The sequence below is a fragment of the Bifidobacterium aesculapii genome (genome assembly GCF_001417815.1).
Classification (GTDB): Bacteria; Actinomycetota; Actinomycetes; order Actinomycetales; family Bifidobacteriaceae; genus Bifidobacterium; species Bifidobacterium aesculapii.
The window spans coordinates 1-57,671 of record NZ_BCFK01000004.1 but is presented as its reverse complement, the minus strand read 5'-3'; the positions used below and the strand labels follow the sequence as shown (position 1 = coordinate 57,671).

The following is a 57,671-nucleotide window of genomic DNA, read 5'->3' as shown; positions in this document are numbered from 1 at the left end:
CACGACCGGGGAGAGCATGAGCTCGGGGGTCAGCGAGGCGAATCGCACGCCGGTCGCGAACAGGGCGAAGATGGGTAGGGCGAGCAGCGCGGAGAACGGCTGCAGTTTGCTTGCGTAGCGTTCGGCGCGCGGCGACTCCTCGCCGTGCATCTCGCGCGCCGGCGTGAGCAGGCCGACCAGGACGCCCGCGAGCGTGGGGTGTACGCCGGCCTCGAACATCATCACCCAGGCGAGGATGCCGACGATGCCCACCAGCGGCCATGGGATGCGTTCGCGGCGTACGAGCCACGCCCATGCCGCGGCGCATACGGCGATGCCGATGAACCAGTACCATGCGTTGAGCGATGAGAAGAACACGGCGATGAGGATGATGGCGAGCAGGTCGTCGACGGTGGCGAGCGTCATGAGGAAGGCTCGTATCGATCCCGGCAGCGCCTTGGCGAACAGGGCGAGCACCGCCAGCGAGAATGCGATGTCCGTGGCGGTGGGGATGGCCCAGCCGTGCAACGTTTCGGCGTAGGGTATGGCGCTGCCCGTCGTGGGCAACAACACGTTGCCTACGCCGCCCGGCCCGTATTCGGAGAACAGGAACGTGACGATGACGAACAGGAGAGGAGGCACCAGCATGCCGCCGACGGCGCACAGCATCGGCACCGCCGCAGCTTTCGGATTGGCGAGCGAGCCGGTGGTGAGCTCCTGCCTCAGATCCAGTCCGACGGTGAGGAAGAAGATGGTGAGCAGGCCGTCCTGGGCCCAATGCCCGATCGGCAGGTCGAGGTTCGTGTACGGCACGGCGATGTGCGTCTCGGCGATGGTCTCGAACAGGTGGGCGGTCGCGGGCAGGTTGGCGAGCACAAGGCCGAGGAACGCGAAGGACAGCATGATGAGTCCGGAGATGCGGTCGGAAGCGGCGATGCGACGAATCGCAACCCACGCTCCCCCGCCTGCCGTGCCGTTGTGTGTCGTCATCCGTCCTCCCCGCTCTCCGTGCCGTGACCGACGATACCATTCAATCATATTGAAAAAGCCCCTGTCACGTTCGTGATAGGGGCTTCGCCGTGCGCGAGACAGGATTCGAACCTGCGACCTGCTGATCCGTAGTCAGCTGCTCTAATCCGCTGGGCTACTCGCGCGATCCGCTTGTTGTTTACCTCGCGCGGAACGAGGAGTGCGCCGGACAGGATTCGAACCTGCGACCTGCTGATCCGTAGTCAGCTGCTCTAATCCGCTGGGCTACCGGCGCAAACCGATATTCGGTTGTTGCGGTACGAATGGTTTCATACCGGGTGCGCGAGACAGGATTCGAACCTGCGACCTGCTGATCCGTAGTCAGCTGCTCTAATCCGCTGGGCTACTCGCGCGATCCGCTTGTTGTTTACCTCGCGCGGAACGAGGAGTGCGCCGGACAGGATTCGAACCTGCGACCTGCTGATCCGTAGTCAGCTGCTCTAATCCGCTGGGCTACCGGCGCATGTTGCCTTGTTCAGACAACTCGACATATATTACCCGTGGCAAGGAATTGCGCAAGGCCGGCGTGTCGCATCATGCCGCCCTGCGCCGCCGCGACTGCGAGTGCCCACGCGCCGGCACCGGATGCAGTTCCTGCGTGTCCACGCTTTCGCTGGACCGGACCATCTTCGGCACGCCGGCGCCGGTGACCGAGGCCTTGTCCACGATCACCTGCGTCACGTCCGGCATGCTGGGCAGCTGGAACATCGTGTCCTGCAGCACCCGTTCGATGATGGACCGCAGCCCGCGCGCCCCCGTGCCCTGCCTGATGGCCGTGGCGGCGATGGCGCGCACCGCCTCCCGCGTGAACGCGAGGTCGACGCCGTCGACGGCGAACAGCTTCATGTACTGCTTGACGAGCGCATTGCCCGGTTTGGTGAGCACCGCCGCCAGATCGTCCTCGTCGAGGTCGTCGAGGACGCTGACGACCGGCAGTCTGCCGATGAACTCCGGCAGCAGGCCGAACTCGGCGAGGTCGTCCGCGTTCGCGTGGCGCAGCAGCTCCTCGTCCGGGATCTCATGGTCGTGCCAGGACGCGCCGAAGCCGCTCTCCCTCGCGCCGAGACGGTCGCGGACGATGTCGGTCAGTCCGACGAACGCGCCGCCGCAGATGAACAGGATGCCCCGCGTGTCGATCCGCACGGTCTCCACCTCACGGTGCTTGCGCGAACCTTCGGTGGGCACGTTGGCGATGGTGCCCTCGAGGATCTTGAGCAGCGCCTGCTGCACGCCTTCGCCGGACACGTCCCGCGTGATGGAGGTGTTCTCTCCGCTTTTGCGGGCGATCTTGTCGATCTCGTCGATGTAGACGATGCCGTGCTCCGCCTTCGACACATCGCCGTCCGCCGCTTCGATGAGCCGTTGCAGGATGGTCTCGACGTCGTCGCCCACATAGCCCGCCTCGGTGAGCGTGGTCGCGTCGACGATGACGAACGGCACGTTCATGACCTTCGCCAGCGTCTGCGCGAGATACGTCTTGCCCACACCCGTCGGCCCCAGCAGCAGGATGTTGGATTTGGCGACCTCGACGTCGGCGAGCGGGTCTCGCACGTCTTCCCCGCGCATGCGCGCGTGCGTCTCGTCGAGGCGCCCGGCGCGCTGCGCCATCTCCATGTTGACGCGTTTGTAATGGTTGTACACGGCGACGGACAGGGCGCGTTTCGCATCCTGCTGGCCGATCACGTACCGGTCGAGGTATGCGTTGATCTGGATGGGCTTCGGCAGCTGGAGCGCGTTGATCTCGGCGTCCTTGTGGCGTTCCTCGGAGATGATGCCGACGCACAGTTCGATGCATTCGTCGCAGATCGCGGCCCCCTGCCCGGTGACGAGCTTGCGTACCTGATGCTCCGTCTTGCCGCAGAACGTGCACTTCGGCACGCCGTCGTCGTAACTCACCACATGCCCCATCGCATCTCCTCCTTCCCGGATCGGGACCACCCGATGCCCCGGCGCGCCCGCCCTCGAATGCGCGCCCACGTATACGAGCGCCGGGCCCTCCCCTCACGGGAAGGCCCGGCGGAACACCTACTGGCGGTGCGCCAGCACCTCGTCGACGATGCCGTACTCCTTGGCCTCATCGGCCGTCAGGAACGTATCCACCTCGATGTCCTTGGCGATCTTCTCCTGCGACTGGCCGGTGTGCTTGGCGAGCGTCTTCTCCAGCCATTCGCGCATGCGCAGCATCTCGCGCGCCTGGATCTCGATCTCCGTGGCCTTGCCGAAGCCCTGGTCGATGGCCGGCTGGTGGATGAGCACGCGTGCGTTCGGCAGCATGAGGCGCTTGCCCTTCGTGCCGGCGGCGAGCAGGATCGCGGCGGCGGAGGCGGCCTGGCCGAGGCACACGGTCTGCACGTCCGGTTTGATGTACTGCATCGTGTCGTAGATGGCGGTCATGGCCGTCATCGAGCCGCCGGGCGAGTTGATGTACATCATCACGTCGCGGTTCGGATCCTGCGATTCGAGCACGAGCAGCTGCGCCATGATGTCGTCGGCGGAGGTGTCGTCGACCTGCACGCCCATGAAGATGATGCGGTCCTCGAACAGGCGCGTGTACGGGTCCTGCCTCTTGAAGCCGTACGGGGTCTTCTCCTCGAACTGCGGCAGGATGTAGCGGTTCTGCGGCGCGAACGCGGCCTCGCGGCGCACGGCCGGCATGAACCCGACGACGCCGGCGGGGCCGGCCAGACGGTCGGCGCGGGCGGCGAACTTCGCTTCCTCGGATGCCATGCTGCTCATTCTCCCTTCGTCATCGAATCGTGCGTGGTGATGATTTTGTCCACGAAACCGTACTCCAGCGCCTCGGTGGCGGTGAACCAGTGGTCGTACTCGTTGTCGCGGTAGATCTCCTCGACGGTGTGGCCCGTCTGTTCGGCGGTCAGCTCGCTCATGGTCTTCTTCATGTCCATGATGAGCTCGGCGTTGATGCGCACGTCGGTGGTGGTGCCGCCGATGCCGCCCGACGGCTGGTGCATGAGCACGCGGGCGTGCGAGGTCAGGAACCGCTTGCCCTTGGTGCCGGAGCTCAGCAGGAACTGGCCCATCGAGGCGCACATGCCGAGTCCCACCGTCGCCACGTCGGGCTCGATGAGCTGCATGGTGTCGTAGATGGCCATGCCCGCGGTGATGGAACCGCCCGGAGAGTTGATGTACAGCCAGATGTCCTTCTTCGGATCCTCGGCGGCGAGCATGAGCATCTGGGCGCAGATGCGGTTGGCCATGTCGTCCTTGACCTCCTCACCCATCCAGATGATGCGGTCCTTGAGGAGCCTGTTGAAGATCGGGTCGGCGAATCCGGCGGCCGGCGCGTCGTCGCCAGCCATGGCCGGAAGGGTTGCAAGAGTGTTGCTCACCTTGTTCTCCATTTCGAATACTGTCTTGAACAGTATTCAAGACTACCGCCTTCAAGCGACGGCGGGCGCATTTCCGCCGGCTTTCGGCTCGACGCGTACAGTGCCGGCGCGCTTCGCCGCGCCCCGTCGCCCCATCGCGGCCAGCAGCCATTGGGAGACGAACGCCGAGGCGGCGACGGCGAGACCGACCGGCACGAAGAAGGCGATGGGGGCCGAAGTGAGTTCCATGACCAGGCTCATGGCCATGAGCGGCGCCTGCTGCGAGGCGGCCAGCAGCGCAGCCGCGCCGAGCAGGGCGCACGTCACGGGCGTTTCGGCGGGGAACGCGAACACCCATGGCAGTCCCAGCATCGCGCCGAGGGTCGCGCCGAGCGCGATGCCCGGCTGCAGCACACCGCCCGAGGCACCGGAGCGCATGGTCATCACCGTGACGAGCGCCTTGGCCGCGAACGTCAGGGCGAGAACGCCCGCCACCGCCCACAGGTTCGCCTGCGACAGGGGGAATCCCGCGGCCGCAGGCGGCACGGCCGCTCCCGCGGGGCCGGCGGGACCCGAGGAGAGTAGGTTCCACGGCGACGCCGCCGCCGAAGATGCGGATTGCGACGCCCCGGCGGCCGTCGCGTCGGGAATGAACGTGCCGAACCCGAGCTGGGCGGCGGCGCGCCCGTTGCCCATCACCTGCGGCACGACGAACGCGACCAGACCGGTCACGAGACCGGCCAGCGGCATCTGCCACAGGATATGCCGGTCATGGGTCTGGTGCGAGCCGGCCCATTGCGACCCTTTGCGGAACAGGGCTCCGGCCACGCCGCACACGGCCCCGCACAGCAGCGCGAACGCCATGAGGCTGACCGAGTAGTCCGGCTGCATGGCCGTGACGTCATAGAACGTGTGACGACCCTTGACCAGCGAGGCGACGAACGCGGCCGTCGCGGACATACCGAGCGCGAACGCGACCTTCTCGATGGTCACGTCGACGAGCAGGATCTCCACGGCGAAGAACATGCCCGCCAAAGGCGCGTCATAGACGCCGCCGAGACCGGCGCCTGCCGCCACCGCGACCACCATGCGCCGGTCGAGTCCGCTCTCCCCCTCGATGCGCAGCAGGTCGCAGAAGCGTTGCGCGAGCATGGCGCCGAGCTCGCGCGGGGCGACCTCGCGCCCGATGGACGCGCCGGAGCCGACGATGAAGATCTGCAGCGCCACATGCACCAGCGTCTGCCACCATGGCATCCGTTCGCCTGCCACCGCCCGCTTGACCGAAGGCACCCTGGTCGTCTTGTTGCGCAGCAGGTACCAGATCACGCCGGCGACGGCCAGCCCCACGGTCACCGAAACGGCCCGCCGCACCGCGGGCACTCCGAACGGGCCCGGCATGGAAGCGTCTTCGACGTAGCCGAGCATCACATGCTCGACGCTGTACAGCAGCAGCGTGAGCAGACCGGCTCCCACACCAATCAGGGAGCCGAGGACGATCGTCGCCACGATGAGCCAGCCCATGCGGCGGGGATCCGGTGGTTGGCGCATGACGTACTCCTTGCCTCTGCCTACCGTCTCTTGCCTTTCATCGCCCTTCATCGCCTTTCATCGTCTCCGGGCAACGAAAGAGCCCGGAGTCATTACACTCCGGGCTCTTGACCACGCGCGTGGCGCCTAGGCGTCAGCGCCGCGAGGCATCAGCTCACTCGCCGTCCTTGGCGGACAGCTCGTCGGCGACCGCGGCGGCGGCGGAAGCGGCCTCGACGGACTCGGCCTCCTCCTCTTCGGCGGCGTCACCGAGGAACGCGGAGAGGTCGACCTCCTCGCCGTTCGCGGTGAACTTGACGGCGCGCATGCCGGCCAGCAGACCCTTGGAACGGCCGACCTCCTGCACGGCGGAGCCGAGCTGGCCGTTCTTGATGATCGCCTGGATGAAGGCGTTCGGATCCATGCCGTACTGCTGGGCGATGGAGGCGAGGAAGTTGAACACGTCGGCCTGGGAGACCTCGACGTTCATCTTCTCGGCGAGGGTGTCGAGCAGGATCTGGTCCTTGAGCTCCTTCTCGGCGCCCTCCTCGGCCTGCTGCTTCTGCTCGTCGGTGGCCTTCTCCGGATCCGGGGTGAGGCCCTTGAGGTGCTCCTCGACCGCGGCGGCCTTGACGCCCTTCGGCACCGGAATCTCGAGGCCCTCGGCCAGCTTCGCGAGGAACGCGTCGCGGGCCTCGGTGGCCTGACGGCCCTTGGCGTCCTCGGCGGCGGCCTTGCGGATGTCTTCCTTGAGCTCGTCGAGCGTGTCGAACTCGGAGGCCTCCTGGGCGAAGTCGTCGTTGAGCTCCGGGAGCTCCTCGGCCTTCACGGAGTTGACCTTGACCTTGACGGTGGCCTTCTCGCCCTCGTGCTCGCCGGCTTCCAGCGTGCCCTCGAAGGTGGTCTCCTCGCCGGCGGACAGGCCGTCGAGCGCCTCATCGAGGCCGTCGAGCATCGTGTTGGAGCCGAGCTCGTAGCTCACGCCCTCCTGGGAGTCGACGGTCTCGCCGTCGATCTCGGCGGACAGGTCGATGTTCGCGAAGTCGCCCTTGGCGGCCGGACGGTCGACGCCGACCAGGGTGCCGAAGCGCTGGCGCAGGGTCTCGAGACGCTTGTCGACGTCCTCGTCCTTGACCTCCGGGGCGGCGATGGCGATCTCCAGACCGTCGATCTCCGGCAGCTCGATCTCCGGGCGACGCTCGACGGTCGCGGTGAACTTGAGCTTGGTCTCGTCCTTGGCGGACTGCGGGACCTCGACGACGTCGAACTCCGGCTGGGCCATCGGGTGGATCTTCTTCTCCTCGAGGGCCTTGGAGTACAGCTCAGGCACGCCATCGTTGACCGCTTCGCCGGCGACGGCGCCGAAACCGAAACGCTGGTCGATGATCTTGCCCGGAACGTGGCCCTTGCGGAAGCCCGGTACGTTCACCTGCTTGGCGATGTCCTTGCGAGCGGCATCGAGATACGGGTCGAACTCCTCCGGTTCGACGGTGATGGTGAGCTTCACTTTGGTGGGTTCGAGGTTACGAACGCTGATCTTCACGCTAAACGCTCCTGAAAAGTTTGTTTGTCCTACTTCTGCCCGAAGGCAACCGTCACAGTATAGCGCGTGACACGGACGCGGCAATCAGCGCCACCTGCCAGTCGCGCGCGCCCTGCGCCCTGAGGAACGCAGCGACGTCGCGCGAAGCGGGGTCGTCGGTCCAGCACAGGTTGCGGATGATCTGCGGGCGTACGATCACGTCGGCCGGGGTGCGCGTGTCCTCGGCGATCTGGTTGACGACGCGGCGCGCGCGCTTGAGCCGCTCGAGCCGCTCCGGGCGCCGCTCCCACATGCGCATGCCGCGCGGCGCGTTCGTCTCCTCGGAGTCGTCGGCGCCGCCCCTCGCGTCGCCGCGGCCGCTCGGCACGACCGGCAGGTCGGCGGCGGGAAGGGCGAGCGCCTCTTGGATGACGGCCTTCCACACGGAGGGCTTCACGGCGCGCTGGATTGGCGCGTAGCGTTCGAACATCTTGTCCTGCTCGCTCCCGGTGTGCATGCGCACGCGTTCGTTGAGGCACCTCACGGCACGGAACTCCCTCGCATTGCGAGGCTTGCGCTTCGCCGCCTCGATGATCGACGAGTCCTCGAGCAACAGCGTGGGAGAGATGTCGTGCAGTCGCGCGAGCTCGTCGCGTTTCGTCCACAGGGCGCGGGCGATGGCGAGGCCCCGCGGGTCGCGGGCGATCTCGGTGATGTGGGAGATGCGCAGCCAGGGCACCGGATGCGCGTGGCGCGGGCGCCCGGACGTGCCTTCGGCGAGGACGTGCGCGAACTCCTGTTCGGCCCACTCGGCCTTGCCGGCGCGCCTGAGTTCGTCGCGCATGATCGTTTCGAGCTCGATGAGCAGCTCGACGTCGAGGGCCGCGTAGTTGCGCCAGTCGTACGGCAGCGGGCGGTACGACCAGTCGGCGGCGGAGTGCTCCTTGGCGAGCGTGATGCCGAGATAGTGCTCGGTGACGGAGGCGAGGCCGAAGCGGCGCAGGCCGAGCAGGCGCGCGGCGATCTCCGTGTCGAACAGGCGACGCGGCCTGAGCCGGATGTCGGCGAAGCCGGGCAGGTCCATCATCGCGTCGTGGATGATCCATACGGCGTCGCCGACGGCCTCGTTGAACTCGTTCCAGTCGACGCCGGCGCGTGTGAGCGCCACCGGGTCGAGCAGGATGATGCCCGCGCCCTCGCGTTTGAACTGGATGAGCCAGTCCTCGTGGCCGTAGCGGAATCCGGACGCGCGTTCCGCGTCGGCGGCGAGCGGTCCCGCCGATGCGGCCAGCGCCTCGCATGCGCGATGATAGCCTGCCGGCGTGTCGATAAGGGAGGGCACTCCCCCGCGCGGCGTGGATTGCAGTCTTGGTTCCGCTTTCGGTTCAGTCAACGTCCGTTTCCCCATCAAAGTGCATGGCGGATTTCAGGAAGCGCGCCCATGCGGACACGCCCGAGGCGGCATCATACGCCATGCCGTCGAACGTCGTGGGGGTGAAGGAGACGCGAATCTCGCATCCGCTGGATCCGTCACGCCCGAGCGCGCCGAACGCCGTGTTGCGCGTGACGGTGACGGTGCCGCCCACGCTGTCCGGCACGACGCCGTCGAGATGGTCGCACATGAGATCCCAGTAGAGTTCCGCAGTGAGCGCGTCGCCTTCGCCGTCGTTCAGCGGAAGACTCGCGAACGCGACGCACCGCCAGTGCGACCCCCAGTCCTCGCGCGGTTCGTTCGCATAAAGAATCATGATCCACCCGTTGGCCGATCCCCTCGTCGGGACCATGCCGGAAGGCGGATCCGCCGTGGCGCGGGAGCCCGCTTCGATCTCGACGCCGATGCCGTAGTCGGCGAGCGTCGACGGTACGGGGATCTCGCGATAGCGTACGTCCCTCGGACGCGGCATGCGTCGTATTGATTCGACCGCATGCCATACGTCGTCCGGTACGCCGACCGGCCGGCCCGGCATCGCCGGGTCGGCGTCACATCCGGTGCGCGATTTCACGCCCGTGGGAAATGCGTAGATGTCGGCCATGCTTCCAGCGTAAGGGCGTGTACGCGCTTTCGCGGTAACGGCACGCGGGGAATTCAGTAGACGGTGAACCCGTGCGCCTCGAACTGCTTGGTGACGCGCTCGCGCAGCGCCGCGTTCGGACCTTTCTGGTTCTCCAGCGGGTAGGGGATGCGCATCTCGTGCCACTTGGGCCTGCCGAGCTGGTGGAAGCCGAGCACGTCGATGTGCTCCACGGCGCCGTCGAAGCTTTCGCAGATCCTCGCGACGTTCTCGACGTTCTCCTCGGAGTCGGTCAGACCGGGCACGAGCACGAAGCGCACCCAGATCTTCTTGCCGGCCTTGGCGAGCCGGCGGCCGAAGTCGATGGTGGGCTGGAGCACGCCGCCGGTGACCTTGCGGTAGGTCTCCTCGTCGCCGGACTTGACGTCGAGCAGGCACAGGTCGATGTCCTCGAGCATCTCGTCGGTGTAGTTCGTGTTGAGGAAGCCCGAGGTGTCGAGGCAGGTGTGCACGCCCATCTCCTTGGCGGCGCGGAACACGCGGGAGACGAACGCCGGCTGCATCATGGACTCGCCGCCGGAGAAGGTGATGCCGCCGTGCGTGGCCTTGAACAGGTCCTTGTAGCGGTCGACCTTCTTGATCATCGCCTCGAGCGTGACGGGCTTGCCGTCGCGCATCTTCCACGTGTCCGGGTTCTGGCAGTACTGGCAGCGCAGCGGGCATCCGGACATGAACACGGTCATGCGCGTGCCCGGCCCGTCGACGGAGGTGTTGATGTCCCATGAGTGGACGAAGCCGATGTCGCCGGAACGCAATGCGGCGATGCGGTCGCGGCGGTCGAGCCCGATGGGTGATTCGAAGCCGGAGAGACCTCCCATGAGGGTCTGCTTGGCGTACGTCTTGGATTCGCGCAGCATGTGCCGCGTGGTGGTGCGGAACTGGGTTTCGGGCATCGTTGTCCTCCTGTTCCAAGTGGTGATGCGTTGTCGAAGGTGTGTGGTTGCGCCGGGCACGTGGTGCCATGCGCGCTGCGGCTCGAAGCCGTCATCGAAGAAGGGGTGGGACGAATCCCACCCCTTCGGTTCGTTCTACCGCGTTACGCGGTCATGTTCGGCTGATGGGCGATCAGTCGGTGACGGCACCCTGGTGGAAGGTGCGGGAGATGACATCGAGCTGCTGCTCCTTGGTGAGCTTGACGAAGTTCACCGCGTAGCCGGAGACGCGCACGGTCAGGTGCGGGTACTTCTCCGGGTGCTCGACGGCGTCCTCCATGGTCTCCTTGCGCAGGACGTTGATGTTCGCGTGGTAGAGGCCGTGGCCGTTGCCGGCGTCGAGGATGCCGACCAGGTTGCCGATGCGCTCGTCCTCGTCGCGGCCGAGACCATCGGGGGTGATGGTGTTGGTCAGCGAGATGCCGTCAAGCGCGTCGTTGTAGTCGATCTTGCCGACGGAGAACATGGACGGCAGCATGCCGTGGGAGTCCATGCCGTTCTCCGGGTTGGCGCCCGGGGCGTACGGGGTGCCCTTCTTGTGGCCGGACGGGAAGGAACCGGTGTTCTTGCCGTACTCCACGTTGGAGGTGATCGTCAGGATGGACTGGGTCGGGACGGCGCCGCGGTAGACCGGCAGACGCTTGACCTGGCCCATGACCGTGGAGACGACCCACTTGGCGATGTCGTCGGCGCGGTCGTCGTCGTTGCCGTAGATCGGGAACTCGCCCTCGGTGCGGTAGCCGACGACCAGGTCGTCGTCCGCGCCCTCGACGTACTCGTACTCGTGGCCTTCGAGGGTCTTGGCCTCGGCGTTGGTGATCGGGTACACCTTGGCGTACTTGATCGCGGCGAGGGAGTCGGCGGCGATGGACAGACCGGACATGCCGCAACCCAGGGTGCGGTACACCTCCTTGTCGTGCAGGGCCATCTCGATGGACTCGTACGCGTACTTATCGTGCATGTAGTGGATGATGTTCAGCGCCATGACGTAGGTCTCGGACAGCCACTCGAGGGCCTTCTCGTAGTTGTTCTTGACCTTCTCGTAGTCGAGGGTGCCGTCGGCCTCCGGGGCGATCGGCTCGATGACGCCCTTGTCGATGACCTGCATGCCGGTCATCTCGTCACGGCCGCCGTTGATGGCGTACAGCAGGGCCTTGGCGGAGTTCACGCGGGCGGCGAAGAACTGCATCTGCTTGCCGACTCGCATCGGGGAGACGCAGCACGCGATGGCGGCGTCGTCGCCCCAGTGGCCGCGGATCTCACGATCGGACTCGTACTGGATGGCGGAGGTGTCGATGGAGATCTTGGCGCAGAAGCGCTTGTAGCCTTCGGGCAGCTTCGGATCCCAGAAGATGGTGATGTTCGGCTCCGGGCCGGGGCCGAGGTGCTCGAGGGTCAGCGTGTTGAGCAGACGGAACGAGGTCTTGGTGACCAGCGGACGGCCGTCGTCGCCGAAGCCGGCGTCGGACCAGGTCGCCCAGTACGGGTCGCCGGAGAAGATGTTGTCGTAGTCCTTGGTGCGCAGGAAGCGGACGATGCGCAGCTTCATGACGATGTTGTCGATGAGCTCCTGGGCGTCGGTCTCGTTGATCTTGCCGGCCTCGAGGTCACGCTGGATGTAGCAGTCGAGGAAGGCGGAGTTGCGGCCGAAGGACATGGCGGCGCCGTCCTGGGACTTGATGGAGGCGAGGTAGCCCATGTAGGTCCACTGCACGGCTTCCTGAGCGGTCTGGGCCGGACGGGTCAGGTCGAGGCCGTACTCGTTGCCCAGGTTGATGAGCTGCTTGAGGGCCTTGATCTGCTCGTCGTGCTCCTCGCGGAAGCGAATCCAGTGCTCGATCTCCGGCTCGGTGAAGTCGTTGCGGTACGGCACGGAGTCCTTGTCGCGCTTCTTGAAGGCGATGAGCTTGTTCACGCCGTACAGCGCGACGCGACGGTAGTCGCCGATGATGCGGCCGCGGCCGTAGGCGTCCGGCAGACCGGTGAGGATCTTGTTGTGGCGGGCGATCTTGATCTGCTTGGTGTACACGCCGAAGACGCCGTCGTTGTGGGTCTTGCGGTACTTGGTGAAGATCTTCTTGATCTCCGGATCCGGCTCCTTGCCGGCCTCGCGGATGGCCTGCTCGACCATGCGCCAGCCGCCGTTCGGCATCATCGCGCGCTTGCAGGGGACGTCGGTCTGGAGACCCACGATGACGTTGTCGACCTCCGGGGAGTCGATGTAGCCCGCGGGGAAGGCGTCGATGCCGGCCGGGGTGTGGGTGTCCACGTCGTAGACGCGCTGCTTGCGCTCGACGGACAGGTAGTTGTCGTCGAGGTACTGCCACAGGTGCTTGGTCTTCTCGGTGGCCGGAGCGAGGAACGACTCATCGCCCTCGTACGGGGTGTAGTTCTTCTGGATGAAGTCGCGAACGTCGATGTCCTTCTGCCAGTTGCCGCCCTCGAAGCCGTCCCACGCCTTGGCGTCGAGCTCCTCCTGGGTCAGCGCAGCGGATTCAACAGCTGTCATTTCCACTCCTTGGTGTTGTACTTGCGACGCACCTTCGTCGTCGTTGGTTCCCAGTGTAACGGTTCGAGACTGGGAACCAACGTAAAATCGACGTGAACTATCTCACATTTCGTTATCGTTCACGCGGACGATCCCAATTGAGGTTCCACTGCCGATCCTGCTCCTTCCACAGCGTCTCCCTGTCCTGGAAGATCTTCCAGGCGTCCAGGGCGTCCTCACGGGACTTGTACGGCCCCATGCGCTGCTCGATCGGGGACTGCGGCCCCTGCTCGGGCTTGCCCGTGACCATGTTGAAATACCACCGTGTGTCCTTCGCCATGTCTTCCCCTTTCCGCGAAATCCACGAACGCAGTGCAACGCCTCCGGGCTACTCCCGGAACGCGTTGGTGATCGGCAGACGACGGTCCCTGCCGAACGCGAGGGCGGTGACCTTCGGCCCCAGCGGGTACTGGCGGCGCTTCCATTCGGCGCGGTCCACGAGCCGCATCACCGTATCGACGGTCTTCTCGTCGAAACCGTCCGCGAGCAGGTCGGCGCGCCCGTGCGCATGCTCGATGTACGCGGCGAGCACCTTGTCGAGCAGCGCGTATTCGGGCAGCGAATCGGAATCCTTCTGGCCGGGGCGCAGCTCGGCCGAGGGCGCCTTCTCGATGGAGGCGACGGGAATCATCACGCCGTCCTTCAGCGGCGTGCCGGCATCGCCCCTCTCGTTGCCCACGATCCTCAGGCCGCCGATGCCGACGCCTGCGGCGGCGGCTTTGTTGCGCCAGCGGGCGAGCTCCCACACGCGCGTCTTGAGCAGGTCCTTGATGGGCGCATATCCGCCGACCGCGTCGCCGTAGATCGTCGAATAGCCGCACGCGAGCTCGCTCTTGTTGCCGGTGGCGACGGCGAGCAGCCCCTTGGAGTTCGAATACGCCATGACGATGACGCCGCGGATGCGCGCCTGGAGGTTCTCCGCGGCCACGCCGTCCAGATGCAGCTGGTTCTGGTAGGCGTCGAACAGCGGCTCGATGGGCTGCACGTCGTAGTGCGCGCCGATGTTGGCGGCGAGATCGGCCGCGTCGTCCTTCGAACCGTCGGAGGAGTACATGGAGGGCATGGAGATGCCGTGCACGTTGGCGCCGCCGACCGCGTCGGCCGCCATCGCGGCGACGAGCGCGGAGTCGATGCCGCCCGACAGGCCGAGCGTGACGCCCGTGAACCGGTTCTTGGCCATGTAGTCCTTCAGTCCGAGCACGCAGGCGGTGTACACCTCCTCGTCCGGGTCCGGCAACGGCGCGATGGTCGACTTGGCCTGATGCACCTTGCCGGTGTCGAGCGTCCAGAAGGAGAGATCCTCCATGAACATCGGGCTGCGTTCGACGAGCGTGCCGTCGGATTCGACGACGAAGCTGCCGCCGTCGAAGACGAGGTCGTCCTGCCCGCCCACCTGGTTGAGGTAGATGAGCGGCGCCCCCACCTCCGCCGCGCGGCGCTTCGCCAGGTCGAGACGCACGTCGCCCTTGCCCTCCTCGTACGGGGAGCCGTTGATGGTGACGAGCGCGTCGATGTCGCGGCCCGCGAGTTCGGCGACGGGGCCGCCGTCCTGCCAGATGTCCTCGCAGATGGCGACGCCGAGACGGGCGCCGTCCACGTCGAGCACGACGGAGCGGTCGCCCGCCTTGAAGATGCGGAATTCGTCGAACACGCCGTAGTTGGGCAGGAAGTGCTTGTCGTAGCCGGCCCAGACGACGCCGTCATGCAGGACGACGAGACGGTTGTACGGCTTGTCGGTGGCGCGGTCGGTGCCGACGGTGCCGACCACCACGTACAGGTCGCGCAGCCCCGCCTTCCTCAGGTCGGCGGCGAGGTCGTTCGCCGTGTCCCACGCGGCCTGGCGGAACGTGCGGCGCAGGGCGAGGTCCTCGATCGGGTAGCCGGTGAGCGTCATCTCCGGGAAGACGACGACCTTGGCGGAGCCTTCCTCGGCGGCCCTGCGGCTGAAGTCGAGCACCTTGGCGGCATTGCCGGCGAGGTCGCCGACGCAGGTGTCGATCTGTGCGAGTGCGAAGCGAATCTGTGTCATGGTCCCCTATCCTAATCCCTTCGCCGTGGCGCACGCGGTTTTCCGACATGTGCGCCACGGACGCGTCACCGGCCGGCGGCGAGCTCCCCGAGCACGCGCAATGCGGCCTTCTCGTAGAAGTCGACGAACGTCGGGATGGAGGCGTCGAGCCCGACGAAACGCGGGCTGTGCCAATCGGCGCAACCTTGCGCGCCGTTCGAGCCGATGAACGCGAACACGGTGCGTGTCACGTCGGCGAACTCGCAGAAGTCCTCCCCCGCCATCGACGGGCGTATCGGCTCGAGCTCGCCGTAGCCGGGCACGTCGGCGGCGACGGCGCGGGCGAGCGACGCGTCGGAGACGACCGGATCCTGGAAGTCGTCCCACTCGACGTCCGCGGTAATGCCGAACGCCTCGGCGGTGTGCGCGACGATCGCCCGGAAGCGGCGCTCGGCGAGCAGGCTGTCCTCCTTGTGGAAGTAGCGCACGGTGCCCTGGAACCCGGCCTCGGCGGGCACGACGTTCCACACGCGGCCGCCGTGCACTTCGGTGACGGACAGGACGAGCGGGTGCAGGGCGGAGATGTTGCGGCTGACGATGGTCTGCAGTTCGAGCACCATGGACGCCATCGCCTCGATGGGGCCGGTGCCCTTGTGCGGGTACCCGGCATGCGTGCCCTCGGCGTGCAGCGTGACCTGGAAACGCACGCAGCCGGCCATCATCGGATCGGCGCCGACGGCGACCTGACCGGGCGCGTAGTTCGGATTGTTGTGCGTGCCGATGATCGCGTCCACGTCGTCGAGAAGCCCGGCCCCGATCATCGCGAACGCACCCTGACCGGTCTCCTCGCTCGGCTGGAAGAGGATCTTGACGGAACCGGCGAACCGGTCGCGGCGGGCGGCGAGCCGGAACGCGGCGCCCAGCAGGCCGGTCATGTGCAGGTCGTGCCCGCAGCCGTGCATGACGCCCGTGTTGACGGAGGCGAACGGCAGCCCGGTGTCCTCGACGATGGGCAGGCCGTCGATGTCGGCGCGCAACGCCACGCGAGGCCCCGGCCCTCCCCCGCCGCGGATGAGGCCGACCACGCCGGTCTCCAGCGGATTGTCGAGGATCTCGATGCCGTGCGCCTTCAGCTGGTCGGCGAGGTAGATGCTGGTGTCGTATTCCTTGAAGCTGCGCTCGGGGTGTGCATGCAGGTAGTGGCGGATGCCCACGAGTTCCGGGTCCGGTTCGATGTTCTCGGTCATGCCTTCACAGTACGCCTTCGCTTTGTACACTGGAATGCATGGCCCAATTATGGGAACGCGCATGAAGTATGAAGTGGAGGTCTCCATGGCAGCTACGGGTCCGGACATCAAGGCCGTGTTCTTCGACATCGACGGCACGTTGACGAGCTTCGTGACGCACAGCGTGCCGCAGTCGACCATCGACGCGCTCCACATGCTGCAGGCGAAGGGCGTGAAGGTGTTCATCTGCACCGGTCGCGCGCCCAGCCACATGACGGTCGTGCTCGACATGATCCCGGTCACGTTCGACGGCATCGTGGGCCTCAACGGCCAGTATTGCGTCGACGATCACGGGTTCCTCGAGAAGGAGCCGCTCGACGCGGACGACATCCGCACGGTCGTCGCATGGCTCGACGCACATCCGGACGTGGTGGCGAACTTCTGCGAATCCGATTACGTGTACTTCAACCAGGTGACCGAACCGATGCGCGCCACGTGGCGCCAGCTCGGCAAGACCGCGCCGCAGGTGTTCACCGACGACCCGCACACGCGCCCGGCGAGCCACGAGACGTTCCAGATCAGTCCGTACATCGACGAGGCGCAGCAGGCGGAGCTCACGGCGCTGTGCCGCAACATCCAGGGCGTGCGGTGGCATCCGGACTTCGTCGACCTCATTCCGGCGGACGGCGGCAAGCCGCAGGGCATGCGGCGCTTCATGCGGCATTACGGATGGACGCGCGACGAGGTGATGGCGTTCGGCGACGGCGGCAACGACGAGACGATGCTTCGGTTCGCCGGCATCGGCGTGGCGATGGGCAACGCGACCGAGGGTCCGAAGGCGGCCGCCGACTATGTCACCGACGACGTCGACCATGACGGCGTGATGAACGCGTTGAGGCATTTCGGCGTGCTGTGACGGCCGGCGGATGCCACGGACGGATATACGGCAGGGGGCTCCCCTCAGGGAGCCCCCTGTCCACATGGTCACAGCACGACGGGTGCCGTCGATGCCCGGACGGTCACTCGACCACGTCGATGGAGGTGATCACGGCCGGTTCGGTCGGACGGTCCATCGGGTCGGTCGGCAGCGCCTCGAGCTTGTCGACGACGGCCTTGGACTCGTCGTCGGCGACCTCGCCGAAGATCGTGTGGTGGCCGTCGAGCCACGGGGTCGGCACGGTGGTGATGAAGAACTGGGAGCCGTTGGTGCCGTGCACCTGTCCGTCACGGCCGCGGCGCAGGCCGGCGTTCGCCATGGCGAGCAGGTACGGACGGTCGAACTTCAGGGACGGGTCGATCTCGTCGTCGAAGTCGTAGCCGGGGCCGCCGGTGCCGGTGCCGAGCGGGCAGCCGCCCTGGATCATGAAGTCCTTGATGATGCGGTGGAAGGTCAGGCCGTTGTAGAACTTGCCGTGGGAGGGCTGGCCGGTGTACGGATCCGCCCACTCCTTCTCGCCGGTGGCGAGGCCGAGGAAGTTCTTCACCGTTTCCGGGGCCTTGTCGTCGAACAGGTTGATGGTGATGTCACCTTCGGAGGTGTGCATGACAATGGTGCTCATTCGACTCACGATAACAACCCGCGCCGACCTCGCCCATGACGCGGACGGGTCCGACCGGCGCAATGCGCGCGGCCCGGCTCCTCGTGAGGGGATGGACGGGCCGCGCGCGGATGACGATGCCGGGAGACGCGGTCAGCGCGCGTGATGGTCGATGCGGCGCGCGAACCAGTCACCGAAGGACTGGATGATCTGCACGAGGATGACGCTCAGAATCACGGCGACGAGCATCACGTCGTATTCGTAGCGCTGGTAGCCGTAGCGGATGGCGATGTCGCCCAGACCGCCCGCGCCGACCGTGCCGGCCATCGCGGAGTAGCCGAACAGGTTGATGAACGTGATGGCCGCGCCGCGCACCAGCGAGGGCAGGCTCTCCACGAGCAGCACCTTGACGACGATCTGCCAGCCGTTCGCGCCGAAGCTCTGCGCCGCCTCGATCAGGCCGCCGTCCACTTCCGCGAGCGACTGCTCGACCATGCGCGCCACGAACGGCGCGGCGGAGATGACGAGCGGCACCATCGCGCCCTCGACGCCGAGCGACGTGCCGACGATGAGGCGCGTGAACGGGATGATCGCGACGAGCAGGATGATGAACGGGATGGAACGGCCGATGTTCACGATCCAGCCGAGCACGGTGTTGAGCGCGCGGTGCGGCCAGATCGATTTGGCGCCGGTGATGGTCAGCAGCACGCCGAGCGGCACGCCGAGCACGTAGGCGAGCAGCGTGGATACGCCGGTCATGATGAGCGTGTCGCGCGTGCCCTCGATGAGCAGCTCGCCGTAGTTGGCGATGAATTCGTTGATGGTCTGCCCCATGGTCAGCGCTCCTTCCCATCGTCTTCGGCGTCGGCGCTCCCGCCGACCGGCTTGCCGTCTTTGTCCTCGTCACGCCCGTTCTGCTCGTCGGCGCTGGCGATGAGCGCCTTGAGGATGTCGCTCTTCGGGTGGGCGAACAGTTCGGCGGTCTCCCCCATCTCGACGATGTCGCCGCCGTCGATCATCGCGACGCGGTCGCAGATGTTGCGGGCGACGGACAGCGAGTGGGTGATGACGACGAGCGTGACGCCGAGCTCGCGGTTGATGCGGCGCAGCAGGTCGAGGATCTGCACGGTGGTGGTGGAGTCGAGCGCGCTGGTCGCCTCGTCGCACAGCATGATCTTCGGCTCGTTGGCGAGGGCGCGCGCGATGGCGACGCGCTGCTGCTGGCCGCCGGACAGCTGGCTCGGGTACCGGTCGGCGAAGTCCTCGAGCCCGACGAGCCTGAGCAGCCGTTCGGCGCGCGCCACGCGCTGCGCCTTCGGCTTGCCGGCGAGTTCGAGCGGGAACGTGACGTTGCGCAGCACGGTGCGCTGCTGGAACAGGTTGAAGTTCTGGAAGATCATGCCGATCTTCGAACGCAGCTCCTTGAGCTCGCGCCCGGTGGCGCCCGTGATGTCCTGGCCGTCGATGAGGATCGTGCCGCCGGTGGGCCGTTCCAGCAGGTTGATGGTGCGCACCAGCGTGGACTTGCCGGCGCCGGACGAGCCGAGGATGCCGAACACCTCGCCGTCGCGGATGGTCAGGTTGATGTCGTGCAGCACCTCGTGCGCCTGCGCGCCGGTGCCGTAGCTTTTCTTCATATGCTCGAATTCGATCATCGAGTGTCCTTCATCAGGTGTCCTTGTCGTGTTTCCGTCACGGATGGGCGTCGGCCGGCGCGTGCGGCACCGGCGCGAAAACGCGGCAATGCCGCACGTGTGGGACTCGCCCGCGCCGTGCGGCATTGTATCGTACCGGCCGGAACCGGCCGATGGGTCGGGCGTCCGACTCGACGTGCCGATCAGAAGACCGGGACGACGGCGCCCTTGTAGTTGTCGTTGATGTAGTCGCGCACCTCGCTGGAGTTGAGGGCCTTCTTGAGTTCCTTGGTCTTGTCGGTGTTCTCGTTGCCCTCCTTGACGACCAGGATGTTCGCGTAGGTCTTGGCGGCCAGACCGTCGGCCTTCTCGAGCTGGAGAGCGTCCTTGGTGACGTCGAAGCCGGCCTGGATGGCGTAGTTGCCGTTGAGGGCGGCGATGTCGACGTCCTTGATGACGGTCGGCACGACGGCGGCCTCGAGCTCCTTGAACTGGAGGTTCTTCGGGTTGGAGGTGATGTCCTTCGGCGTGGAGTTGATGTCCTCGGGGTTCTTGAGCTTGATCAGGCCGGCGTCCTGCAGGAGCAGGAGGGCGCGGGCCTCGTTGGTGGCGTCGTTCGGCACGGCGACGACGGCGCCGTCCTGAAGGGCGTCGAGCGACTTGGTCTTGCCCGGGTACAGGCCGAACGGCTCGAAGTGGACGGTCTCGACGGAGACCAGGTGGGTGCCCTTCTCCTTGTTGAAGTTGTCGAGGTAGGGCTTGTGCTGGAAGTAGTTCGCGTCGACCTCGCCGTCCTCCGTGGCGGTGTTCGGCTGCACGTAGTCGGTGAACTCCTTGACCTCGAGCTTGTAGCCGTCCTTCTCCAGCAGCGGCTTGACGGCCTTGTTGAGGATCTCCGCGTGCGGGGTGGGGCTGGCGGCCACGGTGATGGTCTTGTCATCCTCCTTGCTGGCGGCGGTGGACGAGTTGCCGCAGGCGGACAGGCCGAGCGCGGCGATGGCGACGACCGCGAGGGCGGCCGCGGCGGACTTGGTGAAGCGCATGATGGTTTCCTCTCTCATTTCGAATCATCTGCGGTGGACGGCGCGTGCCGTCCCCGACGCTTTGCCACTATACAAACGATTGCCGCGCGCAACGCGGCCGCGTCATCGACGTTGCTTATAGCAGGCTCCCACGGGCGCCCACCGGATCACTGCATGCGGCGCAGTCGCGGTTCGGCGGAATCCTTCGCGCCGGTGATGCGGTACACGTCGAACACGCCGTCGATCTTGCGCACGGCGGCCAGCAGCGTGTTGAGATGCTGAGGATCAGCCATCTCGAAACTGAACTGGCTGGTGGCCACGCGGTCGGACCCGGTGGAGATCGAACCGGAGATGATGTTCACGCCATGGTCGGAGAGCACGCGCGTGACGTCGGAGAGCAGGTTGCGGCGGTCGAGCGCCTCCACCTGGATCTTCACCATGAACACGCCCTTGGTGCTGGTCCATTCCACTTCGACGACGCGTTCGGGCTGGCGGCGCTGCAGGTCGATCATGTTCTGGCAGTCGGTGCGGTGCACGGACACGCCCTGGTTGCGCGTGATGAATCCGACGATCTTGTCGCCGGGCACGGGCATGCAGCAGCGGGCGAGCTTGACCCACACGTCGCCCACGCCCTTGACCGACACGCCGGAGGAGCTGTTGGTCTTCTGGCGTCCTTCGACCGGCTTGAGCGGCAGCGCCTCCTGTTCGATCTCCTCGTCGACCTCGTCGGCTCCCGCGTCCTTGACGAGATGCGAGATGACGTTCTGCGTGGAGATCTGACCGTCGCCGATCGCGGCGAACAGACCGTCGGCGTTCGGGAAGTTGAGCTCGTCGGCCACGCCGATGAGCGCCTCGGGCGTCAGCAGCGTGTTGATGGGCAGGCTGCGCTTGCGCATGGCGCGCGTCAGCTCGTCGCGGCCCTCCTCGATGGCCTCGGAGCGGCGCTCCTTGGAGAACCATTGGCGGATCTTGTTGCGCGCCTTCGGGCTTTTCGCGAAGCTCAGCCAGTCGCGCGAGGGGCCTGCCGTGTCGGATTTGGAGGTGAGGATCTCGACGGTGTCGCCGTTCTCGAGCTTGGTGTCGAGCGGGACGAGACGCCCGTTGACGCGGGCGCCCATCGTGCGGTGGCCGACCTCGGTGTGGACCGCGTACGCGAAGTCGATGGGCGTGGCGGCCGCCGGCAGGGAGATGATCTTGCCCTTCGGCGTGAACACGTACACTTCGGCCGAGCCGAGATCCTCCTTGAGGGAGCCGAGGAACTCGTCGGAGTCCGGGGTCTCGGAGGTCCAGTCGGCGAGCTGCTGGATCCATTTGAGGTTGTCGGCCTCGCTGAGCTCCTGCGCTTCGGAGCCCTCGCGCTTGCGGTCGGATTTGTCCGGCGAGCTCAGAGCGCGGCCCGCCTGGCCGTTCTCCTTGTACTTCCAGTGCGCGGCGATGCCGAATTCGGCGCGGCGGTGCATGTCCCACGTGCGGATCTGGATCTCGACCGGCTTGCCGCCCGGGCCGACCACCGTGGTGTGCAGCGACTGGTACATGTTGAGCTTCGGCATCGCGATGTAGTCCTTGAACCGGCCGGGCACCGGGTTCCACCGCGCGTGCACGGCGCCGAGCGCCGCATAGCAGTCCTGGATCGAATCGACGATGATGCGCACGCCCACCAGATCGTAGATGTTGGCGAAATCATGCCCGCGCACGATCATCTTCTGGTAGATGGAGAAGTAGTCCTTCGGGCGGCCGGTGACGTACGCCTTGATGTGCTGCGCGTCGAGGTCCTCGTTGATCTCGGCGAGGATCTGCTTGAGGTACACGCTGCGCTGGCCGGCGCGACGGGCGACGAGCACGACGATCTCGTTGTAGATCTTCGGGTAGATGACCTTGAAGCTCAGCTCCTCGAGCTCGGTCTTGATGGCGTTCATGCCGAGGCGGTTGGCGAGCGGCGCGTACACGTCGAGCGTCTCGTGCGCCTTCTTGACGGCGCTGGAGGTCTTCACGTAGCGCCAGGTGCGCGCGTTGTGCACGCGGTCGGCGAGCTTGACGACGAGCACGCGCACGTCGCGGCTCATCGCGACCACCATCTTGCGGATGGTCTCGGCCTGCGCCGAATCCCCGTACTCCATCTTGCTGAGCTTGGTGACGCCGTCGACGAGGCCGGTGACGGTGTCGCCGAATTCGGCACGGCATTCGTCGAGCGTGTAGTCGGTGTCCTCGACGGTGTCGTGCAGCAGGCCGGCGGCCACGACGAGCGGCCCCATGCCCAGATCGGCGAGGATCTGCGCCACGGCGAGCGGATGGATGATGTACGGTTCGCCGGATTTGCGCCTTTGGGCCGAATGCTGGATGACCGCACGGCGGTAGGCGCGTTCGAGGATGGTCATGTCCTCGCCCGGGTGATGCATCCGGCATGCCTGCATGATCGGCAGCAACGGATTGATGGGGTCGGTGCTCACCTCGCAGCCCAGTTTGCGTGCGGAATCGAATTCCATGTCATCGCCCGCCATGGCGCACCTCCCTCTTCCTTGTGCGGATTTCCATCCTAACGCACGCCGATTCGTGCGTTCATCCTATCGCGCCGTACCGTGGCCGTACGGTGTCAGGCCACTCCCGTGGACCCGAAGCCGCGTTCCGCCCGGTCGGAGCCCGGAAGCACGTCCGCGGGGACGAACCGCGCCTCCACGTACCGTTGGATGACCAGCTGGGCGATGCGGTCGCCCACCTCGAAATGCGCCGTATGCTCCGGATCGAGGTTGATGAGCGGCACCTTGATCTCGCCGCGGTAGCCGGCGTCGATGGTGCCGGGGGCGTTGAGCACGGTCACGCCCTGCTTGGCGGCGAGACCGGAACGCGGGTGCACGAGACCCACGTACCCCGCCGGCAGCGCGATGGCCACGCCCGTGGAAACGAGGGCCCGCTGGAACGGTTTCAGGTCGAACGCCTCGGCGGCCCGCAGGTCCGCGCCCGCATCGCCGGCGTGCGCGTAGCACAGCTGCGCGAGTTCGGCGGGCTGTTCGGAGCTGACGGCCTTGACGAGAACCTCGGTGTTCTCGGGTTCGTTGTACGCGGGATCGAAGGCCATCAGGCGGCGCACTCCTGGCACACCGGCTGGCCGTCATCGGTCACATACGCGAGCTGGCTGCGGTGCTTGACGAGGAAGCACTCGGAGCAGATGAACTCGTCACCCTGCATCGGGATGACCGTCACGGAGGAGTCCTCGTTGCTCAGGTCAGCGCCCGGCAGCTCGTAGTCCTCGGCAATGGCGTTCTCGTCGTCGTCGATGTCGCTCGATGAGTTCTGCGAGCCCTTCCCCAAAGCCTGCAGCGATTCCTCGTCCTCATCCTTGTTGCGGGGGGAATCATAGTCCTGAGCCATCGCGATCCTTTCGTTGCGTCGGGCCCCTAGCGAATCGGACAGGCCCGAAGACTGGTTTACTCGCCCATAGAATACACGATTTCAAATACTCGTAAAGTTCGACACGTGGGGCATACTGTAATGAGTAGCAAGTTTTTGAGGAAAGTGGTGCGCGCATGCCTGACAATTCGCCTCGCGGAGCCCGTCTCGACCATGTCTCCGAAGCCGGCGACCTGGTGTTCGAAGCGGGCGGCGAACGCTTCGTCGTCACCGTGGACGACGCGCTGGAACGGGCCCTGCTCGAAGCCAAGCAGATCCGGTCCGAGACCATGAAGCGACGCCAGCCGCATACGGCGGACACGCTGCCCATCTCCCAGATCCAGCAGCTCATCCGCGCGGGCGCCGACCCACAGAAGGTGGCTGAACGCTACGGGCTCGCCGAGGCGCTGGTGCGCCGCTTCTCCGCTTCGGTGCAGACCGAGAAGCAGTATGCGATCGAACAGTTCAAGCGTGTGCCCGCGCCGAAGGAGAGCCGTCTGCGCACCCTTGAGGAGATCATCGACATGACGCTGCTCGCGGCGCGCGTCGACCGTTCCACGCTCTCGTGGTCGGCCACGCGGCGCCACCATGAGCCGTGGCACATCGTCGCGCGGTTCATGTCCGCGGGGCGCAAGGTGCATGCCGAATGGACGTGGGACATGCACGACAATTCGGTGGTCTGCCTCAACGCCGCGGCACGCAAGCTGATCGGCGAGCAGAGTCTGGGCGTGGGGCCCGGTTCCGGCGCCTCCGCCGCAGCCTCGGGCATCACTGGCGTTCCCGTGCCGGCGTCCGCGCAGCAGGCCGCGGCGGCTTCCGCCGACGCACGCGAATCGTTCCCCGTGAACCTCAGCGCCGCGTCGGGTTCGCCCAGCCCCGCTGCTCCGCCGCAGGTGGCGCTGCCGGCCCCGTCGCTGCCGGCCATGCGCCCCGAGGAGGATGCCGTCGCGCCCTCGTCCGCTCCCGCGGATCCCGCCGGCGCGACGACGACGGACGACATCCCCGTGTTCCGGCCGGCCGCCGGCGCTCCCGCCGCCTCCGCCGTTCCGGGCGGCGCCGCGGCCTCCGCCACGGCGGACGATCCGACGCGGTCCGACGCCGACACCCAAGGCGCGTCATCGGATGGGAACGCTCCGGCCGCCGCCCCCACGGGCGTTGACGAGGGACGGCCGCGCACCGAGCGCGCCGAGGCGGCGCGGCGCCGTTCCGGCCGCTCCGCCGTGCCCAGCTGGGACGAGATCCTCTTCGGCGAGTGATCGCGCCTCACCGCATGGCACCTGACGGCGCGGCGGATGCCGCGGTCCGCGGCGTCAGGCGATGTCGATGAGGCAGGGAATGTCCATCTCCAGCATGGTCTGCGAGCCGTGCACGCTCGGCAGGCGCGTGGCCTTGTCCGATTGGGTACGGCTGTCTACGAGCGTGACCTGGGCCCCGGCCTGCACGATCACGTCGCCCAGCATCGTCTCTACGCATTCGTCGACGGGCCCGAACAAACCGTCCCCGATCGCCTCGCGCTTCGTGCGCACCAGCGCACGCTCCCCCAGACGTGCGCGCCAACGCACGGCGACATCCGCCGGATCGACGTCCGTTCCGGTGTAGAGCATCAGGGCGCGGGGCTCTCCCCCGACCATGCGCACGTCTTGGGTGAGTTCAGGTTCGGCGGCGAGGTCGATGCGCTGCGCCGGGTCGGCGGTGACCATGCCGTGGTCGGCGACGACGACGATCAGCGTGCCCTTCGGCGCCTCCCGTCGCAGCAGCGCGAGCTGGGCGTCGATGCGCTCGAACGTGCCGACCCACTGTTCGGAATCCCAGCCGTGATTGTGCCCGACCTTGTCCGCGTCTCGGATGTACAGGTAGACCAGACCCGGTTCGCGCGCGGCCCGTGCGGCGGCGCGCACGCGGTCGTTCGGCGTGACGGCGGAGACGTACCGCCCGCCGCGCAGCGCCGCCTCGGTCAGCGGCGACCCCTTGAACTTCGCCAATCCCACGCTGGTGACGGGCACGCCTTGCGCGGCGAGGCGTTCGAACACGGTGGGCTCGCGCTGCAGCAGATGCGGATCGACGATGGGCTCGGCCGGCGCGCCCTGCCTGCGCGTCGTTCCGGGCGCGGGGGCGGGCGCGAGCGCGTCCTTGAACTGGATGAGCTGCATGAGCCGGCCCGAAGCGGGTTCCAGCTGCGTGTACCCGGCCATGCCGGTGACGCCCGGGCAGGTGCCGGTGCCGAACGTGGCCATCGCGGCCACGGTGGTGCTCGGCGCGCACGTGCAGATCGGACGCCGGTTGGCGCCGTCGCGCATCAGAGAGCGCAGGTACGGCGCGTGGCCGAGCCGCATGGCGAGATTCCAGTATCCGAGCCCGTCCACGAGCACGACGATCGCCGCACGCGCCTCGGGCAGTCCCAACGCCCCGCGCAGCGCCTGCGGGTCGTGGTGCACGCGCGTGGCCGTCGCATGGCCGATCGCGTCGGACACGGCCGGCAGCACGGACGACAGGTGCAGCGCGCCGCCGCGCCCCTCCCCCGCGTCGTCGCCGTACCGGGCCGTGGGAACGATGCGCAACAGGTCGTCCATCTCAGGCGTTTGCTCACTCATGCCTTCCCATAGTAGTTGCCTGCGACCGTAAGGGGCCCGTCCCGTGCGACCTGATAATATATTGCGGGTTTCAATCGTCTTCAGGGAGTCCGTCACATGGCATCACACCGCAAACCGGCAGCCGCCGCGTACGATCCGCGCACGGTGAAGGAGCACATCGTCGAAACGCCGTTGAACGAGGAGATGAGCAAATCGTTCCTCGAATACGCGTATTCGGTGATCTACGCGCGAGCGCTGCCGGACGCGCGCGACGGTCTGAAGCCGGTGCAGCGGCGCATCGTCTACCAGATGGGCCAGATGAGCCTCACGCCGGACCGTCCGTACATGAAGTCGGCGCGCGTCGTCGGCGAGGTGATGGGCAAGCTGCACCCGCACGGCGACTCCGCGATCTACGAGGCGATGGTTCGTCTCGCGCAGCCGTTCGCCATGCGCCTGCCGCTGGTGGACGGCCACGGCAACTTCGGTTCGTTGGACGACGGCCCCGCGGCCTCGCGATACACGGAGGCGAGGCTCGGCCCGGCGGCGCTCGCGATGAACGCGGGACTCGACGAGGACACGGTCGATTTCGTTCCCAACTACGACAACAAGCTCAAGGAACCGACGGTGCTGCCCTCGGCCATCCCGAACCTGCTGGTCAACGGCGGTTCGGGCATCGCGGTGGGCATGGCGACGAACATGGCCACGCACAATCTGGGCGAGGTCGTCGCCGCGGCGAAGCATCTCATGGCGCATCCGGAAGCCCCGCTCGAGGAGCTCATGCGCTACGTGCCGGGGCCGGACTGGCCGGGAGGCGGCATCGTGGTCGGTTTGGACGGCGTGCGCGAGGCGTACGCGACGGGCCGCGGCACGCTCACCACGCGCTCGAAGACGCACATCGAGAACGTGACGGCGCGCAAGAAGGCGATCGTCGTGACCGAACTGCCGTTCATGGTGGGACCGGAGCGCGTGCTGGAACGTATTTCGGAAGGCGTGAAGAACCGCAAGCTGGAGGGCATCAGCAGCGCCATCGACCTGACGGACCGTCATAACGGCACGCGCATCGTCATCGAGATCAAAACCGGCTACGACCCGAACGCGGTGCTCGCGCAGCTGTTCAAGCACACGCCGCTGCAGGATAACTTCACCATCAACAACGTGGCGCTGGTCGACGGCCGTCCGCGCACGATGGGATTGAAGGAACTGCTGCAGGTGTGGGTGGAGCATCGTCGCGTGGTGGTGCGCCGCCGCAGCGAATTCCGCCGCCGTAAGGCGCTGGAGCGTCTGCACCTGGTCGAGGGCCTGCTGCTCGCCATGGTCGACATCGACGAGGTGATCCAGGTGATCCGCACGTCCGACGACGCGGACACGGCGAAGAACCGGCTCATGGCCGTGTTCGACCTGGACGAGGTGCAGGCGCAGTACATCCTCGACCTGCGTCTGCGCAGACTGACGCGCATGAGCCGCATCGAACTGGAGGCGGAACGCGACGACCTCAAGAAGCGCATCGAGGAGCTCGAGCGCATCCTCTCCGCCGCCGCCGAACTGGACCGTGTGGTCGTGCGCGAGATGGACGAGACCGTCGAGCAGTACGGCACGCCGCGGCGCACGGTGCTGCTGGACGCAGGCCCGGACGGCTCGCTCACGCCGGTGAGCGCGAAGGGCGACGATTCGGCCGCCTCGCGTGAGGCGTTGGAGGCCGCGCGCGCCGCCGCGACCGTCTCCAACGCGGCCGCCGACGTGGCCGCCGCGACCGCCGCCGCGAAGAAGGCGGGCGAGGAGGCGCCGGTCGCCGCCGCACTGCAGATCGGCGATGAGCCCTGCGCGGTGATGATGAGCGCGACCGGGCTGATCGCGCGTACGTCGCCGAGCGCACTGGACGTGTACGCTTCGCGCACCGTCTCCGACCCGCGCACGGTCGACGATCAGATCACCGCGATCTTCCCGACGAGCACGCGCGCCACGTTCGCGCTCGTCACCTCGGCGGGCCGTCTCGTGCTCGCGCACGCGGTGGACCTGCCGTCGCTGCCCGCTTCGGAGACGTTGAGCCTCGCGGGCGGCGTGAAGGCCGACGAGCTGATCGGCATGACCGAAAGCACCGATCCGGTACCGGGCGAGCATGTGGTGGCGGCCTTCCCGATGGACCCGGCCGAGGAGGGCGGCACTCTGCCGCCGCTCGCGATCGGCACGCGCGGCGGCGTCGTGAAGCGCTGGAACCGCGAGGCGCCCACGACGATGGATTCGTGGCCGGTGATCGACCTCAAGGAGGGCGACGAGGTGCTGTTCGCCGCGCCGGCCGCCGACGACGACCGCATCGTGTTCGTCGCCTCCGACGCCTCGCTGCTCACGTTCGAGGCGAAGAACGTGCGTCCGCAGGGGCGCACAGCGGGCGGCATGGCCGGCATCCGTCTGGCCGAGGGCGCGCGCGTGCTCACGTTCAACGTGGTGCCCGCTGGCAAGGTCGCGTGGACGTACGAGGAGGGCGAGAACGGTCTGGCGTCCGCGTCCGGCGCGGTGGTGCTCACCGTCGCCGGCGACGAGGAGGCGCTGCCCGGCACGGAGAACGGCTCCGCGAAGGTGACGCCGCTGGAGATGTACCCGACGAAGGGCCGTGCGACCGGCGGCGTGCGCTCGCAACGCTTCCTCAAGGGGCAGAACACGCTGATCGCCGCGTATGTGGGTGCGTACCCGCTGCACGCCTCCACCGATTCGGGCGTGCCGGTCGACCTGCCGAAGCCGGACATGCGCCGCGACGGCTCCGGCACGGATCTCGCCGCCGCGATCGCGTACGTCGGGTGACCGGCGCGTTACGGCGCGAACGCACAGCGGATCGATCGCTGGGAATCGAACGTAAGACGGTACAAGCTCCCTCTGACGAGGGAGCTGTCGGCGAAACCGACTTGAGGGAGAGCGGAATGCGGCCTCACGGGCCGCGAAGGCGTCGCTTCGACTGCGGAAAAACAGTGCATAGACACCACTCGCTTCATTTAGCTACTTCATAATGCAACACACTGTGAACATGGTTCACAGTGACTTTTTGCGTTTGTGTATATGCGAGCCGCCGCCAGGTTGTGTGGAGCAGTGATGCTCCACACTCGTGCCAGAATCCGCATATACGTCACGTGTGGAGAGACCGCTCTCCATACTTCCGTCTCCCCTTCCTCGTCACGCATTGTGTGGAACGTTAGTGCTCCACACTACCTTCAGCAGATGCCCTGCAAGCCTCGTGTGGAGCATCGCTGCTCCACACGTCAAAACCTAATCCTTCGTGTGGAGCACCGGTGCTCCACACGTTGCGTTCAGACGGGTATCCGTGGCCTGTGTGGAGCGATAATGCTCCACACTTGCGCCAGAATCCGCATATGCGCCATGTGTGGGGAGACCGCTCTCCACACTTTCGTTTCTCCCTGCCCGTTACACATTGTGTGGAGCGATAAAGGACCCGCCACACACCCTGAAGAAGTCGGCAAAGCGCCGACGTGAGGCCGATTCTACCGGGGGCGGGTCCGACCGCCCTTTTCGCATTCCCATGTGATTCCCAGCCGCCATGCGCACGACATTGGGCCTCGCGCGGTTATATGAGGTAAGGCCGCAAGGCCGCATAACCGAATTCCTTCTTCCGCCCTCTCCTCTCTTCCCAAAGCCCGGCTCCCCGCCGGGCTTCATTTGCGACGCCCGGCGATGTCGAACGTTCGCCTGACACGCCGCGAGCCAAACTTGTTTCCATTATGGAAAGTGATATTGTTTTCCACAACGGAAACAAGTTTGGGAGGGGCCATTGTGATGCAGACGAAAGACAAGGAACACACGGCGCACGCCGTCTACAACGGACAAGACGATGCCGCGCGGAAGGCCACCGGAGCGATCGGCGCCACGACCACGGACGTCGAGGACGCCAAGGCCTTCCTCGACGTGCTGGACAAGGACCGAGGCGCGGTGGCGGACCGGATGGACGCCGGGTCGCGGGCACCGTACACCGCGCTCGGCGGCATCCTCGCGGCGGCGAACGCCGCGTTGTACTGGCTGATCGGATGGACGCTGTTCGGCGGGCACGGCGAGTTCACCATCGTCGACGTGTGGATCTGCCTCATCGTCGGCGCGCTGCTGACGGCCGTCCTCATCGGAGTGCTGACCCGCATCGAGCACGTCACCGGCATCGGCGTGTGGAACCGCAGACAGGTCTCCCCCGCCCCGCACGGAATGCGGAACAAACGGTACCGCGCGGCCTTCATCGTCTACACCGCATACAACTGGGTGGCCGTGCCGGGCGGCATGCTGCTGCTCGGCATGTTCTGCGCGCCTTGGTGGCCTGCGGCCATCGCGGTCCCCGCGTGCGCGTTGGTGGGCGCCGCGGTCTGCCACCGGTTTCTCAGCGAATACATGCGACTGATACGCGCGGGCTCCGGAGACATCGCGGAATCCGGGAACGGAGGCGCGGCATGACCGCATCCGACCCCCAGAGCGGACGCAACGCCCAGGACACGCCGGAACCCGTGTTCAACGAGATCATCCACGCGCCGGTCAGGCTGCGCATCTGCGGGCTGCTCGACACCTGCGAAACCATGCGGTTCGACGCGCTACGCGACACGATCGGCATAAGCGACGCCACCTGCTCCAAACATCTCAAGACGCTCGCGGACCACGGCTACGTGACGCTCGACAAGCGTTCCGGCGAAGGCGGCAAGGCGTACAAGGTCACGTGGGTGAAACTCACCGACGAGGGTGCCGCTGCATTCCGCGCACATGTGGCCGCACTGCGCGCCATCGTCGCGGGACAGTAGCCGCAGCCACAGCTCCGATGCCTCACCGAGCATCGCCTGTCCGGTAGTATGACGGAGCCGGTCGGAGCCCACAAGACCTGACCGAAACGAATCGTCCACGCATATCCGCACATATCCCAGAACCCTCGCGTGAGCCATGCCGAAACGGCACCGTCGAACGGCATGGCGCGCGCAAGCCTACCCACAATCACCCTCACGACTATTCACGAGGCACATCATGAACGCGATTCTCTACAAGGACCTCACCCAATTGGGGCACGACTGGACGAAGCAGTTCGCCATCGGACTCGCCGTCATCGGCGCGACGGCAATCGTCCTGCTCATCGACGAAACCCATATGCCGGCGCAAGTCGCATCGCCGCTGTTCCAAACCGTGTTCGCCGTCATCGGCGTCACGTTCGCACCGCTGACATGGGAGGCGTTCCACGACGACGCAGCGGAAGGAATCATCGCGATGATGCGTGCGAGCGGCCGGGCGGCATGGCGCTACCCTGCGATGCGACTCGTCTGCGCACTGCCGCCCGCCATCGTCATATCCCTGTTATTCGTGGTCGTCTCGCTGTCGCTCGTCCCGTCGCTACGCTCGTTCGCAGACGGCGGACAAGACATGGCAATGGTCCTTGCACCGGCGCTGATCGTCGCGGCAACCGCCCTGTTGCAAACCATCCTCCACGGAAAGGCGATATTCATGACCACTCAGACACTCGACCACGGCATTGCGAATGCCGTATCCAGCAAGAACCCGACCGCAGATGACACGCCGGCCGAATCCCCCACCGCTCCCCTCGCCATCCGCGTGCACGATCTGACGTTCGGATACCGGTGGCACAGGCCGGTGCTCGAACACATCGATCTGGACGTGCCGGCAGGCCAGTCGCTCGGCATCCTCGGATACAACGGCGCTGGCAAGACCACGCTGTTCTCCCTCATCACCGGACTGCTGCGCCCGCAGCGCGGTTCGGCCACGATCAACGCGGACGTGTTCCATTCGATGCGCGACGTGTTCCAACTGACCGAATCCGGCAATCTCGCGATGACCATGACCGTGCGCGAGAACCTCAGGTTCCGCTCGATGCTGTACGCCACGCGTGACAACCCTCATCCCATCGACCTGGAGCATCTCGACGAACTGCCGATGGTACGCGCGTTCGAGCTTCAGGAACACCTCGACAAGAAGGTGAAGGAACTATCGACCGGACTGCGCAAGCGTGCGGGCATCATGGCGGGCATGCTGCTCGACCCGAAGCTCATCCTGCTCGACGAACCGACGAACGCGGTGGACCCGATCACCCGCCAGCTGCTCATCGACCTGATGCGGCAGCTCAAGGCGGACGGCCGCACAATCCTCACCATCACGCACGACCTCGACTACTGCCGTCAGGTGGCCGACCGCGTGGTCGTGATCGACGACAAGCGGGTGGCTCGCGACCTCACCGTCGCGGACTACGCCGACGAGGCGGCGTTCCGGCAGGCGGCGACGCTCGGCCGCGAACGCGGACACGTCGATTTCGGACTGCACAAGTGACGTGGACGGAATATCGGGAAAACGCAGGAGCCACAGGAAAGGAATCACGATGAAGGCGATACTCTGGCGCGATTGGCGCATCTTCCGCACCTCCCCGTTCTGCTGGGGCGTATCCGCCCTGTGCCTCATGACGATGATGCTGGGAGCGGCGGCGTTCTCCTCGTTGGTGCTGGACGGCGGCAACGATTTCGGCGTCTCAGACGGGCTGTTAATCGCGATGGCGTACGCGCCGATCACCGGATGGTTCGCCACGTACGTCACCCTGCGCACATTGGACGCCAACCAATCGCTGGGCGGAGACGGGGCCGGGGACGGCAATATGGAGTCGTTCCGCTGCTCGGGCAGACCGATGTTCACGTATTGTCTGGCGAAAAGCCTGCTGCCGATGGCTGTCGCGGAGACCATGATCCTGCTGTTCATGGCGTATCTGGCATGGGACGGACAGATGGCCGCGCACGGGGCGATGCCGATTCCGGCGGTGGCGTTCGCGCTCGTCGCGCCGCCCGTGGCCGCGTTCGCCATCGAGGAGATGCTGCTCGCATCCGGCGGCGGCACGCTGGGAGGGACGGTACTGGCGAAGACGGTCGATCTGCTGGTCTCGCCCGTCCTGTTGTACGGCTTCACCTTTCTGTGTTTGCGGCTCCCGTTCGTCTGGGCGCTGGCGGCGGCGATTGCGTTCGGCCTCGCCATGGCTGCGCTCACCGCGATGCTGGCCCACCGCCGTTACCCGAACACGCTGCGGTCATGCCGTCAGCGTCGTTCCAGCAGGGAGACGGCATACACAGGCAGATAATCGACCCGCTCGCCCGTCTTCACATTGGATTCGGCGAATACGATGCCGCGTCGCATACCGTAGTTCGGCGTGGCGAGCGCCCGGTTCAGTGCACTATGTCGGTTGTAGGTTTTGCCGGACTTCACTTCGATCGGCGTCACGAGGCCTTGGGGATGCTCGATGACGAAATCAAGCTCCCCCACCGCATTGTTCTTGAAGTAGTACAGATCGTATCCGTGGGCCTTCAGCTCTTGGGCGACCACGTTCTCGTACAACGACCCGTAATTGATGTCGGTCCTATCGTTGATGAGGTCACGCACCACGTCCATGCCGCACATGCAGGTCAGCAGACCGACATCGTTGAGGAACAGTTTGAACAGGTTGGAGCGTTCCGCCAACATCAGCGGATACCGCGGCTCATCCACATTGTATGCGGGCAACGCCACACCGGCATCGACAAGCCAGAGGAATTCATCCTGGTACCTTACGTATCTCGCCCCCGAGCCGACACTCGTCACTTTGAATCGTTTGTTCTGCTGATTGAGTTCGCTGGGAATCAGATCATAGATCCTGCGGATGATGCGGGATTGGCCGATGCTCTCGGCGTATTGGGATATGTCCTCCCGATAGCGGGCGATGATGTTCTGCTGGTATGTGCGCAGGGATTGCACGTTGTGTTCGTCGACGAAGTCGGCGACGGCCGCGGGCATGCCGCCGACGATCAGGTACTCGTGGAACAGTCCGGTCAGCCTTCGGTGCACGGCGTCGTTGATTTCACGCCGTCCGGAGACCGCATCGCGCATTTCATCGAACACGTTGGACGGCACACCGTTCGCCCAGCAGTATTCCTCGAAGTCGAGGGGGTACATGGTGATCGAGTCGAGGTAACCGACCGGAACGGATCTGATGCTGTTCAGTTCCACTCCGAGGAGCGAACCGGACAGAATGAAGTCGTAGTCGTCGTACCTGTCCACGAGGAACTTGATTTTGGTGGCGACTTCCCGACATTGCTGGATTTCGTCCAGGAAAATCAGGGTCTCGCCTTTAACGAGCTCATCATCCGCGTATGCCGAGATGGCAAGGAAAAGGTCATTGGCGTTGCGCGCCGCGTTGACCGCGTCCCGCGCATCCTCATTGTCGATGAAATTGATTTCGACGACATGCTTGTAGGCGGCTTTGCCGAACCGTCTGACCAGATGGGTCTTGCCGACCTGACGGGCGCCATCCACGAGCATGGCCTGGGTGGTTTTGTGCTCCTTCCAGAACAGAAGCTTTTCCATGGCTTTGCGCTTCAGCACGACAATCCCCTCCCCTCGCCCATATTGCACATTATAGAGCGTGTTTCGCATACCGTTTTGACATTATAGAGCATGTATCACCCTTAATAATGCACATTATAGAGTAGATTACAGGCCGGTCAGGTCACATTATGCACGCGAGACAACACCGTGCACGTGCAGACAAGGTTATATGGAACCAAGCCGCAAGTCCGCATAACTGAATCCCTTCTTCCTCTCTTCTCTCCCCTCAAAGCCCGGCTCCCCCGCCAGGCTTTTCTCTTGCGTCCGGAATCGTCCCTCTCCACCTCAACCTCATGACCGCCGTCCCTGTAGTCACGACCTGCGGATACGGTGCCGGCCTTCGGTATTCAATGACCGATAATGCGCCATTCACGGGTCGCACCCACACGAGACATGTCGCCTTCCTAGCATCATGCGGTGAGCGTGCAATGGATTGCATCGCGCACCATTGCCCACGTTCTCATCTTTCGTTGCCGTACACGGCGTTAGAGAGACATCAATCAAGGAGGGGACAATGTCCGTATTCACGCATGGCAAGCGCATGCTCGCCGGTCTGGTGGCCGTCGCCACCATCGCCGCAAGCTTTGCGGCCGCAGTGCCGGCGATGGCCGACGATCAGCCGGCCACCTACCCGCCGACAGCACCAAGGCCGATCCGCAGGTGCTGCTCAAGGAGTTCAACAACTACTGGACCCCGGTCGACAATCCGAACAACGACGCGACCACCGCCTCCCGCGGCAGCGTCACCGACGCAGGCGTTGCGATCCTCGGCAAGAATGACGAATTGACCGTCGCCATCAACAACAAGGCCGACGTCGATAGCCTCGCCGGCGTGAAGGCCGACGACCACTACACGCAGCAGCAGCGCGCCGTGATTGACGCAGCCCAGGACAACCGCGAAACCTATTGGGATGCGTTCGGCCCGATCATCGGCGAATGGTTCTACGAGGGATACCAGCAGGACGCGAGCGGCAACGTGCCGTTGTCCAAGACCGGCAAGCTGCTCAACGACATGGTCGACTACATTCCGGTCACCGGCGCGAAGCACGGCTTCAACTACCCGCGTCCGTCGCTCAACACCGCCGAAGGTGATGCGATCGACCGCAGCGCCAACGGCGAAAACGACCTGAAAGGTCTGGCTCCAGCGCTGGCATTGAAGCGCGCACCCGGCTTCCACGACGACTTCCGCAACGTCGACCGAGGTAATGGTTACGGCGGTCTGGTTGCATCCGAGTCCTTCCCCTCCGGTCATACGATGGCGTTCTACACGTCCGGTCTGACGCTCGCCGCGATGATGCCGGAATTCGCGCCGCAGATCACCGCCCGCGCCGCCGAAGGCGGCAACAACCGCATCGTGCTCGGCGTGCACTACCCTCTGGACGTCATCGGCGGCCGCATCGTGGGTGAGGCTTCCGCGGCAGGTCGCCTCAACGACGACGTGTTCTACAAGCAGGTCTTCAAGCCCGCACAGCAGGAGCTGCGCGATTACCTGACCAAGCGCGGCCAGGAGGCCGGTTACGGCAACACGCTGGACGAGATCATCGCCAATACGAAGGCGAACACCACGAACGGCTATAAGGATCTGGACACGGACTCTGTGGCCACCGAACAGGTCACCGACGTCAAGTCCGCGGTGAACGTGTACACGCAGCGTCTCACGTACGGTTTCGCCCCGGTCTCCGATACCACCCAGCCGGCTCGCGTCCCCGCAGGCGCCGAAGCGCTGCTGCGCACCGTGTTCCCGACGCTCAACGCCGACCAACGCCGTGAAGTCCTGGCGCGCACGGAAATCAAGTCCGGCTACCCGCTCGACTCCACTTCCGACGGATGGCAGCGTCTGAACCTCGCCGCCGCCTTCAGCTCCAAGGTCACCATCGACGACAAGGGCAACGTGGTCAGCGTGGAGCCCGGCCAGCAGGCGCAGGTCGTCGTGAAGCAGACAACGCCGAACGGCGGCAACAACAACAGTGCCGGAAACAACAACGCCAACGGCAACAACTCCGACAATGGGGCCAATGGCGGAGCCGCGACCGAGCCCGGCAACGGCAACCACAAGGCCACGGCGACGAACGGCAAGTTGTCCGACACCGGCGCCGATGCCAACGGTCTCGCGGTCATGACGATGCTGTTCCTCGCTGCAGGCGCCATGCTCACGGCCGCCAACCGCATGCGTCGTCGCTGATACCCGTCCACCGTCACGTCTGGGCTTATGGCAAGGCCCGGGGGGATTGCTCTTCCGGGCCTTGCCATAAACCATGGATTCCGTGCGGTTTTACCGTGTCTCATGGCTGTTATGCTTGCGATATGCGCAATCGGAGCCATCATCACTACCGTCCGCGAAGAAGCAGCGCGAACGCCCCGTATGTTACGAACCGGCCCGCGGTGTTGCGGGAAGATTACCGTTTGCGCATTCCATAAGCATTACCTATAGCCACGCCGTGGATTCGGGCCGAGGAATCCTCTAGCATGCTTTTCAAGTCGTACGGCTCGGGGGAATCGTACGGCGTTGCAAAGGGAAGGGGACTACTTTGGCATTGACATATGCGGTGCTCGGTTCGGGCGGCATGGGCATCCAATACGGAGTGCTCCTGCAGGAGTTCGCCCACAGGAAGGTCGATTTCATCGACACATGGCGTCCGAACGTCGAGCGGATCCGTGAACAGGGAGGCGTCTACGTCTCCCAGGACGGCGAGGACCGTCATCTCGTACCGATCGACATCCATTATCCGGAGGATTACCACGGCGATCCGGATGTGTGGATCGTGTTCGTCAAACAGCAGCAGCTGGACGGCTTCCTCAAACGGTCCGCCCACCTGTTCCGCGATCATCAGGTCGTGTTCTCCGCGATGAACGGATACGGACACTTCGAAAAGCTCAACGAATACTTCTCCCGTGACCGCATCTACGGCGGCACCGCCCTGATCGGCGCGTACGTGTACGGGCCGGGCGATGTGAATTTCACCGGCGGAAAGCACGCCAAGGCGATGAACATGTGCGCCTATGACGAGCGGGTCACGGATCTCGAGCGGGAGATCCACGCCGACTTCGCCGCCGCCACGCTCAACCCGACCATCGTCGGCAACTTCCTCGGCATGTGCATGGCGAAGATCGTGTTCAACTCAGTCCTCAACACATTGTGCACGATGTACGAAATCCGGTTCGGCCAGTTCCACTCGCATCCCGGTGCGAAGTGGATGACCGAACGGCTGGTCGACGAGGCGTACTCCGCCGCCGAACATGCGGGGATCACCCTGCTCGGCACCCGTGAAAGCGAGGTCGAGACGATCCTGCACACCGCAGGCGTCGCGCATCCGCTTCACTACCCGTCCATGTACCAGGACCTGACGAAGGGGCGTCCGACGGAGGTCGACTACATCAACGGGTACATCGCCCGGCTTGGGCGCGATCACGGCTACGAGTGTCCGCTCAACGAGTTCCTCGTCCAAGAGGTGCACCTCGCCGAACTGGCCTACGCCATCCATCATCCGGACGTCGCCGAGGAGGCGCGTCTCAACGCCGAACAGCTCGCGAAGGACACCGCGGCCGCGTTGGCCTCGTGATCGCGGCTTCTGAAGCGGGATGATCGCCCACCGGCCCAACCTCCATATCAATCACCGTTCAATCACCTATCAGTCACCATCGTTTTTCAGCATCAACACCATCACAGATCATCACAGGGGGAATCATGTCCATTGCCACCAACGAACAAGGCCGTACCAGGCTGCTCGTCACAGGAGTGCGCCGTGCCATCGCGGCAGTCGTCGCCATCGCGGCGCTTTCCGGACTCGCCGCATGCGGCAACGCATCGGCCACATCGGGAGGTTCGGCCGCCGGCGATCAGATCGCCAAACCGGAAAGCGGTAAAACCACGAAGATCGTCGTCGGCGTGGCGCCCGGCCCTTACGGCGACATGACCACCAAGGTCATCGCGCCGTTGCTCAAGAAGGACGGGTACGAGCTGAGCACCAAGCTGTTCAACGACTACGTGCAACCGAACAAGGCACTCGCCTCCGGGTCCATTCAAGCCGACCTGTTCCAGCACATCAACTATCTCAAGAAGTTCTCCTCCGACAACCACCTCGATCTGACCTCGCTCGGCCAAGTGCCCACGCTGGGCCTCGGCATCTACTCGAAGAAGTTCACGTCGATCGATGAGATCAAGGACGGCGCCACCGTCGCCATCGCCAACGACGGCAGCAACCTCGCCCGTTCGCTCGGCGTGCTTGAACAGCAGGGACTGGTCACGCTGAAGGGCGAGGTCGATCCGGCCAAGGCCACCGTCAACGACATCGCCACCAACCCGAAGAACCTTGTCATCAAGCCGATCGACGCCGCGCAGCTCGCCCGCGCCCTTGACAGCGTGGACGTGAGCCTCGTGCCCGGCAACTTCGCATGGGCGGCCGGCCTGAAGCCCAAGAAGGCGCTCGCCATGGAGAAGCAGTCCGAGGGTGTGATCAACGTGTTCGTCGTGCGCACTTCGGATGCCGACAGTGACTTCGGCAAGAAGGTCAAGGCCCTGCTGGTCTCCGACGAATTCAAGCAGGCGATCGCCGACAGCGAGTTCGCCGACTTCGGCAAGCCCACGACCTGGTGATCGGGTGATCGCGGCATGAGCGACGTTAACGTCATCGCCGGTGCCGGTAGGGACGGCGCCAGCGGCACCGGCACGGCAGTTGCAGGAGGAGCCGACGACGCCATCATCCTCGATCACGTCTCGGTCACCTTCCACGAGCGCGGGAAGGACATCGAGGCGGTCCGGGACGTGAGTCTCACCGTCGCGCGCGGTGAAGTCTACGGCATCGTCGGATTCTCCGGCGCGGGCAAATCCACCTTGGTACGCACCATCAACCTGCTCGAACGTCCCACGTCCGGCCGTGTGCTCATCGACGGACGTGATGTCACGCAGAGCAGGGGGAGCCGACTGCGCGACCTGCGCAAGCGAATCGGCTTCATATTCCAAGGATTCAACCTCATCACCAACGTCACCGTCCGTGAGAACATAGAGTTCGCGCTCAAAGCCGGCGGATGGCCGAAGAGCGAGCGGCAGGACCGCATCAAGGAACTGCTGCACCTCGTCGGCCTCGAAACCAAGCTCGACAGCTACCCATCCAGCCTGTCCGGCGGGCAGAAGCAGCGCGTCTCCATCGCACGGGCGCTGGCCAACAAACCGGAGATTCTCCTATGCGACGAGGCCACCAGCGCGTTGGACCTCGAGACGACGGAGGAGATTCTCGCCCTGCTCAAACGCATCAACCGCGAGCTCGGCATCACCATCGTCTTCATCACACACCAGCTCGACGTGGCCAAGGCCGTGTTCGACCATGTGGCGGTGATGGAGGAGGGACGGATCGTCGAGCAGGGCGCCACGTTCGATGTATTCGCCGAACCACGGCACGACACCACGCGCGCGCTGGTGGAACGTTATCTGGGCGTCGCCATCCCACCGCAGCTCGTCACTTCGCTGCCGTCCGGCATCATCGTGGAACTCAGGTACAAGGGGGACGATGCGCTCGAACCTCTGATCAGCCGCGTCGCGCGCGAGCACGACGTATCGATCGACGTGCTGCACGCCAATGTGGAGTATTTCGGCGCGCAGGCCATCGGCACGTTGTTGGTGCTGGTCTCCGGGCCGGATAGCGCAGTGCCGGAGGCGCTGGACACGCTGCGGTCCCGCGTGTTCGGATTCCGAAAGCTCGATCGAAAAGCGCTGGCTGCCGGCGGCGGCTCGGGTTCGGAAAGGAAGGCGTGACCATGGACTCGACATTGCAGATTCTTCAGGACAACCTCGGCAAGGCGCTGCTCGACACCGCATATATGGTGGTCATCGCCACCGTGATCGGTGTCGTGCTCGGCACCCTGATCGCGCTGTTGCTGTATGTGACGGAGAACCGTCTGTTCACGCCCAATGCGACGGTCAATACGGTGGTCGGATTCATCGTGAACGCCATTCGCTCCCTGCCGTTCCTCATCCTGATGGTGGTGCTCATCCCGCTGGTCCAGCTGCTGATCGGTGACCCGTACACGCCGACGGGCGGCGCGATCTCGCTGTCCATCGCAGCGGTGCCGTTCTTCGCCCGCGTGGCCGAGAGCGCGTTCAGCGAGGTCGATCCCGGACTGCTGGAAGCAGCCGTCTCCACCGGGGCCACGATCCCGCAGATCATCGTCGGCGCGGTGTTCCCACAGGCGCTGCCGTCATTCATCCGAGGCGTGGTGCTGACGGTCATCTCGCTGATCGGATATTCGGCGATGGTCGGCACCATCGGAGCCGGCGGCATCGGCGACATGGCGATCCAATACGGATACAACCGTTACGAGACCGGCGTATTGGTCATCATAGTGGTGATTCTGATTGTGCTCGTGCAGGTCATCCAGTGGGTCGGCGACTGGCTGGCGCGGTCCGTCACACACTGATACCGTCCTCGCGATCCGAGCAACCGATATCACCATGCGAAACCACGACGCATAACGCATGTCGCAATGCGGCGGGCATCAGGGATGCCCGCCGCATTGCGACTTCTACCGGTTGTATTGGCCTGTATTGGGCGGATGCCATTAGGCCACGACACACCTAAATCAGGTCAATACCTTGCCCGAGCACTTGTCCGAGCGCATAGCACTCTATCGAATCAGCACCAGCCACTCCGTGCACTCAAACCGTTACCTTTCCGCCCGCTCGTGAAGCAGCTGCGCGTCGACGATGATGTTGTCCCGGGAAGCGGACATGACCATCAGCACGTCGTCGGCCGCATACTGGCAGCCGCCGGAGTATTTGAGCCTTTGCCGGTTTGCGTGGAGCAGTGATGCTCCACACTCAGGTCAGAATCCTCATATACGCCACGTGTGGAGAGGCCGCTCTCACCGCGGCATCGGGTTCCGCCGACACGGCACGTGTCTTCGGCGCAACATGGCCGATACGGCGCGGGACTAGCATCCCATGCCAGCGGGGTCCGGAAACGACGCGACACCGACGTTCAGGAAAGACAGGCAACAACATGAAGATGCTCACCGTAGGGCCGAAGGACATCCACCAGTTCGACACGGTCAGGGAGTTCGCCGAGGAGTTCCGACTCGGCCCGCATGATCTGGTCGTCACCATCGGCATGATCCATGACGCGTTCGTCAAGCCGTATCTGAACGGCGCGAACGTGCTGCTCGTCGACAAGTACGGCAACCAGGAACCGACCGACGTGATGATCGACGCAATCATCGAGGACGCGAAGGCGTTCGATTACGACCGCATCGTCGCAATCGGCGGCGGCGCGGTGATGGACATGTCGAAGATCGTGGCCGTGGCGGGCGGCGCGTCAATCGACGACGTCATCGACCATCTGCCCGACTTCAAGCGCACGGTGGGGCTCGTGCTGGTGCCCACCACATGCGGCACGGGCAGCGAGGTCACGGAGATCGCGGCCATCAACCGCACACGGCTCGGCTGCAAGGCAGGCATTGCCGGACCGGAGATGTTCGCCGACCATGCGGTGCTCATCCCCGAGCTGCTGTACGGCCTGCCGGACCATGTGTTCATGACGAGCTCGCTCGACGCGCTCGTGCATTCGGTCGAGTCCACGCTCTCCCCGAACGCGACGCCGTACACGCGGCTGTTCGGCTATGAGGCGATGCGCATGATCGTGGGCGGCTATCAGGCGATCGTCAAGGCAGGCGGCCCCGACGGCGACGAGGAGGCGCGCCGCATGAAACGCAACGAGCTGATGACCGACTTCCTCATCGCATCCGACTACGCGGGCATCAGCTTCGATACGGGCGGCTGCGCGGCCGTGCACGCGTTGAGCTACCAACTGGGCGGCAAATACCATGTGCCGCACGGCGAATCGAACTACGCGATGTTCACCGGAGTGCTGCGCAACTACATGGAGATCAAGCCGGACGGCGAGATCGCGAAACTCAACGGCGTGCTCGCCGGACTTCTCGGCTGCGACGTGGCCGAGGTGTACGACGAATTGGAGAATCTCATCAACCAGCTGCTGCCGAAGAAGGCGCTGCACGAGTACGGCGTGACCCGCGAGGATTTGCCCGAGTTCACAACCCGCGTGATGACCACGCAGGAGCGTCTGATGCGCAACAACTACGTACCGCTCGACGCCGCGCGCGTGCGCAAGATCTTCGAGGAGCTGTACTGAGCGCGTCGGTTTCGCCGTGAATGCGCGGCGATCTCGCCATACACTCACGCCACCGGCTTGGCGTCGCCTACACTGGGGTGCATGAGAATACCGAAAACCTCCACCCTGTGCATGGTGGCGACGGCGACCAACGCGGTGTCGACCATCGTCGAATTCACGAAAGAAGACCGGAACGCCACCCGTCTGACGCTACGGCTATTGACGACGCTCACCTGGGTCGCCGTCACCATCCTCCAGCTCCGTGCCGAACGGCGACGGGCCGCGGACGCCGAGGCGTCCCAGACCGGAACCGACGGCAATACGCGAACCGTGGAGCCGGCATGACCGGCGGCGAGCGCGGGTGGCCGCAACCGAAACGCAACCGGTTCGCGGAATCCACAGTCGGCAAAGGCAAGGCGACCGTCAAAGGCGGAAACACGTTCCATGCGAAAACCAACGGCAGCACGTTCGCCGGCAACGGCCGGCGCGCGATGCCGTTCAAAGCGACCGGGCATAAAGGCGGCATCAGTTTCCGGTGACGTTGACGTGCGCGTCCGGTGACGGACGCACGGCAACGTCGGCCGGCTTCATGCGTCCGCGCGGGCGCATGAAGCGCACGCGGACGCACGGACGGATGCGAACACGGAACGGACATACGCTGGCGTGCGCGGAAGTCGGCCACCACTCGCCTATTCCGCCGCTTCCGCAGCGCCCCTCTCCAGCCGGAGCGCCTGACGCATGTCCATGACGCCGGCCTCCGCCTCCCACAGTCGGGCGTCGTATGCGGCGCCGCCGTCGCGCACTTCGAGTTCCAGCCCGGTGCACGCGATCGTATACCAGTGGAGCGCGCGCTCGTAGTCCAACGCGCATCCGCGGGCGTTCGCGTACGCGCGCGCGAGCCGCAACGCGACGCTCCCCCAGATGCGCGGCGACCCTTCACGGCCGTACCGGTACGATTTGAGGAACATGTCGAGCGCCTTCGCGTAGTCGACGGCGCAGCCTTTGCCTTCCGTCAGCATGTCGCCAAGCTTGTAGCATCCTTCGGCGATGCCCGCTTCGGCAGCGTGACGGAAGCACTCGTACGCCAGCACGTCCGTGTCCGGTTTCGCCGGAACCTCACCGACCGTGTCGAAATACGAACGGTAATACTGTCCTTCGCACCGGTCGTAGGCGTACACGTAGCCGAGGCACAGCCATCCGATCGGGTTCCCGCGGCCCGCGGCATGCCGGTACAGGATCTCCGCCGCCTTGAAGCAGTCGACGCGCGCCTGACGGTCTTCGGGCCGCGTGTAGCCCATGCCCTCCTCGTAGTACATGCCGCCGTAATGCAGCGCCTCGTATCCGTCCGGATCGCTGATGTCGGCCTCATGGCAGTAGTCGTCCTCCGCGGTGCCCGCATCGTAGAACGGAACGCCCTCTTCCGCCTCGTCCGCGTGCCCGATACCCACGGGTTCGATGGGTACGTACTCGTAGTCGGGGTAGCAGGCGATCCGGTCGCGTCCGATCGTACCGTCCGCGTCCCGCACCGCAATGGTGATGAACAGCAGCGGCAGGATGGGACCGACCACCGGATCGTCGTAGAGGAAGTACACGTCGCCGTAGTCTATGACGGGAATGTCGTCGTGCGCGTTGATCAGCGGATTGTCGCTCGCATCGAACACCATGGCCGGTCAATCCTCCATCACCAGCCGCACCCAGATGCGGTGGTATTCGCCGAGCGTCTCCGTCTCCAGATAATGCGCGTACACGTGCTTGCCCGCGTCCATCAGACGCGCGATGATCTCGTTCTCGTGCGCGCGCACGAACCCGATGGACGCGTCGCCGACCAGCGCCTCCACCGTCCACGGGTCGGCGATGTCGTCCGGCTCGCGGCGCAACGTGATATGCGTCTCGTGGCCGGCGGCGCGGATGTGTCCAAGCATGTCGTCATCCGCGCCACTGCCGCCGAATCCGCGCCCGCCCACCAGGTACGTGCGGTCGATGAGCACGATGGTCGTGGTATACGGTTGCGGAAGTCCGAGACCGCCGTTCGACCCCGTGAACGACGCCAATGAGAATCCGTCGTCGGCGAGCGCTACGAGTTCCGCCGGCACATGCCCGTCATCGACGGCCCCCGCCTGCGCAGGCCCGTTTGCCCCATGCCGCATATCCGGTATATCCGGCGTCTCATGTATTCCCTGCGTCTGCGTCATCGCTCAGTCCTCCTTGACCAGTCTGCGGTATTCCTCATCATATCGGGCTTGTTCCCGTTCGAACGCCTCGACCCGCGTCCGCAGCCCATCCACTGTTGCACTCACCCATTCCGGGTCGGCGAGCTTGTCGCGCAATGTGTACGGTTCGGTGGAGGTCATTTCGGCAAGTTTCGCCTTGCATGAGGCAAGATGGTCCTCGAGCAGTTCGCATTCGACCATGAGCTCATCCACGGTCAGACGCGAATAGTCGACGCCGTCGGCCATGTGGGCTGTGGCGACGTCCAACGCCCGCAGGACTTCCAGATCGCCGCAGGCCAACGCGTTCTGCGCCGTGGCGTAGTAGTCGGCGCGTTCCTCGTCTCCGGGGTACAGGTCGGGGTGGAAGCGTCGCGCCAATCTGCGGAACAGTTTGTTGAGTTCATTGGCTTTCGCCGGATTCATGGGTCGCATGCCACCGCGCCATTTCAGCAGATGGCGCAGCCGCGTGGTCTCCTGAGCGACGCGCTGCTTCCATTCGGCGAATTCCTCATCGAGTTGCCTCGTGATATGTGTCGCGTTGACCGTCCTCCCCTGATTGGAGAAGACTCGGGCCAGCGCGCACCGACGTTTGGCGCGCCGTGCGGCCAGTTGAGCGGTGATCAGACGCGCGTTCCAGACGCCGATCTTGGTCGCGTAGTCGGCTTTGATCTGCGGTATCTCTTGTTGTCTGACCTCCTCGATGTGCGCCAGCGTCTCCGCGATGGCCACGCGCAGTCGCGTACTCCGGCCGATGAGCGAGCGACGCGACGCTTCCGCACCGTCGTTTCCGGTCACGCCCTCGTCCGTGCCCCCAGTCCTCATGCCCATCTTCTTCGCTCGGTTTCATCCTCGATTGAAGGCTCGTCCGAGAATACGAGCCCGACCCGACCTTGCATCTCCTGCATCATCGCATTGTTCCTCTCCGTTGACTCGCGCCCGTACGGCCTTCCTCAGCGATTATTCTATGGGGTAGGTGCAATAAGAGAAAGCACTTGCGGCGATGAGGCGGCGGCGCTAGAGCATCTTGCCGACGACGAACCGTTCGAGTTCGCGCACGTCGATGCCGGGCGCGAACTCGAGACGGATCCTGCACGGTGCGGCCAGACCACCGAGCATGGCGAATCCCAGATCGGCGAACCACAGATCCATTTTGGCATCCACATCGAAACCGCCGGTCGTCTCCACGCTGGCCGCATGGGTGCTCGCGTACGGCAGCGTGGTGTAGTCCCTTCTCTTGCCGCTCATCCCCTGTACGGTGATGACGATGAGACGGCGGTCGGTGAACACCACCCAATTGCGTGCGCCCTTGTATGCGTAGCGTATCGTCTCGCCGTCGAGCAGCAGACCGTCAAGCGTCACCGCCGCATCCTCAACACCGACGTGGTCCATCTTGGTGAACGAAGCGCTGCTGAAATCGAGCATGGCATCCCTTCCATCCGACGGCCCTCGTCGGACTCATGTTCCCCAGTCTACCGGGGCATTTCACGGCGGCGTGGCCTCGTGGCGACGTGGCCTCCCACCGTTGGAATCCATGAACCTGCGCAATCAGACATGCAACCTGCACGATATCGGAGGCAACCTGCGCAGTCGAGCACTCAACCTGCGCGATCAGACGCGCAACCTGCGCATAGGAGTCGAGTAGCACGGTCGGCAATCCGTCATACAGGCATCGTTGTTTCCTTGATATTCCAATGCTCCGTCTTCCGACACGGCCTCTGGGAACCGGCGTTCTTCAGCACCCCTGTGCGCAGGTTCGCAGGCACACTGCGCAGGTTCGCATACGAATCGTACAGGTTCACGCGCGTATCGCGCAGGTCATCGAGCAGACTGCGCAGAAGCCGATACAGCATCACACTCGTGCGGCGTCCCATGCGCATGGGTGCGGCGACATGCGGCGCGTACGTCTCCAGCGCCGCCGGCATCATGCATCCCATGCGCATGGGTGCGGCATCTATGCGCATACGTATTGATGGGCCGCGCCCAATGCTGCGCCCATATAGTCATGTTGCCGATATGACGGGCGGACGGCTGCTACTACACTGAGCTTCGGGAGGCGATTATGAGACTTCTGGTGGCTGTTGGAGATGTGGCGTTGTCCCGTGCCGTCGATGGCACCCTCACCCGTGCCGGGTATGCCGCGACCTGTATGGAACCCGAATTGGTCAACGCGTTCGGCACGGCCGTCGGCCATGCGTTGCACAACACCGATGAGCCGTTCGATGTCGTCGTCATCGATTCGTCCTCGCTGCTTACCCAGATCGAAGCCGTGTCACCCCATCCGCGCACGTTGCTGTTCGCCACGACCACGCTGTTGCGAAAAGCCCGGTTCGATATCTCCGGAGCACAAGACACGTCGGCCGCCACGGACGACTCTGCCATGACCGCATCCGCCGGAACAGGGGCGCGTGAGAAGCAAGGCGGCGGACCTGTGCAAGATGCCGGCCATGTTCAGGCTTCCACCGATGCGGACGAAGCGAAGACCCAGTCCACGGAACCGCGGCCGGACGCCATTCTGCGCATGCCGTTCTCGGATACGGAACTGCTCGCCTATGTCGAGATGCTGTCGCGCGAATCCACGGGTCTTGGCGCGAAGTCGATGCTCATCCGCGGAGACCTCACCTTGGATCTGGCGAACCGCAAGGCGTATTATGCGAGCACCCACCGCCCGATGCCGCTTTCCCGGTTGGAGTACGACGTGTTGAAGGCGCTGGTGGAGGCGAACGGGCGATTCGTCGGATTGGATGAACTGCAGCACAGCATCGGCGGCTATTTCACCGAGGAGGGCCTGATCAGGAACGCGCTCTACACGCTCGACCGCAAGCTGCGCAACGCCGGCCTGAACCTGACGCGCCACGACGACGCGTTCCGCGTGATCTGAACGTCGGCGAGGCCGTGCGGCCGATCAGGCGCCGATCGCGCACGGCGCGAGGCACACGGACCCCAGCCCACAGACCAGCACATGACCGTTGAGCTGCGGAAAACGATGACACGGGTTTCGGGCACCACGTTGAGGCCGCCATCATCGCCGACGGCCTCAATGCATCAGTACAAACGCATGCCTTGAGGCACCGGGGTGAATCCCGCCTGGTGCAGCACGCGTGCATAGGGGCTGCGGGCGTTCAGCGCCGCGCCGTTCACGTCGGCGAACGTGACCGTGCCGGGGCCGCAGCGGCGCAACGCATAGGCGAGTTCCGTCAACCCGAGACGCAGCCGGTCATCGCCCGCTTCGGTGCTGATGCCGCCGCCGGCATCAGCACCCGGAACCGCATCGGCTCCGTTCGCCGCATCAAATCCGTTCACCGCTTCGTCCGCGAACACCGTCAGATGCTTGGATTTCGGCGTCGCGTAGGCGACCGTCTCCCCCGCCGCGATCACCACGAGTCCGCCTTCACGACGCGTGGGTTTGCCGGCGCCGTGCGGCACGCCGGGCCATCGCAGCGCCGAACCGTAGAGGTTCGCCGGGTCGAGCACGCTCAGGGCGACCGGCGAACGCATATGGCCCGTCGCCTCGCGCAACGCGTCCACCGTATCGTGTTCGGCGAACTGGGCGGCGCCGAAACCAGTCACGAACATGCCTCGCACGAGCCGGCCGTGCTCCTCCATGCGTTTGAGTACGGGGTACAGTGCGGAGAACCCGCCGGAAACGCCTTCCTTGTCGACGAGCGGCTGCGCGACGACGCCGTACCGGTCGAGCAGGATCTCCACTTGTTCGATGGCCCGCCGTTCCGGCGCGACCGCGATTCCGCCGGCACCTGCGCTCCCGGTCTGTGGCAGTCCGTTTCCCGGTCCGGCATTCCGCCCAACCACCGGTCCGGCATTCATCGGCTCAGTCGACGTGTCCATCGCCGGCCCGCCCATGCCGCCTTCCACGCGCGACCATAGACCCGACAGCGTCATCGGCGTTTGGGTCTGGATGCGAATGCGGCGGCGTGACGCGCGCGCGGGCGTGCGCACCGTACGGGTGCCGGCGCACAACGCGCGCACCGGCATGAACGAACCGTTGGTCACTTCGCCTTGCCAGACGAGCGACCACAACGCCTCCTCGAACTGGCGCTGCGACCAGTCCCAGTCGTCCTGCCCCCACTGGTCCCCTGAAGCGGATTCGCCATGCCCGGGAACGGCGGCCCCACCGGCCCCACGCACTTCACCGGCACTTTCCTCCAGGATTTCGCCGGTGTCAGGGTCCACGATTTCGGCCGGCTGCCCATCCGGCAGGCCATCCGCCGCCGAAGGCGATGCAACGTCTGCTCCGATGCCCGCTCCCGGAACCGTTTCGGGAAGCCGCCGACGCTCACGGACCATCGCGCCCAGTTGCGATGCGTGGTAGGCGCCTCCCGAGGCGAGTACGTCGAGAATGGCCTGCGGCATGGTGCGTCCATACTCGCCGCGACCACGGTCCGCGGTCTGACCGGTTCCGCCCGGTCGTCCGTTCTCGCCCGCTCGACCACTCTCATCCGATTGCTCCGTCTGCGCCGTCGTTCCCCCTTCGGCGAGCAGCATCGAATCGGCCGGATGGAACGCGATCAGACCAGGTTCGCGGGCATCGGTCGCACCGGTCTTGGAACCGACCCACACGATCTCGCCTCCGGCGAGGAGTTCGTCGAGCATCGGGGGCGCATAATCGGCCACGCGTGCGGGGAACACGGAGGATTCCCACACCGCGGCCGGCAATGCCACGCCTTCAAGCTGTTCGATGACGCGCATGAGTCCGTCAACGCCGTGGTACCGTTCCCCGCCGACCGGCCCGACGCCCTGCCTGTCCAGCAGGAACGCCTGATAGATGCCCGGCGCGACCGGTTTGACCGCTTCGCGCGCTTTGGCGAGCGAACGGGCGCGGATGCGCCGGAACACGTCCTTGTGCAGCCATTGCACGGTTCCGTCTCCGACGCGAGCATCGGTACCGACACCTTCACCATCACCGCCACCGGCAACGCCGTCGTCCCCGTCGTTCGTCGTCGCGACGAACCGCCCGCGCATCACTTCGCCGCGCGCATGGAGTTCGTCCAGCGTGCGCACGGCGGTTTCGGCGTCGATGCCGAGGTCGGCGATCATACGGTCGGCGGTAAACGGCCCGTGCGTCTTCGCGTATCGGGTGACGCGCCCGGCCACGTCGGCTGCGTCGAGCTCGTTCCAGAACGTGCGTGCCGCCAGTTCCTGCGAGACTTCGGCGACCACCTGCGCGTCGAGCACGGTGGACATGTCGGTGTCGCCGAGCAGTTTCTCCAGCACGTCCGGATCCATGGACAGCAGGCCGGCGTTGCGTTCGGCCTGCGGCACGTCGTACTGGTACATGACCGAGCCGACGAATCCGAACAGCAGGTTCTCGGCGAACGGCGACGGCGTCTCGGTCGTCGCATCGGCCAGTGCGATGGTCCCGGCGCGCAGCCGCTCCATGAGGTCGCGCAGCGCGTCGAGGTCGTAGACGTCCTGCAGGCATTCGCGCGCGGTTTCGAGCAGGAGCGGGAAGTTGCGGCGTGTGCGCGCGGCGGCGAGGAGTTGCGCGGCGCGCAGACGCTGCTGCCACAGCGGCACACGCCGGCCGGGTTCGGTGCGTGGCAGGTAGAGGGAACGTGCGGCGCATTCGCGGAATTTCGCCGCGTACAGCACGCTCTCGCCCACCTGCGTTTCGATGAGGCGGCGCAGTTCGTCCGGCTCGAACAGAAGCAGTCCGCGGATGTCGATGGCGCCGACGCCGTCGGGTATGCGTAGGACGATGCCGTCGTCGGCCGCGTACGCCTGACCGTCGAACCCGTAGCGTTGGCGCATGCGCGCGGTGACAGCCATCGACCATGGTTCGTGCACGCGGCGGCCGTACGGCGAGTGCACGATGACGCGCAGGTCGCCTTCCTCGTCCGGGCATCGTTCGATGACGATGGTCATATCCGATGGCACGACGCCGGTCGCGGCCTGTTGTTCGGCGAGCAACCGGGCGAGATTGTCGATGGCGTTGCCGTCGAGGCCGTCCTCGTGCAACCGTCGGAGTATGGCGGGTGTGAAATGCGGCCGACGGCTGCCGTACGTCTTGCCGCGCCCTGGTTCCGAAGCATGGTTCCGGCTTGTCTGTGAGGTTCCTGCGGCGCCGTTCCTTCCGGCAGAGTCCCCTCCGGCGGGCTCTCTGTCGGCGTCGTCTTCCGCGAGGCCGACGACGGCTTCGGCATCGACGAGCCCGGCAGCTGTCTCGCGCACGAAACGCCCTTTGGCGCGTCCGAATCCCGCGTCGCGCCCCGATTCCTCGCCGTGCCAGAACGGCAGTCGCGCGGTGCGGCCGGGTGCGGGCGTGACGACGACGCGGTCGCGCGTGATCTCCTCGATCCGCCAGGTGGAGGTGCCGAGGGTGATGATGTCGCCGACGCGTGACTCGTAGACCATCTCCTCGTCGAGTTCGCCGACGCGCCGCCGACCTTTGCCGGCGTCCGCTTCGGGCAGGACCACCGTGTACAGACCACGGTCGGGGATGGTGCCGCCGGAGGTGACGGCGAGCCGTTGCGCGCCGGGACGTGCGGCCACACGGTTCACGTCATGGTTCCACATGAGCGGCGGCCGGAACGCGGAGAACTCCTCGGTGTCGTAGGCGCCGGTGAGCATGCCGAGGACCGCGTCGAACATGCCTCGGTCGAGCGCCGCGAACGGCGCGGCCCGGCGCACGGTCGCGAACCACACATCCGGGTCGAGGTCGTCCATCGCAGCGGCGGCCACGGTCTGCTGCGCGAGGATGTCGAGCGGGTTGCGCGGCATGGCCAAGGGCTCGATGGCGCCTGCGCGCATGCTTTCGATGCCGGCTGCGACACCGATGATCTGTTCGCGCGTCAACGGGTAGAACAGTGCGTGCGAGACGCCGCCGACATGGTGGTCGGCGCGTCCGACGCGCTGCAGTCCGGATGCGACGGACAACGGCGGCGCGATCTGGATGACCAGATCGACCGACCCCATGTCGATGCCGAGTTCGAGGCTGCTCGTGGCGACGACGCACCTGAGTTCGCCGCGTTTGAGTCGTTCCTCGATCTGCTTGCGGCGGTCTTTGGATACGGAACCATGGTGGGCCATGGCGATCACATCGTCCGGACCATGCGAGCCGACGAGCTGCGTGGTGCCTCCCACGACCGCGTCGTAGTGCGCGGCGAATCCCTCGCGCCCTTCCGGCGACGACGGGATCGGCATCGGCGAGAGCGACGTTGCGACCCATGCGCCTGCCGCAGCGTGCGCCGCACCGACTTCTCCCCCGCCGGCGCCGCTTCCCCGGCGTTCGGCGTACAGGTCGTTGAGCCGTGCGGTGAGTTTTTCGGCGAGGCCGCGCGAGTTGACGAACACGAGCGTGGTGCGGTGCGCGAGGATTTCGTCGAGCACGCTGCGTTCCACCGCCGGCCATATCGACCCGGTGGCGCCGTCGCCGGCCGCGCCGACGATGGCGCGAGAATCCGCCGTGGACGTCGCAGCTCCGGCCGGACGCGGGGCTCCGCCGTGCGCGTCCGCCGCGCCGCCGGTCTCGCCGCCGACGAGCCCGCGGCGTTCGGCGAGGCGCCGCATGGCCGGCGTGACGCCGCTGATGGGCGGCGCCGCTCGGCCTTCTGCGTCCACGCCTCCCGCCCGGCTCGGCACGTTCGCGGACTGCAGATCGCGCATGTCCGCCAACGGTTCGACGACGTTCAGGCTCATGGCGGGACGCGAGCCGGAGTCGACGATGGTGACGGGATGCGCGCCGCCGAGGAACAGCGCCGCTTCGGCGGGCGGATTGACCGTCGCGGACAGGCCGATGCGCTGCGCGCGGACGCAGACGGCGGGACCGGACGCCTCCCCACCACGGCCGTCATCGGTCGCATCGGACGCGGTGCCCGGCTTATCTCCCGCATGCCCTTTCGCGTGCGCGATGAGGTCGTCGAGACGCTCGAGACTCAGGGCGAGGTGCGCGCCGCGTTTCGTGCCGGCGAGCGCGTGCACTTCGTCGACGATGACGGTGTCCACGGTCTTCAGGATGCGTCTCGCCTGGGAGGTGAGCATCAGGTAGAGGGATTCGGGTGTGGTGACGAGGATGTCCGGCGGATGGGTGGTGATGGCGCGTCGTTCCTTCGGCGTGGTGTCGCCGCTGCGCGTGGCGACGCGGATGGCGGGGGCGGGAAGCCCCATCGACCCGCATTGCGCGGCGATGCCGGCCAACGGCGTTTCGAGGTTCTTCGCCACGTCGACGGCGAGCGCTTTGAGCGGCGAGATGTAGAGGATCCTGACGCCGCGTCGCAGGGCGGTGCCACGGCGTGCGCCCCGCGTGCGGCCTGTGCCGGAGGTACGGCCGGCGGCGGCTCGGGATCGGGAACCGGAATCGGAGCTGGAGCCGTCTTCCCCCTGTTCCGGCTTGGCGCCGCCGGCCGCGGATGGAGCCGCCATCAGTCGGTCGATGGCGGAGAGGAACGCGGCGAGGGTCTTGCCGGAGCCGGTGGGGGCGATGACGAGCACGTCCCTGCCGGAACGGATCGCCGGCCATGCCTCGCGTTGCGCTTCGGTGGGCGCACCGAAGGCATGCCGGAACCATTCCCGCGTGGGCGCGGAGAACGGTTCCAAACATTCGCACATATGTTCGATTATGGTCTTCGGCGCGGACCGCGACACGCACGGCCTACCCGAAGGCGGTTCAGGCGCGCCACGTCCGGCGAGCGTCGGCGGACGCGGCGCGGCAACGACGATGCGTACGGCACGCCGGACGCCGGAAGCGGTCAGTCGACGGACTCGGGGCGCACGCCGCCGCGCTTGCGACGCAGGCTTTCGTGCATGACGACCATGAGCACGAGGAAGGCGAGCAGGTAGAACGGGAACAGACCGATGGTCACGTATTGGGCGATGAGGCCGAACAGCGGCGGCATGAGCATGGAGCCGACGTAGGCGAACGCCATCTGCACGCCGACGATGGCCTGGGAGTTCTCTTCGCCGAAGTAGCCGGGGGTGGAGTGGATGACGCAGGGGTAGACGGGCGCGCAGCCGAGTCCGATGACGACGAGGCCGACGAGCACGCCGAGATGGTTCGGCAGCGGCAGCAGCATGATGATCACGCCGGCGGCGATGAGCGCCTGGCCGAGACGGATCATGGCCGGGTCGGAGAGCTTCATCGTGATGAATCCGCTTAAGCCCCGGCCCACGGTGATGCCGATGCAGAACAGGCTGGCCCAGCGGGCGGCCGTGGTCTTGTCGATGCCTTCGCCGAGCACCATGTAGCTGGATCCCCACAGCATGGCGGTCTGCTCGATGGCGCAATAGCACAGGAACATCACGAGGATCTCCTTGGCGCCGCGGATGGCGAGCACGCCTTTGAGGCCGAGCGGCTTGCGTTCGGAGTGCTGCGGGGCGGCGTTTTCGGCGTGCGTGGAGACCGGGTTCTTTCGGCGGGACTTCCACAACGGCAGGCTGGCGATCAGGATCGCGGTGAGGGCCACCTGCAGGAATCCGATGTACCGGTAGCCCCATGGCCAGCCCTGGCCTCCGGCGAGCGCGTAGCCCATCACATAGGGGCCGATGAGCGCGCCGACTCCCCACATGCAGTGCAGCCAGCTCATGTGGCGGCTTTCGTAGTGGATGGCGACGTAGTTGTTGAGCGCCGCGTCGACGCCGCCCGCGCCGAGGCCGTATGGGATGGCGAGCAGCACCAGCACCCAGTAGTTGGGGGCGAAGGAGAAGCCGAACAGCGCGGCGGCGGTCACGCCGACGGAAACGGCGGTGACGCGGCCCGCGCCGAACCGCAGGGTCATGCGGTCGCTCAGAAGTGCGGAGCAGATGGTGGCCGCGGAGATCGTCATCGAGATGCCGCCTGCCCATGAGACGGATGCGCCCAGATCCTGGCTCATGGTGGGCCATGCCGCGCCGAGCAGTGCGTCCGGCAGTCCCAGACTGATGAATGCTATGTAGATCACGGCGAGCAGCAGGCTTGCCATCGGCCCTCCTTCGGACAATATGTGGCGCAGCGTGCGGCGCCGGGCATCGTATATGTACGCTCGTACATACTAGAGGTCCCCGGGGATGTCGCCATGTTCCGGCGCGTCACGCAGGCGCGTCGGCAGACGGGCGGGCGGCGCATGACGGCACACCCCACGCAGGGCGCGGCGGAGGGCCGCCGTTCACCGGGGTTCGCGCTCGTCCACGTATTCGAGGATGTCGCCGGGCTGGCAGTCGAGCGCGCGGCAGATGCCGTCGAGCGTGGTGAACCGTATGGCTTTGGCGCGTTCGTTCTTGAGCACGGAGACGTTGGCCGGCGTGATGCCCACGCGATCGGCGAGCTCGTTGACGCCCATGCGCCGTTTGGCGAGCATGACGTCGAGGTTCACGCGGATGGCCATGTCAGATCACCTCCGCGAGTTCGTTGCGCTGTTCGATGGCGGTCACGAGCAGCGAGCGCATGACGACGAGCAGCAGCACGAACGCCGTGATGAGCAGCAGCGCCGCAAGACACGCCAGCCCCAGCGCGGCGGAGCCCATGGTCAGATCCACGTACTGCCCGCTGGAGGGATCGCGATATGGGAACTGGGCGAGGGAACCGTACAGCAGCACGAAGACGACGACCGCGGCCTCGGCGAACGCGCACACAATGATGGCGTTCGTCCACGTGACGGCCTTGCCGGAGAAGACGTCGCGCCGCCTCACCAGGGTGAGCAGACGCCATAGGGGCACCAGCGCAGCCTCGAAGCACAGGACGCCGAGGATTCCGGCTATGGCGTACGGCCATCGGGCGGGCGCGAACTCGGGATACATCTGGATGAAGTCGCCCGAGGCGACGACCAGTACGACCTGCCCCCACATGCATCCGATCTCGATGACCACGATGAGTCCTTTGAGCACCGCTATGGCGGCGGGATGGTATTCGGGCCATATCTCATTCGACGTGTCGACCATGATTCACTCCTTGCCGTTGCGCCGATTGCCGGACGACGATCGTCTGGCAATCGCATACCTCACCTATTATCTATCGTCACACAGTAGGATTGCACTGCGTTTCGATAATAACATATCGTTTTTCGATATGTCATCTTGGTGAAGAATCGTCAATCCACGCACGGGCCGCCACGCCGGAACGGATAGGCTGAACGCGGTTCCTCCGATAAGCCGAACATGACCGCGGCATACGCCCCAGAAAGGAAGGCACGCGATGGACGCCACGAACACCATGCAACCGAGCACGTCACGCCAGCAGAGGAAGACCGTGACGAAGACACGACCGGCTGCGGACAAGACGCCGCCCGCGCCGGCGATGCCGGCACCGCCAGCGTCGCCGGCGCCTTCTCCCACCGGAAACCTTCAGGGCATCACGAACACTCGACCCTACGACGCTCGTACGCGCCCCAAGACCCGCCGCGCCTTCATGCTGCTCGGCGCCTCGCTGCTCATCCCGCTGCTGTTCGACCGGCTCGTCATCACCACAATGATCGAGCCGCCCCTATGGGCGTCCATCTTCGGATTCCAGGCGCCGCTCGCCGTCTTCTGGCTGCTGTGCGCCGCGATCGTGACGGCGCTGCACCCACGCGAGACCCTGTCCAGACCGCTGATCTGGCTGGTGGACGCCGCGATGGCCGCACTCGCGCTGTGGACCATGGAGGCGAACACGCGGTTCCACGGCAATACCGAATTCGAGGCGATCACCATCCTCGTGGCCATGCCGTCCCTGCTCATGTTGCACGCCCAGCTCGCGAGCGGACTGTACGACGTGCACCGCCCGCTCGGCATCGTCGTCAACTGGTTCGCGGGATGGGTGGTCAAACCATTCACCCGGCTTGGCGATTTCGGCCGTGCGATCAACGCCGCGGGGCGCATGCTGCGCGGGCTTGCGGACGGCTCGGGCCCGACGGCAGACGATGGCGCCCGAGATATGCGGGGCATGCTGCGCAAGGCGGGCGTGGCGCTGCTCATCGCCGTGCCGCTGCTCATCGCGCTGCTGACGCTGCTGTCCGGCGCGGACATGGTGTTCCGCTACACGCTCACGCACATCATCGGAGACATCGATCCGGGCTCCCTGTGCATGCATGCCGCGTGGACGCTGCTGCCCATGCCGTTCACGTACAGCCTCCTGGCCAACATGGACGACGATTCCCCCGCTGCACGCCGGCTGTACGGCACGCATGCCGACCTGCGGTTCGACGGCGTCGTCACCACTCTCGTGCTGGGCATGGTCCTCGCCGTGTACGCCGTGTTCTGCGCGGTGCAGTTCACGTTCCTGTTCGCCGGTGCGGGCCTGCCGGACGGGCTGACCTACGCCGAATACGCGCGCAGCGGCTTCTTCCAGCTGCTGACCGTGGCGGCGATCAACCTCATCATATTCGCGCTGACGCTCGCCTACGCGCGGCGCACGCGCGCGCTGGCCGCGATGCTGATCGGTCTCATCGCCGCCACCGGCGTGATGCTCGTATCCGCGGCAAGACGGCTCATGCTGTACATCGACGCCTACGGTCTGACATGGCTACGTTACGCCGCAGCGACGGTCATCGCCCTGTTGGCGGTGATGCTGCTGCTCGCCCTGATCAGGATGGTCGCGGCGAAGCCGCCGCTGGCTGCGACCTGCTTCGCGGCGTTCCTCATCTGGTATGTGGCGTTCGGCTGGAGCGACCCCGCCTACGTCATCAACACGTTCGACGTCTGGCACGGCATCGGCGGGGGGGGGCATCCCCGCGGTGTGGGCCCCCCC

Annotated in this window: 47 protein-coding genes, 4 tRNA genes and 1 pseudogene (1 of these 52 running past the window's edge); 17 read left to right on the top strand and 35 right to left on the bottom strand. The window is 65.7% G+C overall.

Annotated elements, in window-relative coordinates; translation table 11 throughout:
- From BFAL_RS01180 to BFAL_RS01100, 17 genes and pseudogenes are all read right to left on the bottom strand, one after another.
- A pseudogene (locus BFAL_RS01180) lies at nt 1–969 on the bottom strand (Na+/H+ antiporter NhaA); its annotated part reaches 297 nt to the left of the window's first position; the annotation flags it as partial.
- A gap of 90 nt (nt 970–1,059) precedes the next feature.
- A tRNA-Arg gene (locus tag BFAL_RS01175) sits at nt 1,060–1,133 on the bottom strand.
- 36 nt (nt 1,134–1,169) lie between these two features.
- A tRNA-Arg gene (locus BFAL_RS01170) sits at nt 1,170–1,243 on the bottom strand.
- Between the two features lie 44 nt (nt 1,244–1,287).
- A tRNA-Arg gene (locus BFAL_RS01165) sits at nt 1,288–1,361 on the bottom strand.
- 36 nt (nt 1,362–1,397) lie between these two features.
- Nucleotides 1,398–1,471: transfer RNA gene (locus BFAL_RS01160), tRNA-Arg, on the bottom strand.
- Between the two features lie 71 nt (nt 1,472–1,542).
- The gene (gene clpX, locus BFAL_RS01155) at nt 1,543–2,916 is read right to left on the bottom strand and encodes an ATP-dependent Clp protease ATP-binding subunit ClpX (RefSeq protein ID WP_055426626.1); all 1,374 of its coding nucleotides are present in this window, start codon (nt 2,914–2,916) and stop codon (nt 1,543–1,545) included.
- Nucleotides 2,917–3,033: 117 nt separating this feature from the next.
- The gene (locus BFAL_RS01150; RefSeq protein WP_055426625.1) at nt 3,034–3,735 is read right to left on the bottom strand and encodes an ATP-dependent Clp protease proteolytic subunit; all 702 of its coding nucleotides are present in this window, start codon (nt 3,733–3,735) and stop codon (nt 3,034–3,036) included.
- Between the two features lie 5 nt (nt 3,736–3,740).
- A complete protein-coding gene (locus BFAL_RS01145; RefSeq protein ID WP_152973457.1) occupies nt 3,741–4,358 on the bottom strand; it encodes an ATP-dependent Clp protease proteolytic subunit in 618 nt (205 codons plus the stop codon).
- Nucleotides 4,359–4,409: 51 nt separating this feature from the next.
- Complete coding sequence (locus BFAL_RS01140) at nt 4,410–5,885, bottom strand: chloride channel protein (RefSeq protein ID WP_055426624.1); 1,476 nt, start codon at nt 5,883–5,885, stop codon at nt 4,410–4,412.
- A gap of 154 nt (nt 5,886–6,039) precedes the next feature.
- Nucleotides 6,040–7,407, bottom strand: a complete 1,368-nt coding sequence (tig, locus tag BFAL_RS01135; RefSeq protein WP_055426623.1) for a trigger factor — start codon at nt 7,405–7,407, stop codon at nt 6,040–6,042.
- 52 nt (nt 7,408–7,459) lie between these two features.
- Nucleotides 7,460–8,794 (bottom strand): HRDC domain-containing protein, encoded by a 1,335-nt coding sequence (locus BFAL_RS01130; RefSeq protein ID WP_152973456.1) that lies wholly within the window; start codon nt 8,792–8,794, stop codon nt 7,460–7,462.
- Nucleotides 8,772–9,419 (bottom strand): DUF3000 family protein, encoded by a 648-nt coding sequence (locus BFAL_RS01125; RefSeq protein WP_055426621.1) that lies wholly within the window; start codon nt 9,417–9,419, stop codon nt 8,772–8,774. The genes BFAL_RS01130 and BFAL_RS01125 overlap by 23 nt, the downstream gene beginning before the upstream one ends.
- A gap of 53 nt (nt 9,420–9,472) precedes the next feature.
- Nucleotides 9,473–10,351, bottom strand: coding sequence for a pyruvate formate-lyase-activating protein (gene pflA / locus BFAL_RS01120; RefSeq protein ID WP_055426620.1), 879 nt, complete (start codon nt 10,349–10,351; stop codon nt 9,473–9,475).
- A gap of 172 nt (nt 10,352–10,523) precedes the next feature.
- Nucleotides 10,524–12,899, bottom strand: coding sequence for a formate C-acetyltransferase (gene pflB / locus BFAL_RS01115; RefSeq protein ID WP_055426619.1), 2,376 nt, complete (start codon nt 12,897–12,899; stop codon nt 10,524–10,526).
- A 112-nt stretch (nt 12,900–13,011) separates the two neighbouring features.
- Entirely contained in the window at nt 13,012–13,218 is a 207-nt protein-coding gene (locus BFAL_RS01110; protein ID WP_055426618.1) for a hypothetical protein, read from the bottom strand.
- Nucleotides 13,219–13,266: 48 nt separating this feature from the next.
- The gene (locus BFAL_RS01105; protein WP_055426617.1) at nt 13,267–14,967 is read right to left on the bottom strand and encodes an NAD+ synthase; all 1,701 of its coding nucleotides are present in this window, start codon (nt 14,965–14,967) and stop codon (nt 13,267–13,269) included.
- Nucleotides 14,968–15,032: 65 nt separating this feature from the next.
- The gene (locus tag BFAL_RS01100) at nt 15,033–16,193 is read right to left on the bottom strand and encodes a M20 metallopeptidase family protein (RefSeq protein WP_055426616.1); all 1,161 of its coding nucleotides are present in this window, start codon (nt 16,191–16,193) and stop codon (nt 15,033–15,035) included.
- 85 nt (nt 16,194–16,278) lie between these two features.
- Here BFAL_RS01100 and BFAL_RS01095 point away from each other — a divergent pair, with 85 nt between their 5' ends.
- A complete protein-coding gene (locus tag BFAL_RS01095) occupies nt 16,279–17,088 on the top strand; it encodes a Cof-type HAD-IIB family hydrolase (RefSeq protein WP_174514752.1) in 810 nt (269 codons plus the stop codon).
- Between the two features lie 103 nt (nt 17,089–17,191).
- On the opposite strand, the gene BFAL_RS01090 is transcribed toward BFAL_RS01095, so the two are convergent.
- From BFAL_RS01090 to BFAL_RS01060, 7 genes are all read right to left on the bottom strand, one after another.
- The gene (locus BFAL_RS01090; protein ID WP_055426614.1) at nt 17,192–17,731 is read right to left on the bottom strand and encodes a peptidylprolyl isomerase; all 540 of its coding nucleotides are present in this window, start codon (nt 17,729–17,731) and stop codon (nt 17,192–17,194) included.
- A 132-nt stretch (nt 17,732–17,863) separates the two neighbouring features.
- Nucleotides 17,864–18,544, bottom strand: coding sequence for a methionine ABC transporter permease (locus BFAL_RS01085; RefSeq protein WP_055426613.1), 681 nt, complete (start codon nt 18,542–18,544; stop codon nt 17,864–17,866).
- 2 nt (nt 18,545–18,546) lie between these two features.
- Nucleotides 18,547–19,365 carry a methionine ABC transporter ATP-binding protein gene (locus BFAL_RS01080; RefSeq protein WP_055426612.1) on the bottom strand — a complete coding sequence of 273 codons (819 nt, stop codon included), beginning with the start codon at nt 19,363–19,365 and terminating at the stop codon, nt 18,547–18,549.
- Between the two features lie 182 nt (nt 19,366–19,547).
- Entirely contained in the window at nt 19,548–20,387 is an 840-nt protein-coding gene (locus tag BFAL_RS01075; RefSeq protein ID WP_055426611.1) for a MetQ/NlpA family ABC transporter substrate-binding protein, read from the bottom strand.
- Nucleotides 20,388–20,533: 146 nt separating this feature from the next.
- Entirely contained in the window at nt 20,534–22,864 is a 2,331-nt protein-coding gene (locus tag BFAL_RS01070; RefSeq protein ID WP_055426610.1) for a RelA/SpoT family protein, read from the bottom strand.
- 92 nt (nt 22,865–22,956) lie between these two features.
- Nucleotides 22,957–23,439 carry a dUTP diphosphatase gene (dut, locus tag BFAL_RS01065; RefSeq protein ID WP_055426609.1) on the bottom strand — a complete coding sequence of 161 codons (483 nt, stop codon included), beginning with the start codon at nt 23,437–23,439 and terminating at the stop codon, nt 22,957–22,959.
- Nucleotides 23,439–23,732 (bottom strand): DUF4193 domain-containing protein, encoded by a 294-nt coding sequence (locus tag BFAL_RS01060; protein WP_055426608.1) that lies wholly within the window; start codon nt 23,730–23,732, stop codon nt 23,439–23,441. Before BFAL_RS01060 ends, dut begins: the two co-directional genes overlap by 1 nt.
- 155 nt (nt 23,733–23,887) lie before the next feature.
- Here BFAL_RS01060 and sepH point away from each other — a divergent pair, with 155 nt between their 5' ends.
- Nucleotides 23,888–25,006 carry a septation protein SepH gene (gene sepH, locus BFAL_RS01055; RefSeq protein WP_055426607.1) on the top strand — a complete coding sequence of 373 codons (1,119 nt, stop codon included), beginning with the start codon at nt 23,888–23,890 and terminating at the stop codon, nt 25,004–25,006.
- Nucleotides 25,007–25,060: 54 nt separating this feature from the next.
- Here sepH and BFAL_RS01050 read toward each other — a convergent pair whose 3' ends face one another.
- On the bottom strand, nt 25,061–26,341 hold the full coding sequence (locus BFAL_RS01050; RefSeq protein ID WP_055426606.1) for an alkaline phosphatase family protein: 1,281 nt from the start codon (nt 26,339–26,341) through the stop codon (nt 25,061–25,063).
- A 96-nt stretch (nt 26,342–26,437) separates the two neighbouring features.
- Here BFAL_RS01050 and BFAL_RS01045 point away from each other — a divergent pair, with 96 nt between their 5' ends.
- From BFAL_RS01045 to BFAL_RS01025, 5 genes are all read left to right on the top strand, one after another.
- Nucleotides 26,438–29,116: a DNA gyrase/topoisomerase IV subunit A gene (locus tag BFAL_RS01045; RefSeq protein ID WP_055426605.1), complete on the top strand. Its 2,679-nt coding sequence runs from the start codon at nt 26,438–26,440 to the stop codon at nt 29,114–29,116.
- Between the two features lie 981 nt (nt 29,117–30,097).
- Nucleotides 30,098–30,760 carry a hypothetical protein gene (locus tag BFAL_RS01040; RefSeq protein ID WP_152973453.1) on the top strand — a complete coding sequence of 221 codons (663 nt, stop codon included), beginning with the start codon at nt 30,098–30,100 and terminating at the stop codon, nt 30,758–30,760.
- Entirely contained in the window at nt 30,757–31,098 is a 342-nt protein-coding gene (locus BFAL_RS01035) for a transcriptional regulator (protein WP_055426603.1), read from the top strand. The genes BFAL_RS01040 and BFAL_RS01035 overlap by 4 nt, the downstream gene beginning before the upstream one ends.
- Before the next feature lie 217 nt (nt 31,099–31,315).
- Complete coding sequence (locus tag BFAL_RS11475) at nt 31,316–32,623, top strand: ABC transporter ATP-binding protein (protein WP_236691612.1); 1,308 nt, start codon at nt 31,316–31,318, stop codon at nt 32,621–32,623.
- A gap of 49 nt (nt 32,624–32,672) precedes the next feature.
- Nucleotides 32,673–33,416, top strand: coding sequence for a hypothetical protein (locus tag BFAL_RS01025; RefSeq protein WP_055426602.1), 744 nt, complete (start codon nt 32,673–32,675; stop codon nt 33,414–33,416).
- Here the strand turns inward: BFAL_RS01025 and BFAL_RS01020 are convergent.
- Entirely contained in the window at nt 33,374–34,675 is a 1,302-nt protein-coding gene (locus BFAL_RS01020; protein WP_160319007.1) for an ATP-binding protein, read from the bottom strand. The genes BFAL_RS01025 and BFAL_RS01020 overlap by 43 nt on opposite strands.
- Nucleotides 34,676–35,356: 681 nt before the next feature.
- On the opposite strand from BFAL_RS01020, the gene BFAL_RS01015 reads away from it, so the two are divergent.
- From BFAL_RS01015 to BFAL_RS00980, 8 genes are all read left to right on the top strand, one after another.
- Entirely contained in the window at nt 35,357–36,877 is a 1,521-nt protein-coding gene (locus tag BFAL_RS01015) for a phosphatase PAP2 family protein (RefSeq protein WP_055426601.1), read from the top strand.
- A gap of 352 nt (nt 36,878–37,229) precedes the next feature.
- The gene (locus tag BFAL_RS01010; protein ID WP_055426649.1) at nt 37,230–38,255 is read left to right on the top strand and encodes a ketopantoate reductase family protein; all 1,026 of its coding nucleotides are present in this window, start codon (nt 37,230–37,232) and stop codon (nt 38,253–38,255) included.
- A 125-nt stretch (nt 38,256–38,380) separates the two neighbouring features.
- Nucleotides 38,381–39,289, top strand: a complete 909-nt coding sequence (locus BFAL_RS01005; protein WP_055426600.1) for a MetQ/NlpA family ABC transporter substrate-binding protein — start codon at nt 38,381–38,383, stop codon at nt 39,287–39,289.
- 15 nt (nt 39,290–39,304) lie between these two features.
- Complete coding sequence (locus BFAL_RS01000) at nt 39,305–40,444, top strand: methionine ABC transporter ATP-binding protein (RefSeq protein ID WP_082440238.1); 1,140 nt, start codon at nt 39,305–39,307, stop codon at nt 40,442–40,444.
- 2 nt (nt 40,445–40,446) lie between these two features.
- Nucleotides 40,447–41,106, top strand: a complete 660-nt coding sequence (locus BFAL_RS00995; RefSeq protein ID WP_055426599.1) for a methionine ABC transporter permease — start codon at nt 40,447–40,449, stop codon at nt 41,104–41,106.
- Nucleotides 41,107–41,687: 581 nt separating this feature from the next.
- Entirely contained in the window at nt 41,688–42,833 is a 1,146-nt protein-coding gene (locus tag BFAL_RS00990; protein WP_055426598.1) for a 4-hydroxybutyrate dehydrogenase, read from the top strand.
- A gap of 81 nt (nt 42,834–42,914) precedes the next feature.
- Nucleotides 42,915–43,157: a hypothetical protein gene (locus BFAL_RS00985; protein WP_152973452.1), complete on the top strand. Its 243-nt coding sequence runs from the start codon at nt 42,915–42,917 to the stop codon at nt 43,155–43,157.
- Nucleotides 43,154–43,351: a hypothetical protein gene (locus tag BFAL_RS00980; protein ID WP_055426596.1), complete on the top strand. Its 198-nt coding sequence runs from the start codon at nt 43,154–43,156 to the stop codon at nt 43,349–43,351. The genes BFAL_RS00985 and BFAL_RS00980 overlap by 4 nt, the downstream gene beginning before the upstream one ends.
- A gap of 150 nt (nt 43,352–43,501) precedes the next feature.
- On the opposite strand, the gene BFAL_RS11470 is transcribed toward BFAL_RS00980, so the two are convergent.
- The 5 genes from BFAL_RS11470 to BFAL_RS00955 form a co-directional block, all read right to left on the bottom strand.
- The gene (locus tag BFAL_RS11470) at nt 43,502–44,476 is read right to left on the bottom strand and encodes a tetratricopeptide repeat protein (RefSeq protein ID WP_236691611.1); all 975 of its coding nucleotides are present in this window, start codon (nt 44,474–44,476) and stop codon (nt 43,502–43,504) included.
- Nucleotides 44,477–44,482: 6 nt separating this feature from the next.
- A complete protein-coding gene (locus BFAL_RS00970; protein ID WP_152973451.1) occupies nt 44,483–45,004 on the bottom strand; it encodes an HIRAN domain-containing protein in 522 nt (173 codons plus the stop codon).
- Between the two features lie 3 nt (nt 45,005–45,007).
- Complete coding sequence (locus BFAL_RS00965) at nt 45,008–45,844, bottom strand: J domain-containing protein (protein WP_055426594.1); 837 nt, start codon at nt 45,842–45,844, stop codon at nt 45,008–45,010.
- 192 nt (nt 45,845–46,036) lie between these two features.
- Nucleotides 46,037–46,444, bottom strand: coding sequence for a PH domain-containing protein (locus BFAL_RS00960; protein WP_055426593.1), 408 nt, complete (start codon nt 46,442–46,444; stop codon nt 46,037–46,039).
- 236 nt (nt 46,445–46,680) lie between these two features.
- Complete coding sequence (locus BFAL_RS00955) at nt 46,681–46,944, bottom strand: hypothetical protein (RefSeq protein ID WP_152973450.1); 264 nt, start codon at nt 46,942–46,944, stop codon at nt 46,681–46,683.
- A 149-nt stretch (nt 46,945–47,093) separates the two neighbouring features.
- Between BFAL_RS00955 and BFAL_RS00950 the strand changes: the two genes are divergently transcribed.
- Nucleotides 47,094–47,900: a response regulator transcription factor gene (locus tag BFAL_RS00950; RefSeq protein WP_152973449.1), complete on the top strand. Its 807-nt coding sequence runs from the start codon at nt 47,094–47,096 to the stop codon at nt 47,898–47,900.
- A gap of 164 nt (nt 47,901–48,064) precedes the next feature.
- Here BFAL_RS00950 and BFAL_RS00945 read toward each other — a convergent pair whose 3' ends face one another.
- The 4 genes from BFAL_RS00945 to BFAL_RS00930 form a co-directional block, all read right to left on the bottom strand.
- Entirely contained in the window at nt 48,065–53,584 is a 5,520-nt protein-coding gene (locus BFAL_RS00945) for an Lhr family helicase (protein WP_055426590.1), read from the bottom strand.
- 140 nt (nt 53,585–53,724) lie between these two features.
- Nucleotides 53,725–54,933, bottom strand: coding sequence for an MFS transporter (locus tag BFAL_RS00940; protein ID WP_055426589.1), 1,209 nt, complete (start codon nt 54,931–54,933; stop codon nt 53,725–53,727).
- A gap of 183 nt (nt 54,934–55,116) precedes the next feature.
- Nucleotides 55,117–55,335: a helix-turn-helix domain-containing protein gene (locus BFAL_RS00935; protein WP_055426588.1), complete on the bottom strand. Its 219-nt coding sequence runs from the start codon at nt 55,333–55,335 to the stop codon at nt 55,117–55,119.
- 1 nt (nt 55,336) lies between these two features.
- Complete coding sequence (locus tag BFAL_RS00930; protein WP_055426587.1) at nt 55,337–55,888, bottom strand: DUF2975 domain-containing protein; 552 nt, start codon at nt 55,886–55,888, stop codon at nt 55,337–55,339.
- 253 nt (nt 55,889–56,141) lie between these two features.
- On the opposite strand from BFAL_RS00930, the gene BFAL_RS00925 reads away from it, so the two are divergent.
- Nucleotides 56,142–57,671: DUF4153 domain-containing protein (locus BFAL_RS00925; protein WP_055426586.1), on the top strand; the 1,530-nt coding region annotated here is incomplete at its 3' end.

Coding starts and splice junctions, on each gene's coding strand:
- BFAL_RS00990 (WP_055426598.1), top strand. CDS start 41,688: ATGAAGATGCTCACCGTAGGGCCGAAGGACATCCACCAGTTCGACACG.
- BFAL_RS01080 (WP_055426612.1), bottom strand. CDS start 19,365: ATGATCGAATTCGAGCATATGAAGAAAAGCTACGGCACCGGCGCGCAG.
- BFAL_RS00965 (WP_055426594.1), bottom strand. CDS start 45,844: ATGAGGACTGGGGGCACGGACGAGGGCGTGACCGGAAACGACGGTGCG.
- BFAL_RS01045 (WP_055426605.1), top strand. CDS start 26,438: ATGGCATCACACCGCAAACCGGCAGCCGCCGCGTACGATCCGCGCACG.
- sepH (WP_055426607.1), top strand. CDS start 23,888: ATGCCTGACAATTCGCCTCGCGGAGCCCGTCTCGACCATGTCTCCGAA.
- BFAL_RS01100 (WP_055426616.1), bottom strand. CDS start 16,193: ATGACCGAGAACATCGAACCGGACCCGGAACTCGTGGGCATCCGCCAC.
- BFAL_RS00930 (WP_055426587.1), bottom strand. CDS start 55,888: ATGGTCGACACGTCGAATGAGATATGGCCCGAATACCATCCCGCCGCC.
- BFAL_RS00960 (WP_055426593.1), bottom strand. CDS start 46,444: ATGCTCGATTTCAGCAGCGCTTCGTTCACCAAGATGGACCACGTCGGT.
- BFAL_RS01060 (WP_055426608.1), bottom strand. CDS start 23,732: ATGGCTCAGGACTATGATTCCCCCCGCAACAAGGATGAGGACGAGGAA.
- BFAL_RS01125 (WP_055426621.1), bottom strand. CDS start 9,419: ATGGCCGACATCTACGCATTTCCCACGGGCGTGAAATCGCGCACCGGA.
- BFAL_RS01150 (WP_055426625.1), bottom strand. CDS start 3,735: ATGGCATCCGAGGAAGCGAAGTTCGCCGCCCGCGCCGACCGTCTGGCC.
- BFAL_RS01005 (WP_055426600.1), top strand. CDS start 38,381: ATGTCCATTGCCACCAACGAACAAGGCCGTACCAGGCTGCTCGTCACA.
- BFAL_RS01025 (WP_055426602.1), top strand. CDS start 32,673: ATGAAGGCGATACTCTGGCGCGATTGGCGCATCTTCCGCACCTCCCCG.
- BFAL_RS01000 (WP_082440238.1), top strand. CDS start 39,305: ATGAGCGACGTTAACGTCATCGCCGGTGCCGGTAGGGACGGCGCCAGC.
- BFAL_RS11475 (WP_236691612.1), top strand. CDS start 31,316: ATGAACGCGATTCTCTACAAGGACCTCACCCAATTGGGGCACGACTGG.
- BFAL_RS00995 (WP_055426599.1), top strand. CDS start 40,447: ATGGACTCGACATTGCAGATTCTTCAGGACAACCTCGGCAAGGCGCTG.
- BFAL_RS00970 (WP_152973451.1), bottom strand. CDS start 45,004: ATGACGCAGACGCAGGGAATACATGAGACGCCGGATATACCGGATATG.
- BFAL_RS01090 (WP_055426614.1), bottom strand. CDS start 17,731: ATGAGCACCATTGTCATGCACACCTCCGAAGGTGACATCACCATCAAC.
- BFAL_RS01140 (WP_055426624.1), bottom strand. CDS start 5,885: ATGCGCCAACCACCGGATCCCCGCCGCATGGGCTGGCTCATCGTGGCG.
- BFAL_RS00980 (WP_055426596.1), top strand. CDS start 43,154: ATGACCGGCGGCGAGCGCGGGTGGCCGCAACCGAAACGCAACCGGTTC.
- BFAL_RS01050 (WP_055426606.1), bottom strand. CDS start 26,341: ATGAGTGAGCAAACGCCTGAGATGGACGACCTGTTGCGCATCGTTCCC.
- BFAL_RS01105 (WP_055426617.1), bottom strand. CDS start 14,967: ATGACACAGATTCGCTTCGCACTCGCACAGATCGACACCTGCGTCGGC.
- BFAL_RS00945 (WP_055426590.1), bottom strand. CDS start 53,584: ATGTGCGAATGTTTGGAACCGTTCTCCGCGCCCACGCGGGAATGGTTC.
- BFAL_RS01035 (WP_055426603.1), top strand. CDS start 30,757: ATGACCGCATCCGACCCCCAGAGCGGACGCAACGCCCAGGACACGCCG.
- BFAL_RS01130 (WP_152973456.1), bottom strand. CDS start 8,794: ATGGGGAAACGGACGTTGACTGAACCGAAAGCGGAACCAAGACTGCAA.
- BFAL_RS01085 (WP_055426613.1), bottom strand. CDS start 18,544: ATGGGGCAGACCATCAACGAATTCATCGCCAACTACGGCGAGCTGCTC.
- BFAL_RS01020 (WP_160319007.1), bottom strand. CDS start 34,675: ATGGAAAAGCTTCTGTTCTGGAAGGAGCACAAAACCACCCAGGCCATG.
- BFAL_RS01070 (WP_055426610.1), bottom strand. CDS start 22,864: ATGGCGGGCGATGACATGGAATTCGATTCCGCACGCAAACTGGGCTGC.
- clpX (WP_055426626.1), bottom strand. CDS start 2,916: ATGGGGCATGTGGTGAGTTACGACGACGGCGTGCCGAAGTGCACGTTC.
- dut (WP_055426609.1), bottom strand. CDS start 23,439: ATGGCCTTCGATCCCGCGTACAACGAACCCGAGAACACCGAGGTTCTC.
- BFAL_RS01110 (WP_055426618.1), bottom strand. CDS start 13,218: ATGGCGAAGGACACACGGTGGTATTTCAACATGGTCACGGGCAAGCCC.
- BFAL_RS01095 (WP_174514752.1), top strand. CDS start 16,279: ATGGCAGCTACGGGTCCGGACATCAAGGCCGTGTTCTTCGACATCGAC.
- pflB (WP_055426619.1), bottom strand. CDS start 12,899: ATGACAGCTGTTGAATCCGCTGCGCTGACCCAGGAGGAGCTCGACGCC.
- pflA (WP_055426620.1), bottom strand. CDS start 10,351: ATGCCCGAAACCCAGTTCCGCACCACCACGCGGCACATGCTGCGCGAA.
- BFAL_RS00985 (WP_152973452.1), top strand. CDS start 42,915: ATGAGAATACCGAAAACCTCCACCCTGTGCATGGTGGCGACGGCGACC.
- BFAL_RS01075 (WP_055426611.1), bottom strand. CDS start 20,387: ATGCGCTTCACCAAGTCCGCCGCGGCCGCCCTCGCGGTCGTCGCCATC.
- BFAL_RS00935 (WP_055426588.1), bottom strand. CDS start 55,335: ATGGCCATCCGCGTGAACCTCGACGTCATGCTCGCCAAACGGCGCATG.
- BFAL_RS11470 (WP_236691611.1), bottom strand. CDS start 44,476: ATGGTGTTCGATGCGAGCGACAATCCGCTGATCAACGCGCACGACGAC.
- BFAL_RS00940 (WP_055426589.1), bottom strand. CDS start 54,933: ATGGCAAGCCTGCTGCTCGCCGTGATCTACATAGCATTCATCAGTCTG.
- BFAL_RS00955 (WP_152973450.1), bottom strand. CDS start 46,944: ATGCCGGCGGCGCTGGAGACGTACGCGCCGCATGTCGCCGCACCCATG.